At 63.0% G+C, this 55,266-nt stretch carries 57 protein-coding genes (2 of these 57 only partly in view); 32 read left to right on the plus strand and 25 right to left on the minus strand.

Going from position 1 to position 55,266, the window contains the following annotated elements; genetic code table 11:
- Window positions 1–576, plus strand: partial view of a GcvT family protein gene (locus ACWNZ3_RS09170; protein ID WP_496899766.1) — the final stretch only. 1,848 nt of this gene lie to the left of the window's left edge; the window shows 576 of its 2,424 coding nt (coding positions 1,849–2,424); its start codon lies off the left edge, out of view; the stop codon is at window positions 574–576.
- Window positions 577–935: 359 nt separating this feature from the next.
- Here ACWNZ3_RS09170 and ACWNZ3_RS09175 read toward each other — a convergent pair whose 3' ends face one another.
- The 3 genes from ACWNZ3_RS09175 to ACWNZ3_RS09185 all read right to left on the minus strand — a co-directional run bounded on the left by ACWNZ3_RS09175 (window position 936) and on the right by ACWNZ3_RS09185 (window position 3,838).
- Window positions 936–1,556, minus strand: coding sequence for a class I SAM-dependent methyltransferase (locus ACWNZ3_RS09175; RefSeq protein ID WP_269367389.1), 621 nt, complete (start codon window positions 1,554–1,556; stop codon window positions 936–938).
- Complete coding sequence (gene pssA, locus ACWNZ3_RS09180; RefSeq protein WP_274577245.1) at window positions 1,546–2,322, minus strand: CDP-diacylglycerol--serine O-phosphatidyltransferase; 777 nt, start codon at window positions 2,320–2,322, stop codon at window positions 1,546–1,548. Before pssA ends, ACWNZ3_RS09175 begins: the two co-directional genes overlap by 11 nt.
- A 208-nt stretch (window positions 2,323–2,530) precedes the next feature.
- Window positions 2,531–3,838: an HlyC/CorC family transporter gene (locus ACWNZ3_RS09185; RefSeq protein WP_269367391.1), complete on the minus strand. Its 1,308-nt coding sequence runs from the start codon at window positions 3,836–3,838 to the stop codon at window positions 2,531–2,533.
- Window positions 3,839–3,914: 76 nt separating this feature from the next.
- Here ACWNZ3_RS09185 and ACWNZ3_RS09190 point away from each other — a divergent pair, with 76 nt between their 5' ends.
- On the plus strand, window positions 3,915–4,742 hold the full coding sequence (locus tag ACWNZ3_RS09190; protein ID WP_496899767.1) for a metallophosphoesterase family protein: 828 nt from the start codon (window positions 3,915–3,917) through the stop codon (window positions 4,740–4,742).
- Here the strand turns inward: ACWNZ3_RS09190 and ACWNZ3_RS09195 are convergent.
- From ACWNZ3_RS09195 to ACWNZ3_RS09205, 3 genes are read right to left on the minus strand one after another with little or no spacing between them, the layout of a single operon-like run.
- The gene (locus ACWNZ3_RS09195) at window positions 4,679–5,653 is read right to left on the minus strand and encodes a site-specific tyrosine recombinase XerD (RefSeq protein ID WP_496899768.1); all 975 of its coding nucleotides are present in this window, start codon (window positions 5,651–5,653) and stop codon (window positions 4,679–4,681) included. The two genes, ACWNZ3_RS09190 and ACWNZ3_RS09195, sit on opposite strands and share 64 nt — an antisense overlap.
- Window positions 5,654–5,657: 4 nt before the next feature.
- On the minus strand, window positions 5,658–7,238 hold the full coding sequence (locus ACWNZ3_RS09200; protein ID WP_496899769.1) for a hypothetical protein: 1,581 nt from the start codon (window positions 7,236–7,238) through the stop codon (window positions 5,658–5,660).
- 4 nt (window positions 7,239–7,242) lie between these two features.
- Window positions 7,243–7,392, minus strand: coding sequence for a hypothetical protein (locus ACWNZ3_RS09205; RefSeq protein WP_269367395.1), 150 nt, complete (start codon window positions 7,390–7,392; stop codon window positions 7,243–7,245).
- Window positions 7,393–7,472: 80 nt separating this feature from the next.
- Between ACWNZ3_RS09205 and ACWNZ3_RS09210 the strand changes: the two genes are divergently transcribed.
- A complete protein-coding gene (locus tag ACWNZ3_RS09210) occupies window positions 7,473–8,069 on the plus strand; it encodes a shikimate kinase (protein WP_496899770.1) in 597 nt (198 codons plus the stop codon).
- The gene (gene aroB / locus ACWNZ3_RS09215) at window positions 8,062–9,174 is read left to right on the plus strand and encodes a 3-dehydroquinate synthase (protein WP_496899771.1); all 1,113 of its coding nucleotides are present in this window, start codon (window positions 8,062–8,064) and stop codon (window positions 9,172–9,174) included. Before ACWNZ3_RS09210 ends, aroB begins: the two co-directional genes overlap by 8 nt.
- Window positions 9,175–9,183: 9 nt before the next feature.
- On the opposite strand, the gene ACWNZ3_RS09220 is transcribed toward aroB, so the two are convergent.
- Window positions 9,184–9,720, minus strand: a complete 537-nt coding sequence (locus ACWNZ3_RS09220) for a GNAT family N-acetyltransferase (RefSeq protein WP_496899772.1) — start codon at window positions 9,718–9,720, stop codon at window positions 9,184–9,186.
- The gene (locus ACWNZ3_RS09225) at window positions 9,720–10,244 is read right to left on the minus strand and encodes a single-stranded DNA-binding protein (protein ID WP_496899773.1); all 525 of its coding nucleotides are present in this window, start codon (window positions 10,242–10,244) and stop codon (window positions 9,720–9,722) included. Before ACWNZ3_RS09225 ends, ACWNZ3_RS09220 begins: the two co-directional genes overlap by 1 nt.
- A 571-nt stretch (window positions 10,245–10,815) precedes the next feature.
- On the opposite strand from ACWNZ3_RS09225, the gene ACWNZ3_RS09230 reads away from it, so the two are divergent.
- Both ACWNZ3_RS09230 and ACWNZ3_RS09235 read left to right on the plus strand, forming a co-directional pair.
- Window positions 10,816–11,412, plus strand: coding sequence for a lytic transglycosylase domain-containing protein (locus ACWNZ3_RS09230; RefSeq protein WP_269367880.1), 597 nt, complete (start codon window positions 10,816–10,818; stop codon window positions 11,410–11,412).
- Between the two features lie 157 nt (window positions 11,413–11,569).
- Window positions 11,570–12,100, plus strand: coding sequence for a hypothetical protein (locus ACWNZ3_RS09235; RefSeq protein WP_269367879.1), 531 nt, complete (start codon window positions 11,570–11,572; stop codon window positions 12,098–12,100).
- 207 nt (window positions 12,101–12,307) lie between these two features.
- Here ACWNZ3_RS09235 and ACWNZ3_RS09240 read toward each other — a convergent pair whose 3' ends face one another.
- The 5 genes from ACWNZ3_RS09240 to miaA form a co-directional block, all read right to left on the minus strand.
- Window positions 12,308–14,398, minus strand: coding sequence for a dipeptide ABC transporter ATP-binding protein (locus ACWNZ3_RS09240; protein ID WP_269367878.1), 2,091 nt, complete (start codon window positions 14,396–14,398; stop codon window positions 12,308–12,310).
- Between the two features lie 110 nt (window positions 14,399–14,508).
- Window positions 14,509–15,975, minus strand: a complete 1,467-nt coding sequence (locus ACWNZ3_RS09245) for an ABC transporter permease (RefSeq protein ID WP_269367877.1) — start codon at window positions 15,973–15,975, stop codon at window positions 14,509–14,511.
- A gap of 12 nt (window positions 15,976–15,987) precedes the next feature.
- Window positions 15,988–17,073, minus strand: a complete 1,086-nt coding sequence (locus tag ACWNZ3_RS09250) for an ABC transporter permease (protein WP_269367876.1) — start codon at window positions 17,071–17,073, stop codon at window positions 15,988–15,990.
- Window positions 17,074–17,499: 426 nt separating this feature from the next.
- On the minus strand, window positions 17,500–18,294 hold the full coding sequence (locus tag ACWNZ3_RS09255; RefSeq protein WP_496899774.1) for a helix-turn-helix domain-containing protein: 795 nt from the start codon (window positions 18,292–18,294) through the stop codon (window positions 17,500–17,502).
- Between the two features lie 84 nt (window positions 18,295–18,378).
- Window positions 18,379–19,251 (minus strand): tRNA (adenosine(37)-N6)-dimethylallyltransferase MiaA, encoded by an 873-nt coding sequence (gene miaA, locus ACWNZ3_RS09260; RefSeq protein ID WP_496899775.1) that lies wholly within the window; start codon window positions 19,249–19,251, stop codon window positions 18,379–18,381.
- A gap of 107 nt (window positions 19,252–19,358) precedes the next feature.
- Here miaA and pyrH point away from each other — a divergent pair, with 107 nt between their 5' ends.
- The gene (pyrH, locus tag ACWNZ3_RS09265) at window positions 19,359–20,090 is read left to right on the plus strand and encodes a UMP kinase (RefSeq protein WP_274578135.1); all 732 of its coding nucleotides are present in this window, start codon (window positions 19,359–19,361) and stop codon (window positions 20,088–20,090) included.
- Window positions 20,091–20,221: 131 nt separating this feature from the next.
- On the opposite strand, the gene ACWNZ3_RS09270 is transcribed toward pyrH, so the two are convergent.
- Window positions 20,222–21,262 carry a sensor histidine kinase gene (locus ACWNZ3_RS09270; RefSeq protein ID WP_269367872.1) on the minus strand — a complete coding sequence of 347 codons (1,041 nt, stop codon included), beginning with the start codon at window positions 21,260–21,262 and terminating at the stop codon, window positions 20,222–20,224.
- Between the two features lie 233 nt (window positions 21,263–21,495).
- Here ACWNZ3_RS09270 and frr point away from each other — a divergent pair, with 233 nt between their 5' ends.
- From frr to rseP, 5 genes are all read left to right on the plus strand, one after another.
- Window positions 21,496–22,059, plus strand: coding sequence for a ribosome recycling factor (frr, locus tag ACWNZ3_RS09275; protein WP_269367871.1), 564 nt, complete (start codon window positions 21,496–21,498; stop codon window positions 22,057–22,059).
- A gap of 101 nt (window positions 22,060–22,160) precedes the next feature.
- Complete coding sequence (uppS, locus tag ACWNZ3_RS09280; RefSeq protein WP_269367870.1) at window positions 22,161–22,913, plus strand: polyprenyl diphosphate synthase; 753 nt, start codon at window positions 22,161–22,163, stop codon at window positions 22,911–22,913.
- Between the two features lie 18 nt (window positions 22,914–22,931).
- Window positions 22,932–23,726, plus strand: a complete 795-nt coding sequence (locus ACWNZ3_RS09285) for a phosphatidate cytidylyltransferase (RefSeq protein WP_269367869.1) — start codon at window positions 22,932–22,934, stop codon at window positions 23,724–23,726.
- A 3-nt stretch (window positions 23,727–23,729) separates the two neighbouring features.
- Window positions 23,730–24,905, plus strand: coding sequence for a 1-deoxy-D-xylulose-5-phosphate reductoisomerase (dxr, locus tag ACWNZ3_RS09290; RefSeq protein ID WP_496899776.1), 1,176 nt, complete (start codon window positions 23,730–23,732; stop codon window positions 24,903–24,905).
- A 4-nt stretch (window positions 24,906–24,909) separates the two neighbouring features.
- The gene (rseP, locus tag ACWNZ3_RS09295; protein WP_269367867.1) at window positions 24,910–26,259 is read left to right on the plus strand and encodes an RIP metalloprotease RseP; all 1,350 of its coding nucleotides are present in this window, start codon (window positions 24,910–24,912) and stop codon (window positions 26,257–26,259) included.
- A 273-nt stretch (window positions 26,260–26,532) separates the two neighbouring features.
- Here the strand turns inward: rseP and ACWNZ3_RS09300 are convergent, their stop codons facing one another.
- Complete coding sequence (locus ACWNZ3_RS09300; protein ID WP_496899778.1) at window positions 26,533–26,925, minus strand: RidA family protein; 393 nt, start codon at window positions 26,923–26,925, stop codon at window positions 26,533–26,535.
- A 103-nt stretch (window positions 26,926–27,028) separates the two neighbouring features.
- Between ACWNZ3_RS09300 and ACWNZ3_RS09305 the strand changes: the two genes are divergently transcribed.
- The 7 genes from ACWNZ3_RS09305 (at window position 27,029) to lpxB (ending at window position 33,493) form a co-directional block, all read left to right on the plus strand.
- Entirely contained in the window at window positions 27,029–27,154 is a 126-nt protein-coding gene (locus ACWNZ3_RS09305) for a hypothetical protein (protein WP_268873838.1), read from the plus strand.
- Between the two features lie 252 nt (window positions 27,155–27,406).
- Window positions 27,407–29,656 carry an outer membrane protein assembly factor BamA gene (bamA, locus tag ACWNZ3_RS09310; protein ID WP_496899779.1) on the plus strand — a complete coding sequence of 750 codons (2,250 nt, stop codon included), beginning with the start codon at window positions 27,407–27,409 and terminating at the stop codon, window positions 29,654–29,656.
- A gap of 25 nt (window positions 29,657–29,681) precedes the next feature.
- Window positions 29,682–30,239, plus strand: a complete 558-nt coding sequence (locus ACWNZ3_RS09315; RefSeq protein WP_496899780.1) for an OmpH/Skp family outer membrane protein — start codon at window positions 29,682–29,684, stop codon at window positions 30,237–30,239.
- Window positions 30,240–30,304: 65 nt separating this feature from the next.
- Entirely contained in the window at window positions 30,305–30,775 is a 471-nt protein-coding gene (fabZ, locus tag ACWNZ3_RS09320; protein WP_269366309.1) for a 3-hydroxyacyl-ACP dehydratase FabZ, read from the plus strand.
- Complete coding sequence (gene lpxA, locus ACWNZ3_RS09325) at window positions 30,772–31,554, plus strand: acyl-ACP--UDP-N-acetylglucosamine O-acyltransferase (RefSeq protein WP_496899781.1); 783 nt, start codon at window positions 30,772–30,774, stop codon at window positions 31,552–31,554. Before fabZ ends, lpxA begins: the two co-directional genes overlap by 4 nt.
- Entirely contained in the window at window positions 31,551–32,351 is an 801-nt protein-coding gene (locus ACWNZ3_RS09330) for an LpxI family protein (protein ID WP_496899782.1), read from the plus strand. The genes lpxA and ACWNZ3_RS09330 overlap by 4 nt, the downstream gene beginning before the upstream one ends.
- 53 nt (window positions 32,352–32,404) lie before the next feature.
- A complete protein-coding gene (gene lpxB / locus ACWNZ3_RS09335) occupies window positions 32,405–33,493 on the plus strand; it encodes a lipid-A-disaccharide synthase (RefSeq protein WP_496901895.1) in 1,089 nt (362 codons plus the stop codon).
- 100 nt (window positions 33,494–33,593) lie between these two features.
- Here the strand turns inward: lpxB and mnmA are convergent, their stop codons facing one another.
- Window positions 33,594–34,736 carry a tRNA 2-thiouridine(34) synthase MnmA gene (gene mnmA / locus ACWNZ3_RS09340; protein ID WP_269366301.1) on the minus strand — a complete coding sequence of 381 codons (1,143 nt, stop codon included), beginning with the start codon at window positions 34,734–34,736 and terminating at the stop codon, window positions 33,594–33,596.
- Window positions 34,737–34,856: 120 nt separating this feature from the next.
- On the opposite strand from mnmA, the gene sciP reads away from it, so the two are divergent.
- The 5 genes from sciP (at window position 34,857) to ACWNZ3_RS09365 (ending at window position 40,464) form a co-directional block, all read left to right on the plus strand.
- Window positions 34,857–35,135 (plus strand): CtrA inhibitor SciP, encoded by a 279-nt coding sequence (sciP, locus tag ACWNZ3_RS09345; RefSeq protein ID WP_114274495.1) that lies wholly within the window; start codon window positions 34,857–34,859, stop codon window positions 35,133–35,135.
- Window positions 35,136–35,231: 96 nt separating this feature from the next.
- Window positions 35,232–35,939 carry a response regulator transcription factor CtrA gene (gene ctrA / locus ACWNZ3_RS09350; RefSeq protein ID WP_269366298.1) on the plus strand — a complete coding sequence of 236 codons (708 nt, stop codon included), beginning with the start codon at window positions 35,232–35,234 and terminating at the stop codon, window positions 35,937–35,939.
- 98 nt (window positions 35,940–36,037) lie between these two features.
- Complete coding sequence (gene ligA / locus ACWNZ3_RS09355; RefSeq protein WP_496899783.1) at window positions 36,038–38,152, plus strand: NAD-dependent DNA ligase LigA; 2,115 nt, start codon at window positions 36,038–36,040, stop codon at window positions 38,150–38,152.
- On the plus strand, window positions 38,149–40,239 hold the full coding sequence (recG, locus tag ACWNZ3_RS09360) for an ATP-dependent DNA helicase RecG (RefSeq protein ID WP_496899784.1): 2,091 nt from the start codon (window positions 38,149–38,151) through the stop codon (window positions 40,237–40,239). Before ligA ends, recG begins: the two co-directional genes overlap by 4 nt.
- A gap of 96 nt (window positions 40,240–40,335) precedes the next feature.
- The gene (locus ACWNZ3_RS09365) at window positions 40,336–40,464 is read left to right on the plus strand and encodes a hypothetical protein (RefSeq protein ID WP_269366327.1); all 129 of its coding nucleotides are present in this window, start codon (window positions 40,336–40,338) and stop codon (window positions 40,462–40,464) included.
- Between the two features lie 228 nt (window positions 40,465–40,692).
- Here ACWNZ3_RS09365 and ACWNZ3_RS09370 read toward each other — a convergent pair whose 3' ends face one another.
- Together ACWNZ3_RS09370 and ACWNZ3_RS09375 are read right to left on the minus strand one after the other, a co-directional pair.
- Window positions 40,693–42,078, minus strand: coding sequence for a methyl-accepting chemotaxis protein (locus ACWNZ3_RS09370; protein ID WP_496899785.1), 1,386 nt, complete (start codon window positions 42,076–42,078; stop codon window positions 40,693–40,695).
- 62 nt (window positions 42,079–42,140) lie between these two features.
- The gene (locus ACWNZ3_RS09375; protein WP_496899786.1) at window positions 42,141–42,602 is read right to left on the minus strand and encodes an iron-sulfur cluster assembly scaffold protein; all 462 of its coding nucleotides are present in this window, start codon (window positions 42,600–42,602) and stop codon (window positions 42,141–42,143) included.
- A 74-nt stretch (window positions 42,603–42,676) separates the two neighbouring features.
- Here ACWNZ3_RS09375 and hisI point away from each other — a divergent pair, with 74 nt between their 5' ends.
- Complete coding sequence (gene hisI, locus ACWNZ3_RS09380) at window positions 42,677–43,033, plus strand: phosphoribosyl-AMP cyclohydrolase (protein ID WP_496899787.1); 357 nt, start codon at window positions 42,677–42,679, stop codon at window positions 43,031–43,033.
- Window positions 43,034–43,091: 58 nt separating this feature from the next.
- Window positions 43,092–43,865 (plus strand): hypothetical protein, encoded by a 774-nt coding sequence (locus ACWNZ3_RS09385; protein ID WP_496899788.1) that lies wholly within the window; start codon window positions 43,092–43,094, stop codon window positions 43,863–43,865.
- A gap of 9 nt (window positions 43,866–43,874) precedes the next feature.
- On the opposite strand, the gene gluQRS is transcribed toward ACWNZ3_RS09385, so the two are convergent.
- From gluQRS to ACWNZ3_RS09410, 5 genes are all read right to left on the minus strand, one after another.
- Complete coding sequence (gene gluQRS / locus ACWNZ3_RS09390; RefSeq protein ID WP_496899789.1) at window positions 43,875–44,714, minus strand: tRNA glutamyl-Q(34) synthetase GluQRS; 840 nt, start codon at window positions 44,712–44,714, stop codon at window positions 43,875–43,877.
- Entirely contained in the window at window positions 44,711–45,322 is a 612-nt protein-coding gene (locus ACWNZ3_RS09395) for a class I SAM-dependent DNA methyltransferase (RefSeq protein ID WP_496899790.1), read from the minus strand. The genes gluQRS and ACWNZ3_RS09395 overlap by 4 nt, the downstream gene beginning before the upstream one ends.
- Window positions 45,323–45,331: 9 nt before the next feature.
- Window positions 45,332–46,684, minus strand: a complete 1,353-nt coding sequence (trmFO, locus tag ACWNZ3_RS09400) for a methylenetetrahydrofolate--tRNA-(uracil(54)-C(5))-methyltransferase (FADH(2)-oxidizing) TrmFO (RefSeq protein WP_496899791.1) — start codon at window positions 46,682–46,684, stop codon at window positions 45,332–45,334.
- 269 nt (window positions 46,685–46,953) lie between these two features.
- Entirely contained in the window at window positions 46,954–48,267 is a 1,314-nt protein-coding gene (locus tag ACWNZ3_RS09405) for a cytochrome-c peroxidase (protein ID WP_496899792.1), read from the minus strand.
- A gap of 95 nt (window positions 48,268–48,362) precedes the next feature.
- Window positions 48,363–49,148 (minus strand): enoyl-CoA hydratase, encoded by a 786-nt coding sequence (locus ACWNZ3_RS09410; protein ID WP_496899793.1) that lies wholly within the window; start codon window positions 49,146–49,148, stop codon window positions 48,363–48,365.
- 56 nt (window positions 49,149–49,204) lie between these two features.
- Here ACWNZ3_RS09410 and ACWNZ3_RS09415 point away from each other — a divergent pair, with 56 nt between their 5' ends.
- Complete coding sequence (locus tag ACWNZ3_RS09415; RefSeq protein WP_269366275.1) at window positions 49,205–49,636, plus strand: PaaI family thioesterase; 432 nt, start codon at window positions 49,205–49,207, stop codon at window positions 49,634–49,636.
- A 126-nt stretch (window positions 49,637–49,762) separates the two neighbouring features.
- On the opposite strand, the gene ACWNZ3_RS09420 is transcribed toward ACWNZ3_RS09415, so the two are convergent.
- Window positions 49,763–49,993: a DUF1127 domain-containing protein gene (locus ACWNZ3_RS09420; protein WP_269366273.1), complete on the minus strand. Its 231-nt coding sequence runs from the start codon at window positions 49,991–49,993 to the stop codon at window positions 49,763–49,765.
- Window positions 49,994–50,092: 99 nt separating this feature from the next.
- Here ACWNZ3_RS09420 and ACWNZ3_RS09425 point away from each other — a divergent pair, with 99 nt between their 5' ends.
- Together ACWNZ3_RS09425 and ACWNZ3_RS09430 are read left to right on the plus strand one after the other, a co-directional pair.
- A complete protein-coding gene (locus ACWNZ3_RS09425) occupies window positions 50,093–51,505 on the plus strand; it encodes an aminotransferase-like domain-containing protein (protein ID WP_496899794.1) in 1,413 nt (470 codons plus the stop codon).
- A 79-nt stretch (window positions 51,506–51,584) separates the two neighbouring features.
- Entirely contained in the window at window positions 51,585–52,586 is a 1,002-nt protein-coding gene (locus tag ACWNZ3_RS09430) for an LCCL domain-containing protein (protein ID WP_496899795.1), read from the plus strand.
- 4 nt (window positions 52,587–52,590) lie between these two features.
- Here the strand turns inward: ACWNZ3_RS09430 and ACWNZ3_RS09435 are convergent, their stop codons facing one another.
- A complete protein-coding gene (locus ACWNZ3_RS09435) occupies window positions 52,591–53,331 on the minus strand; it encodes a FadR/GntR family transcriptional regulator (RefSeq protein WP_269366268.1) in 741 nt (246 codons plus the stop codon).
- 90 nt (window positions 53,332–53,421) lie between these two features.
- Here ACWNZ3_RS09435 and ACWNZ3_RS09440 point away from each other — a divergent pair, with 90 nt between their 5' ends.
- The 3 genes in view from ACWNZ3_RS09440 to ACWNZ3_RS09450 are tightly spaced (at most 1 nt apart) and all read left to right on the plus strand, a layout consistent with a single transcriptional unit that may run on beyond the window.
- A complete protein-coding gene (locus ACWNZ3_RS09440) occupies window positions 53,422–54,222 on the plus strand; it encodes a DUF2182 domain-containing protein (protein WP_496899796.1) in 801 nt (266 codons plus the stop codon).
- A 1-nt stretch (window position 54,223) separates the two neighbouring features.
- Window positions 54,224–54,931, plus strand: coding sequence for a DUF1326 domain-containing protein (locus ACWNZ3_RS09445; protein ID WP_269366265.1), 708 nt, complete (start codon window positions 54,224–54,226; stop codon window positions 54,929–54,931).
- Window positions 54,928–55,266: the 5' portion of a DinB family protein gene (locus ACWNZ3_RS09450; protein ID WP_496899797.1), read on the plus strand. The gene runs 171 nt beyond the window's last position; 339 of the gene's 510 nt are visible here — the first part of the coding sequence; the start codon lies at window positions 54,928–54,930; the stop codon falls past the right edge of the window. The genes ACWNZ3_RS09445 and ACWNZ3_RS09450 overlap by 4 nt, the downstream gene beginning before the upstream one ends.

The raw sequence follows: 55,266 nt of genomic DNA on the forward strand, positions 1-55,266 counted from the left end.
GAGGTGCTGGCGCTGCGGGTGTCCTTTACCGGCGATCTGGGCTGGGAGCTGCATTGCGCCGCTGCCGATCAGGCGCGCCTGTTGCAGGCGCTGCTGGACGCGGGCCGCGACATCGGCGCAGGCCCTGTCGGCAGCCGCGCGCTGATGTCGCTGCGGATCGAGAAAGGATATGGCTCCTGGAGCCGCGAATATTCGCCGGAATACTGGCCGCAGGAGGTCGGGTTGGACCGGCTGTGCAAGACCGACAAGGATTTCCTGAACAAGGAGGCGGTCATGCTGACCCTGGCCAGGCCCGCGCGGGAGCATCTGGTGATCCTGGAACTGGATGCCGGTCAGACCGATGCCTCCAACGCGGATGCGAGTGGGGGGGAGCCGATCTTCATGGATGGCAAGGGCATCGGGCGGGTGACCTCCGGCGCCTATGGCTATTCGGTGGGCAAGTCGCTGGCGCTGGCATTCCTCCGCGATGCGGGGCCGGGCGATGTGGTGGAGGTGATGGTGCTGGGCCAACCGCACCGCGCGACGGTGCTGGCGGAACCGCCCTTCGACCCCGCAGGTGCCCGGCTGCGGGCGTAAGACAGGCGCATTCGAATTCTTCGAAGAATTCGGTCCGGAGTTTTTGAAAACTCCGGGGTCGGCAGGAAGGTCACTTTCCCAAAGGCAGCAGATATTCCTGCGCCACGAACCGCAGCACGGGTGCCCGAAGGCTGGGGGCACACGCATCGGCTGCGCATTCGAATTCTTCGAAGAATTCGGTCCGGAGTTTTTGAAAACTCCGGGGTCGGCAGGAAGGTCACTTTCCCAAAGGCAGCAGATATTCCTGCGCCACGAACCGCAGCACGGGTGCCCGAAGGCTGGGGGCACACGCATCGGCCGCGCATTCGAATTCTTCGAAGAATTCGGGCCGGAGTTTTTGAAAACTCCGGAACCCGCGGTCAGCCGCCCGATTTTTCCAGTACCAGAAAGGTCATCATGCCCAGGGGCGGCAGATCGTCCTGTTTCACGATCCGCAACGCAGGCTGCTGCAGCACGGTTTCGACCCGGAAATCGGAATGCCAGCCCAGCGTGTCGGCAAAAGGCGCCGTGAGCCGCTCGATCGCACCCAACACGCCGTCCTCGCGGGTGAAATGATTGGTGATCACCACCTGGCCGCCGGGTTTCAGCACCCGGACGATCTCGGTCATCACCCGTTCGGGCTCGGGCACCACCGAGAGCACATGCATTGCCGCAACCGTGTCGAAGGAAGCATCGGGAAAGTCGAGGTGCCGCGCATCCATCTGCCGCAGCGCCGCCACATGGTCGAGCGCCTTTTCCTTCACCCGCACTTGCGCCTTTTCCAGCATATCGTCGGAAAAATCGATCCCCGTGACCGCCAGATGGCCCCCGTATTGCTGAAGCGACAGCCCCGTGCCCACGCCAACCTCCAGCACGCTGCCGTTGCGTGCATTGATATGGGCGACAGCCCGGCGGCGGCCCGCCTGGGTGATGGCGCCGAAGGTCCGGTCATAGATCGGGGCCCATCGGGCATAGGAACGGGTAACTGCGTCAAGATCCATCTTTTCTGTCCTTTCGGGAAGGGGTGGGCAGCCCGGCGATCAGGGTCCAGATCACCGTGGCGATATAGGCAAGGCAGAGCATCACCAGGGTGATCCATGCATAGGTAAGAAGCGCAGCCGCCAGCAGGACGGCGGTGAGCGTCACATAGGGCACCTGCGCGCGGCTGACGCGCAGCGCCTTGACCGACCAGGTTGGCACACGGCTGATCATCAGCAGGCCGATCACCACCATGTGCAGGCAGATCACCAGGTCGGGCAGCAGCGGCCCATTGGCGAAGGCAAAGGAGATCGAGAGCGGCAGCAGCACCAGCAGCGCGGCGGCGGGCGAGGGGATGCCGGTGAAATACCCCGGCGGCACTTTCGGATTGGCGGCCTGCGGTTCACGCGATGCCACGTTGAACCGTGCCAGCCGCAGCACGCAGCAGATCGCAAAGAACAGCACCGCCAGCCAGGCGGCGCTGCGCACGTCCTGCAGCGCCCAGAAGTAGAGCACCAGCGGCGGAGCGACGCCGAAGTTCACGAAATCGGCAAGCGAATCCAGCTCGGCCCCCATCTTGCTGTCGCTCTTGAGCAGCCGCGCCAGATGCCCGTCCACCCCGTCGAGCACGCAGGCCGCCACGATCAGCTGCACCGCCAGCACGTAATTGCCCTGCACGCCAAAGCGGATCGCCGAAAGGCCCGCGCAGATCGCCGTGACGGTGAGGATGTTGGGCAAGAGCTGCAGCAGCGAAAAATCGCGCGGCCCGGGGGATTGCGGATCGCTCATGCCGCTGTGGTCCCGGCAAGGCCGGCCATCTGCACCGCTCCGGACAGGATCGCGCAGCGCTTTTCGCCGCCGCCGCATATCCGCCTCAAGAAGTTGCCCGATATGGTCATTGTGCCCGTCCCTAGACTCACGGGTGCAGACCTATATCGTTCTGCGGCAAGAGCAAGTCTCATCCGCCGCCGATTTCCAAATGCCGCCGATCGGGGCCTTACAACGGCCTGATCTTGAGCTGCGTGATCCGGTTGCCGTCGCGTGCCATCACCTCGAAGCGGAATCCGTGGAAGGAAAACACCTGACCCGGCGTCGGGATCATCTGCGCCTCGTGAATCACCAGCCCTGCCAGCGTATTCGCCTCGTCATCGGGCAGGGACCAGTCGGTGGCGCGGTTCAGGTCGCGGATCGTCATGGCGCCATCGACGTAGTAGTGACCGTCCTCGCCCGGGGCCAGCAGATGTTCACCGTCGGGGTCGAATTCATCGGTGATCTCGCCCACGATCTCTTCCAGAATATCCTCCAGCGTGATCAGCCCCTGAAGTGAGCCATATTCATCCACCACCAGTGCAAAATGCGTGCGGCGGCGCAGGAACTGGCGCATCTGTTCGTCCAGGGTCGAGGTTTCGGGCACGAAATAGGGTTTCATCGCCACGGTGGAGACATCGAAGTTCTTCAGCGCCGATGCATCGCCGTCGGGCCCGCCGATCAGTTTGTACATCGCGCGCAGCAGGTCCTTGGCGTGGATCACACCGATGATGTTCTCCTGATCGTCGCGATAGACGGGCAGGCGGGTGTGGTTGGATTCCAGACATTGCTGGAGGATTTCCTGCGGCGGCATGTCCGCGTCGATCATCTCGATCCCCGAACGGTGCAGCATGATCTCTTCCACCGCCCGCTCGCGCAGGTCGAGCGCGCCCAGGATACGGTCGCGGTCTTCCTTTTCAACTACCCCTTCGGAATGGCCCAGCTGCAATGCGCCCGCGATTTCCTCGCGCACCGCAAGGATGTTGCTGTCGGGGTCCACCGTCACCCCCAAGAGCCGCAGCACCCCGCGCACAAAGAAGCGCACCGCAGAGACCATGGGCGAAAACACCAGCACCACCAGCGCGATCGGGCGCGACACCAGCGCGGCGGCGGTTTCGGCGTTGGTGATCGCATAGGTCTTGGGCAGCACCTCGGAAAAGACCAGCACCAGCAGGGTCATCACCAGCGTGGCCAGCGCCACGCCGCTTTCCCCGAACAACCGGGTGAAGAGCGCGGTGGCCAGAGAGGCCGCCAGGATGTTGACCAGGTTGTTGCCCAGCAGGACAGATCCGATCAGCCTTTCATTGTCTTCCGTGATTTTCAGCGCCCGTTCCGCGCCGCGCGATCCCTTGTCCGCCTGCGCCCGCAGCTTTCCGCGCGAGGCGGCGGTCAGCGCCGTCTCGGACCCCGAAAAGAACCCCGAAAGAACAAGGAGGAGCAGAATGATGCTGCAGCTGATCCAGAATGCGCCATCGAACAGAGTCGTGCCGGTTTCCATTTCGGTTGGTATCCATATGATGTGTCTGTCGGACTATGATGATCCGCCATGCCCCATTCAAGGGCAGGAGGCAAGATTGGGCAATAAACGCCATCAGAACCTTGGAGACCGGAACGGCGCGCTGCTGCTGTTTGGCGGGCCCTATTCCAATCTGAACGCCACCCAGGCCTTGCTGGGCGCAGCACGGGAGCGCGGCATTGCCGCTGCACAGATGATCTGCACCGGGGACGTGGTGGCCTATTGCGCGGCCCCGTTTGAGACCATCGAGCTGATCCGCGCGGCGGAAATCGCAGTGATTGCGGGCAATTGCGAGCAGCAACTGGCCGCAGGCGCCGCCGATTGCGGCTGCGGGTTCGAGGCGGGCACAACCTGTGATCTGCTGGCTGCCGGCTGGTACGCCTTTGCCACGGACCGTGTTGCACCCGCCCAGCGCGGCTGGATGGCGGCGCTGCCGGACATCATCACCTTTCACCATCAGGGCGCGCGCTATGGCGTGATCCACGGCGGTGTGACGGATGTGGCGCGCTTTGTCTGGCCGACCAGCCCTGCCGAGGTCCTTGCCGAAGAATGGCGCGCGGCCGAGGAAGTGGTGGGGCCGCTTGATCACATCATCAGCGGACATTGCGGCCTGCCTTTCATCCGCGACACGCCACGGGGCCGCTGGATCAACCCGGGCGTGATCGGCATGCCGCCCCATGACGGGGCGCAGATGACGCGCTATGGGGTGCTGGACGGGGGCGAGGTGACGCTGCACCGCCTGCGCTATGACGCCGGGGGAGAAGCCGCGCGGATGCAGGCCGCAGGGCTGACCCAGGGCTATGACCGCGCGCTGTTGACCGGCTATTGGCCCTCCGAAGATATCTTGCCCAGTGCCCTGCGCGTGCCGTCCTTCGCCAGCGGGTGATGCTCCAGCACCAGTTCCGACAGGCGTTCTTCCAGCACATGGGTATAGATTTCGGTGGTGGCGACATCGGCATGGCCCAGCATGGTCTGGATCGCGCGCAGGTCGGCACCATTGGCCAGCAGATGCGTGGCAAAGGCGTGACGCAGGGTATGCGGCGTGACCTTGGCCGGGTTCACGCCGCCCGCGACCGCGAATTCCTTGATCAGCAGGTAGAACCGGTGCCGGGTCAGATGGCCCAGCTTGCCGCGCGAGGGGAACAGGAACCGCGAGGTCGGCAGCCGTTTGGCGCGTGCCTCTTCGTCCAGCCTGTCGCGCAGCACCAGCCATTCGGCCAGCGCCGTGCGGGCAGGCGGAGACAGCGGCACCATGCGTTCCTTGCCGCCCTTGCCCATGATCAGCAGCAGGCGCGGATCGCCTCGGGTGGCGGCAATCGGCAGGCTGACCAGCTCGCTGACCCGCATGCCGGTGGCATAAAGCAGCTCCATCAGGCAGGTGTTGCGGCATTGGTCGGACTGCGACCGGCCAGAGGCGCGCGCCGCTTCCAGCAAGGCATCGACCTCCGCTTCGCTCAGGATCTTGGGCAGGCGCTTGTCCTGGCCGGGGCCGGAAATCTGGATCGCCGGATTGTCGCTGCGCAGCCCTTCCTCAAAGGCAAAGCGGTAAAGTTGCTTGATCGCCGACAGCCGCCGCGCGCGGGTGGATTTGGCCAGCCCCTGGGCATCGCAATGGACCAGATAATCCTCCACCGAGCCGCGTGTCGCCGTGCTGAAATCGAGCCCCTTGCGGGCCAGATAACCGTCGAAGTCCTTGAGGTCGCGGCCATAGGCCAGCTGGGTATTGGTGGCAGCGCCCAATTCGGCGGCCTGCGCTTCGAGAAAGGTTGAAATCCAGTGAAAGGTCGGCGTTTGCATCGGCTCAACGCTCCAGCAGGAGGGATTGGAGGGCGGCGCGCCGGGCGGTGTCTTCCAGCCCCAGCGCCCGCAGGGTGGCCAGCGCATCGCGCATCGCGGTGGTGTCGCCCTGCGCGCCTTTTTGCAACATGGCAAGGACCTGAAGGATCACTTCGCCCAGGCGGTTGTCACGCGCCGCACCCACCAGATTTTCGCGTGGCGGCGCGCCCTTGAAGGCATCATGAATCGCACCCGGCAGGGCGCCTTCCGGCCTGGTGGCCGGGGCCTCGCCGCGCGCGATGGCGCGTAGCAGGGCGGTATTGGCAATGTCCCTGGAGGGGTCGGCCGCTGCGGCCTCATATATCGGGGACAACATGCAGATGTCGAATGCGATCCGTGCCGCGCGCCCTTCGAGGGCGATCTTGGACAGGTCCTCGGCAAAAAGGGTGGCAAATGCGACCTCAAGCCCGGCTTCCTGCATGCCGATCCAGACCGCCGGCAATGTCTTGGTCACCGCATCGGGGCTGCCGGTGGCCAGGGCGGTCTCGAACCGTTGCAGGTCGCGCACGCGGTCCCAGACCCCGCCGGAGGCGGCAGGCGCGCGGTCGGTGTAGAGGCCCAGCAACCGGTTGTCGGGCAGCGCACCGGCGCGGGTCAGACGCTCTGCCGCCTCAAGCTGCGCCTTCCATCCGGCGATATCGCGCAGATCGGCCACCGCATAGGGGCGGGGCAGGGTGCCGGTGGGCATCGGCTCACCAATGGTTTCAAACAGCCGAAAGCTCAGCGGGTCCATGCCGCGCGGAGTCGGCAGGGGCGGCGCCCCTTCAAAACCTTCCGGGTGCAGGAAGCGGTCCAGCAGGGCAAGCTGTTCCTGCGGCAGCAACCCCAGCGCCTGCGCAGAGCCAAAGGTCAGCGCCGCATTGTCCCAGTTGCTTGCACGGGCGGCACAAAAGATGCGTGTGCCGTAGTTGCGTGTCAGATGGGGCGACTGGCCCAGCACGTCACAGGCGCGGTCTTCGGTTCCGGTCAGCAGGCTGATGTCCATCCAGAGGTCGAAATGCTCCGGCGAGGTGGTCACACCGGCCTGTTCGATCAGCGACAGGGCAGGGTCCAGCGCCCCCAGCCGCAGCAGTTTGCGCACCCGGGCAAGGGCCAGCTCATTGCCTGCCTGGGCATCGCCCTGCGGCGCAAAGGCCTCGGCAAGCAGAACGGTATAGAGCAGGGATTGCGCGGCGGGCAGGCGCAGTTCCGGCAGGTCTTCGATCTGGTCGATCAGGTCTTTCGCGGTGCTGCCCATCCAGAGATTTTGCGGCAGGCCGGTCACCGTGTTGGGCACCAGCCCGATGGCGCGGGGCGAGCCCACGCCCAGGGGCGAGACCGTGACCTTGGGCGGCAGCGCGGTTTTGGCCACCGGCGCTTCGTTCGGGTTGGCCTTGTTCGGCTGACGGCGCGCCACAGGTTGCGGCGTGGCCTGGGTGCCGAGCCAGTCAATCACCGACAGCGGCGATTCCTGCGCCTGTGTCTGGGCCGCAGCCGGACCCGTGGCAACCGCCGCACAAAAAAGCAGCGCACCAAGGGTACGCGCTTGCCTAATTTCCGCCATCATGAGCCTATTGCCCGGAAAGAGTGACAGGTTCACGCATTTCTACCTGAGGTGGTGCGAACTCCGCGCCGAAGAACGGACCGATATAGGCATAGCCAGCCAGCCCGATAAATCCGACAATTAGTAGGAATATCAAAAACTTGATCAATCTGCCCATGAATTCTGCCTGCTCGGTTTCCGATTTGTTATGCAATCTATATATGGCCTTTTCGACAAGATCACGTCATTCAAGGCATAATGAGCGGAATTGAGCAAACCATGGCCGACGGCGACGGGAAACATCAGGGGTATCGTCTGAACAAGACAGTTGTTCTGGTGGGGATGATGGGCGCGGGCAAGACGGCCGTGGGCCGTGCGGTTGCCGCGCGGCTTGGTGTGCCCTTCCTCGACAGCGATGCGGAAATCGAGGCCGCAGCCAACCTGAGCGTGCCCGAGATTTTCCAACGCGACGGCGAGGCGTTCTTTCGCAAGCGTGAATCCGAGGTGATCGCGCGGTTGCTCAAGCAGGAGCGCTGCATCCTGTCCACTGGCGGCGGGGCGTTCCTGGCGGAAAGCAACCGCGAGATGATCTCGCGCGATGGAGTCTCGCTCTGGCTGAATGCGGATCTGCCCCTGCTCTGGCAGCGCGTGCGCCACAAGGAAAGCCGCCCGCTTTTGCGCACGCCAAATCCCTATGCAACCCTGGCCGAAATCTATCGTGCGCGGGTGCCTGTTTATGAAAAGGCGGATATTTCAGTCACTTGCCAGCCGTCGTTAAGTATCGAAGCGATGGCGTCGCGGGTGATTGCGGCCCTGGCCGAACAGCCCGATGTCCTGGAGAATCAAGATGCGTGAGACCGTGAATGTTGCCCTTCCGGGGCGGGCCTATGACGTTGTGATCGGGCCGGGCCTGCTGCAGGAGGCCGGTGCGATGATCGCGCCGCTGCTGGGGCGGCCGCATGTCACGGTGATCTCGGATGAAACGGTGGCGGGGCTGCATCTGGACAGCCTGCGGGCCGGTCTTGCGGCGCAGGGCATCACGATGGAGGCACTGCAACTGCCGCCGGGCGAGGGGACCAAGAACTGGGACAACCTGATCCGCTGCACCGAATGGCTGCTGACCCGGAAGGTCGAGCGGCGCGATGTCGTGATTGCATTCGGCGGCGGGGTGATCGGCGATCTGGTGGGGTTTGCCGCCGCCATCCTGCGGCGCGGGGTGCGCTTTGTGCAGATCCCCACTTCGCTGCTGTCGCAGGTGGACAGTTCGGTGGGGGGCAAGACCGGGATCAACACGGGTCATGGCAAGAACCTTGTCGGCGCCTTTCACCAGCCGGCGCTGGTGCTGGCCGATACCGCCCTGCTGGACACGCTGACCCCCCGCGATTTCCTGGCCGGTTATGGCGAGGTCGTGAAATATGGCCTGCTGGGGGATGCGGATTTCTTCAGCTGGCTGGAGGCGCAGGGGCCGGCACTTGCCCGTGGCGACGGCGCAGGCCGCGTGACCGCTGTGCGCCGGTCGGTGCAGATGAAGGCCGATATCGTCATCCGCGACGAGACGGAGCAGGGCGACCGGGCGCTGCTGAACCTTGGCCATACCTTCTGTCATGCGCTGGAGGCCGCCACCGGCTATGGCAACCGGCTGATGCACGGTGAGGGGGTCGCGATCGGCTGTGCCATGGCCTTCGAACTCTCCGCACGGCTGGGCCTTTGCCCGCAGGAAGATCCCAGCCGGGTGCGCGCGCATCTCAAGGCGATGGGGATGAAGACGGATCTGGCCGATATCGACGGCGATCTGCCGGGGGCCGACGCGCTGCTGGACCTGATGGGTCAGGACAAGAAGGTGAAGGACGGCAAGCTGCACTTTGTTCTGGCGCGCGGGATCGGTGACGCTTTTGTCACCAGTGACGTGCCGCGTGACAAGGTGCTTGCACTTTTGCAAGATGCGCTGGCGGCCCGATAAGTCGGGACGCTAAGGTCGGCGCAGTACCATCGCCGTCTTGCCCTCGGCGGAAAAACCGCAGGCTTCATAGAAGCCCACCGCATCGCGCCCGACACCCGTCATCAGCATGATCTTATAGGCATTTGCGGCCCAGGCGGTTTCGATCACCGCCGCCATCACCCTGCGGCCGAACCCTTGCCCCTGACAGGCGGCAAGCGTCACCACATTCTCGACTACAGCGTTTCGGGATAAACTTGAAACATCCCGCGTCACTTTTCGCGTTCGACCGAAGGGAGAGGCAGCGAACAAGTGATTCAGGTATATCCCGAAACGCTTTAGCGCATAAGGCCGGGCGTTCCAGACCACATTGGGCAGCAGGTGCAGGGTTGCCATTGCCACCAGCCGGTCCCCCGCAAAGGCGCCCAGCACCTGCGTGCCGGGATGGTCGATCACCGGGCCGAATGCCGCCGGGTCCGATGCCTTGGGCCCGACGGTCAGTTCATTGTAAAGCGTCAGAGCCTGCGCCGCGTCCGCCCGATCCAGCATGCGGACAACGGCATCTGTCATCAGAACGGGATTTCGTCATCCAGGTCGCGCGAACCGCCGCCACCGCCAGCACCACCGCCGCTGCTGCCGCCGGAGGCGGGGCCGCTGTCGTAACCGCCGCCGTCATAGCCGCCGTAATCCCCGCCAGAGGAGGAACCGCCACCGCCATATCCGCCGCCTGAACCGCCGCCGTCGCGACCGTCCAGCATGGTCAGCGTGCTGCCGAAACCCTGCAGGACAACTTCGGTGGAATAGCGGTCCTGGCCCGACTGGTCCTGCCATTTGCGGGTCTGCAACTGGCCTTCGATATACACTTTTGACCCTTTTTTCAGGTATTGCTCGGCAATGCGCACCAAACCTTCCTGAAAGATGGCCACCGAATGCCATTCGGTCTTTTCGCGGCGCTCGCCGGTATTGCGGTCCTTCCAGGTTTCCGATGTGGCGATCCGCAGGTTGCAAACCTTGCCACCGTTCTGGAACGATCGCACTTCGGGATCGCGCCCCAGGTTACCGATAAGGATCACTTTGTTCACTGAGCCGGCCATATTGCCCCCTTTATTATCGCAGCTTGTGTCGCACGCCCGATTGCGAATCCGCAAGGGGCCGTTGGTCGCTTATAAACTGGCTGGATCATGGTTAACATCAGGTTTCCGCCCCTAGGTCGTGTTGACACTCATCTTCGCCCACCCGCGCGAGACGGATTTTGCCGCTGGCGCCCTGATGTGAGCGCAGCAATGTGATCATTGGAAGTGAACATCCGGGATGGCAGAGGCAAAATCCGCCGCGCCCCGCAGGGGTTTCGCCAAAATTGCCCATTTCTGCGTTACAGCGTCCCGCCTTTACTTTAAGGTAAATCACTTCGCCAATGTCCCGAGAGCGCGTAGCGCGGCAGGGTATTGGCGCTTCAATTTCAAGGCGGGGCGCGCAAAGAGAGCTTGAAATAGCTGGCTATTCCTGCGCTCTCTTGCCTGGAACTGAGCAATTTTGGACTGAAACGGGTGGGCGACAATGAATGTCAACACGACCTAGGCTCTGGATATCCCGTGAATCGGGGTCTGGTGCCACGCGCCCGGTTTGGTATAGGGTGCCCAAAACAAACAGGCGGGAGCGCGGGGAATGCGCAGAACGATATTTGTGGCGGCCCTTGGTGCAGCCAGCCTTGTTATTGGCAGCACGCCCGCCGCGGATGCGGATGTTTTCTCATCCAGCAACCGCCGCGCGCTTTTCAAATCGCAAAAGAACCTGCTCGATAACCGGGCGGCCAAGCAATATTCCGCTTCGGTCCGGTTGCAGCCGCCCACCGTCAACACCCCGACAAAATGGGACACGCCGAAATACAACGGCAAATACAAGGGCCAGTTCCTGGCCATCGCGCGCGAAGCGGCGACACGCCATGGTGTGCCGGTTGATCTGTTCCTGCGGCTGGTGCAGCAGGAAAGCGGCTGGAACCACCAGGCGGTTTCGCACAAGGGCGCGCTCGGGCTGGCGCAGCTGATGCCGGGCACGGCCGCGCGGTTGCGGGTGGACCCTTCCGACCCCGCGCAGAACCTCGAAGGCGGCGCGCGGTATCTCAAGCAGCAATACAGCACCTTCGGGGACTGGCGGCTTGCGCTGGCGGCCTATAACGCCGGTCCTGCTGCGGTGCAGAAATACGGCGGCGTGCCACCCTACGCCGAGACACGGAATTACGTGAAGGTCATCTTCGGACAGTAAGCCGCTGTTTCCAAAGGCAATATAACTACATGGTCAAGTGATACGGCAAGGATCCGCCACCCGGGGGAACCTTTCCATACGCGGGGGTGTTGTCTGCTCAGAGCGCCGCAGGTTCGGATCATCCGCCCTGCACCGCGCAAAACATGAGGAGCACAAGATGTTCAATAATCTGAAAAAGCTGGGCCTGGCCGCTGGTGTCAGCCTGCTGGCCCTGACAAGCTATGCCAATGCTGCGGATCTGCCGCCGATCTCTTCCATTGACGTCGGCACCACCTATGCCGCCGCGACAGATGCCAATGCGGCCGAGAAGTTCCCCGACATCACGACGGACCTGCAGGAAGCCATTGCCGAACGCGTCCCGACCTCATCGGATGCCGCCGACAGCCGGATCAGGGTTGAGCTGCGCAAGGTTTCGCTCAATGGCAACACGATGCTGAACGATGCCGGTGAATTCAACGAGCTGGAAGGCGTGGTCTCCATCGAGGCGGATGACGGCAGCAGCACCGGCAGCCGGTCCTTCCCGGTCAGCATCGCGGCGCTTTCCGCTGACACGCAAGCGCCCGAGGGCACATATGTGATCCAGCCCTCGACCGATGATTTCTACAACGTGATGATCGGTGCCTTCGCCGACCGCGTTGCCGAAGAGCTTGGCAATGTGAACACCGGCGGCGATACCGTCACGCGCTGACGACACCACCCCCCTCAGTCCGGCAGCCTGTCCCCTGCCGGTCTGATCAGATGTCTTTTTCGGCCTCGGGCGCGCACCGCTTCCCCCGGTGTGCGCCCTTTTTCTATAGGTGCGTTTCGGGAAAATGCTGAATCGCAGATACCTTGCCACGCTTCGCGTTCTCAGGACATTTGCGATGCCTGTGCGTCAACCATTCCCCGAAACGCTTTATTCGGCGGCCACGGTGATTTCGATCACCGGTTCCATCTCGTTGAACTGGGCGTCCGACAGGTGGCATTTGATCTGGTGGCCCTCTGCCATTGTCCGCTGTGGCGGCACTTCCTTTTCACACAGGTTGCCGGGCACCTGGGATTTCCAGCGGCACCGGGTCTGGAAGGGGCAGCCGGGCGGCGGGTTCATCGCCGAGGGGATGTCGCCCTCAAGCACGATGTGCTTCTTCTTGACCCTTGTATCCGCAATCGGCACCGCCGACAGCAGCGCCTCGGTATAGGGGTGATAGGGGGGCGAGAACACCTGATCCGTGCTGCCCAGTTCGACAACATGACCCAGGTACATCACCATCACCCGGTCGCTGAGATAGCGCACGATGCTCAGGTCGTGGCTGATGAACAGCAGCGTCGTCTTGTGCTGGCGCTGGATTTCCATCAGCAGGTCGGTCACCGCAGCCTGAACCGAGACGTCCAGCGCCGAGACCGGTTCATCCGCCACCACGATCCGCGCATCCCCGGCAAAGGCCCGGGCAATGCCGACGCGCTGTTTCTGGCCACCGGAGAGCTGACGCGGCATCCGGGTCGCGAATTCACGCGGCAGTTTCACCAGGTCCAGCAGTTCCAGCATCCGCTGCCAGCGGTCCTTTTCATTCTTGCCGATGCGGAAGATTTCCAGCGCCCGCACGATCTGCCGTCCCACCGTCATCGAGGGGTTCAGCGTGTCGAACGGGTTCTGGAACACCATCTGCACATCCGCCACGTTCTTTGTGCTGCGTTTCTCGATGGGCACGTCGCCGATGTTCTGGTTGTCCAGCAGGATCTGGCCAGCGGTGGCGGTCTCCAGCCCCATCAGCACCTTGGCAAAGGTGGATTTGCCGCAGCCGGATTCGCCCACGATCGCCAGCGTCTCGCTCTCGCGCGCCTCGAAGGACAATTCCTCATTGGCTTTCACCACCTTGGTGTCGCCGCCGCCAAACATGGCGCTGGCCGCCACCTTGTAGTATTTCTTGAGCTTGTCCATTTTCAGGACCACGTCACCGACCTCGCCCTTGGTCTTGGTCTCGGCCAGTTGCAGCGGCGCGTTCCAGTCGATCTCCTGATATTTGACGCAGCGCGTGTGGTGCCGGTCCTCGCCGCCGATCACCGACATCGGAATCACCCCCTGATCGCAGCGTCCGGCCTCGAAATAATCGCAGCGCGGGCCGAAATTGCAGCCCGGCGGGCGTTCATGGGGCAGGGGAAAGTTGCCGGGAATGGCGATCAATGGCCGCGCGTTCTTGTCGGCGCCGGGCAGGGGGATCGAGCGGAACAAAGCCTGGGTATAGGGGTGCTGCATCTCGTCAAAGACATCCTCGATGCTGCCGCGTTCCACCGCCTCGCCGGAATACATCACGCAGATCCGGTCGCAGGTCTCCAGCACCAGACCAAGGTTGTGGCTGATGAACAGCATCGAGGTGCCGTATTTCTTGCCCAGATCCTTGACCAGTTCGACCACCGCCGCCTCGACGGTCACGTCAAGCGCCGTGGTCGGCTCGTCCAGAATCAGCAGCGACGGTTCCGACATCAGCGCCATCGCGATCACGATGCGCTGCTGCTGACCGCCCGACAGCTGGTGCGGATAGGCCTTGAGGATGCGCTCGGGGTCCGGCAGTTTCACGTCCGTGACCACCTGAAGCGCGCGTTGATAGGCGTCCTTCTCGGACATGCCCGCATGGATCATCGGCACTTCCATCAGCTGCTTGCCGATCCGCATGGCGGGGTTCAGCGATGCCATGGGTTCCTGATAGATCATCGCGATCTCGCTGCCGCGGATGTCGCGCAGCTCGTCATCGCTCATCTCGCCCAGGTCGCGGCCCTTGAACTTGATCGACCCGCCGACGATGCGCCCGTTCTTGCCCAGGTCCTGCATCACCCCCAGCGCAACGGTGGATTTGCCGCACCCGGATTCACCCACGAGGCCCAGCGCTTCGCCCGGCATCACCGAGGCCGAGAAATCCATCACGGCGGGAATTTCCCGCAACCGGGTAAAGAAGGAAATCGACAGCTTGTCGATCTCAAGGATCGGCCCGTCATACTTTTCTTTTACCATTCTTGTCTCTCCTTGTTGGAGCGGCCGAACCAGAGAAACTCTTGTCGCTCTTTTTGGCCATAAATATTCCCGGGGGTCCGGGGGTAGCACCCCCGGAACTCTCGTCTGGATCAATCCCTCAGGGATTCCTCACGCAAGCCATCCGCCAGCAGGTTCAGACCCAGCACCAGCGTCAGCAAGGCCAGCGCAGGGGCGATGGCCGCATGAGGGTAAAGCGACAGCAGCCGCCGTCCGGCGTTGATCGTGCTGCCCCAGTCCGGGCTTTCCGATTCCAGCCCCAGGCCAAAGAAGCCCAGCGTGCCCAGAAGGATCGTGGTATAGCCGATCCGCAGGCAGAAATCGACGATCAGCGGCCCCCGCGCATTGGGCAGGATTTCCCACAGCATGATGTACCACGGGCCTTCGCCCCGGGTTTGCGCCGCCGCCACATAGTCGCGCGTCTTGATGTCCAGCGCGAGGCCCCGCACGATCCGGAAGACAGTGGGCGCGTTCACAAAGACGACAGAGACAAAGACCACCAGGATACCCGGCCCCAGATCGAAAGGATCAAGGAAGGCGGGCAGACCGGGGATCACATAGGTCGGCGTTTCCACGATGGTGCCGTCGCTGGACACCAGCGCGAGGTAGAGCCAGGCGCCAAGCCCCAGTACGACGATCAGCAGCGGTGTGCGGAACGTCGGCTGCGTGTAGAAGCGCGAGTTCAGCAGGATCGCGAGGAAGATCAGCGGAAAGACAAACAGGAACAGCGCCATGTAGTTGGGGATGCCTGTCAGCACGATTTCCGGCGTCACCAGCAGGTAGAACAGCAAGATCACCGGGAAGGCCAGGATCAGGTTGGCCAGGAAGCTCAGGAACGTATCCAGCTTGCCACCGTAATAGCCTGCGGGCAGGCCCAGGGTGATCCCCACCATGAAGGCAAAGAGCGTCGCAAAGGGCGCGATCTTGACCACTACCCAGGAGCCCTTGATCAGCCGCGAGAACACGTCCCGCGCCAGGTTGTCGCCGCCCAGCAGGAACCAGGGATATTCGCCTTCGCCGGCCCGCGCCAGCGGTGTGCCGGGCAGTTTGTTCTTCATCCCCGACACCTGGCTCAGGCTGTCATGGGTGACCAGCAGGTCAAAGCCGCCGCCCAGAATGCCGGTAAAGACCCAGAACATCACGATGGCAAAGCCGATCATGCCCACGGTGCTGTCAAAGAGCTTGCCGTAAAGCCCCAGCTTGCGCTTGTAGGTGACCGACAGCGCAAAGGTGACGATCAGCGCGATCCAGACCGGGATCATCTGCTGCGCCATGGCGCCGAAGATCCCCGCCGCAGGCCCCATGAAGATGCCGCCGATCAGGTAGATCAGGATCAGCCCGACCACCGCGTAGAACAGCCAGCTGATGATCTGGTTGATGAACCCGGTCAGACCGGTGCTGCCTGCCAGGGTGCCATCCGCGCTGATCGCCCGTGCGGAACTGTCCGGCACGAAGGAGGCGAGGATCTGCACGACAATCGCCAGTGCCAGCAGCCCGACCAGAAGGTAGAAGATGATGTTGAGCCCCGAAAGCGAGCCCGTCCATGTCAATGGTTCCATGTCAAAGCTCCTTCAGGCGATGCGGATGCGCGGGTTGAGATAGACATACCCGATGTCGGAAATGAGCTGCGTCAGCAGCACCACCGCAACCGAGACAACCGAGACCGCCAGCAGCAGTTCAATGTCGTTGTTGCCCGCCGCCTGCACCAGCAGCCAGCCGAAACCCTTGTAGTTGAACAGGGTCTCCACGATCACCACGCCGTTCAGCAGCCAGGGGATCTGCAGCATGATTACGGTGAAAGGCGCGATCAGCGCGTTGCGCAGCGCATGTTTCAACACGATATCCGAGAATTTCACGCCTTTGAGCCGCGCCGTCCGGATATATTGCGCCGTCATCACCTCGGTCATCGAGGCGCGTGTCATCCGGGCGATATAACCCATGCCGTATAGCGAGATCGTGAGCACCGGCAGGAAGAAGTTCCAGAAGGTCGCATCCGCCATGGCAGAGGTGGCGGAGCCGAGGAACAGGGTCTTGCTGTCGATCAGCCCCCAATCGTTCAGCAGCGGCGACACCCCGAACTTGGAAGAGGCCAGCACCGCGATAAAGATCACGCCCGAGACATATTCAGGCGTCGCCGTGGTGGCGATGGAAAAGGTCGACAGGGACCGGTCCAGTTTCGATCCTTCCCGCATCCCGGCGAGCACCCCGACCAGCAGCGCGGAGGGCACCATCAGCAGCAGCACGCAGAGCATCAGCTTGCCGGTCAGCGCCAGACGGGTCAGCACCGTGCCGCCCACCGGCTCCTTGAAGACGGTGGAGAACCCCCAGTCACCCTGCAGGATGCCGCAGCGGGTCGGACGGTCGATCTCGGGCGTGCTGGCCGAGAAACAGCGCCCGAAGGTCTTGCCGTCCGGTTTCTCGGTCACCCAGCCGGGCATCACGCCCAGCCATTGACCGAATTTCACCGGCATCGGTTGCAGATAGCCCCGGTCGCCAAGATAGGACGCCACGGCTTCGTCCGACATCCGGAAGTTGCCCTGCGTCTTTGCGAGTTTTTCAAGGTTTGGATAGAGATTGGTCAGCCAGAACACGATGAACGTCAGGCACAATGCCGTCAGAATCATCACGCCCAGCCGACGCAGAATAAATAGTCCCATTCAATGCCCCTGTTGGTGGCGCGGCGGGTTTGCCCACCGGTTTTTGGTTTGGCCTTCGGGCCTTTCGAGTGTTCAGGACGGGCGATGCAGCCGCGCGGCAGGATGCAAAAGCACTTGGTCATCCCCTTGCGCGGCACGGCCTTGCCCGGCCGTCTTGCATGTGTCTTGCGCACATTCGATGACTGCTATGAACGCATGAAGCTGCCCCAAAGGTCAATGTCATCTTCCGCCTCTTGATGGTCTTTTTGCGACATGCAACTTTGCCAAAAGCGACCCGCACGGGGAGTGGAATCGGGCCAAAGCAACTTCCAGGGTCCAAAGCCCAGAGCGCCCGACCTTAAACTTGCGATACGCATACCCCGCCGCGCCTGCGGCGCTCTCGGGACATGCGTGTCACAGGATGATTCAGGTACAAGGCCGGATTCTTCAGCGGGCGGCTCCGCGCAGTTTGCTGGGCGGCTGGCCGGTATGCTGTTGCATGAAACGGGTGAAATAGGCGGCAGAGCCGAAACCGAGGTGGCGCGCGATGTCTTGCGCAGGCTGGCGGGTTTCGATCAGCAGCTTACGCGCCTCGGCCAGCACCCGTTCGGTCAGCAGGTCCGCTGCCGTCTTGCCGGTTGCGGCCTTGACTGCCCGGGTCAGATGGGTGGCGGTGACCCCCAGGGTTGCCGCATATTCCGCCATCGACGCCCCGCTGCGGAAGCGCTGCGGCAGTTGATCGCAAAATAGCTTGCTCAGCCGGGCCGCCGCATTGCGGCGCGGGGGCACATGTTCCTCCAGCATGATCTGCCGGCGCAGCCAGACAGAGATCAGCGCGGCATGGGCCTCTGCCGCGTCCTGGGACAGGGGGCGGTCCTTTTGCTGTTCGCGGGCGGCCGCTTCGATCAAGCCGCTGAGTTCGCTCTGCACCGCCACGTCGCGGATCCGCAAGTGGCGCGGCATTTCCGGCAGGCGCAGCGGGGTGCCGGGCGGTACGATCACCGCCTGGGCCATGCCCTGACGCCCCAGGTCCAGCGCAAAGAGCGACCCCTGCGGCACCCAGAGCGCATTATGCGTGCCCACGCCACGGCGCTGCCCGTCCAGCAGCGCGCGGCCCTGTCCCCGCGTGATCCAGATCAGCAGGTGGTGCGGACGGTCCTGCGCCAGCAGCAGCCGCCAGTCCTGCCCGCCGGTAAGCTGGGGCAGGGTCATCACCTTGATGCCGGAAAGGGAAAAACTCATGGATATGGTCGCATTTGATCCGATTCAACCGCAGTTTACACCCAGTTACCCTGTCAGAAAGTTGAAAAAAGTAAAGTGCGCAGGTTATTGCGGGGTCACCCGCTGCCAGTCCGCCATTTTCGACCGCATCCATGTCCGCTGGCGCTTGGCAAATTGCCGGGTGGCGATCACCGCGCGGTCGCGGGCCTGGTCCAGCGTCAAGTCGCCTTCCAGATGCGCCATCAGTTCCGGCACGCCAATGGCGCGGTGCGCGGGCAGGGCGGGGTCATAGGCTGGCGCGACGCGGCGGACCTCTTCCAGCGCGCCCTGCGCGATCATCTGGTCGAAACGCCGCGCGATCCGGGCGTTCAGCCAGTCGCGCTCCACGTCAAAGACGATGCGGCGGGCCTGCGCTGCGGGCAGCAGCGGCGCGCCGGTCTGCGCCTGCCAATGGGCCAGCCCCCGGCCCGTGGCCTGCTGCACTTCCCAGGCCCGTTGCACGCGCGCGCGGTTCGCAGTGTCAATTCCGGCGGCGGTCTGCACGTCGATGCCCGCAAGCAGCTGGTCCAGGTCCATCCCGTCGGCCTGATGCCGGACCTCCTCCGGCGTGGCCGGAATATCGGCCAGCCCCTCCGTGAGCGCCTTGAAGTATAGCCCGGTGCCGCCGGTGATGATCACCCGCTGCCCGGTCTTCAGGATGTCCCCAACCTCGCGCAGCCAATGGCCCGTCGAATAGGGTTGCGTCGCGGTGATGTGGCCATAAAGCAGATGCGGGGCCGCGGCCTCTTCCTCTGCGCTGGGGCGCGCGGTGATCACGCGCCAGCATTCATAGACCTGGCTGGCATCCGCATTCACGATGACACCGCCCTGATCCTGCGCGATTTCAAGGGCCAATGCCGATTTGCCGCTTGCGGTGGGGCCTGCGATCAGCACCGGTATCTCAGGCGACAAGCCGCGTAAAACTTCGGTAAAGGACATTTCTTGTCTGAACCTTTCCGCCGTGCATTGAACCTTGCCTCCATTTGCGACATTTTGCGCAAAAGTTAAACCGACAATGAATCCAGCCCTCCCGAAAGGTTCCGCACATGTCCCAAGACGCGTCCAACGTCACTTTCAAACGTGTGATGCTGAAGATATCCGGTGAGGCGCTGATGGGGGATCAGGGTTTCGGCCTGCATCCGCCCACCGTCGAACGGATCGCCCATGAGGTGCAAAGCGTGCATAGTTTGGGGGTCGAGATCTGCATGGTCATCGGCGGCGGCAACATCTTTCGCGGGCTGCAGGGCTCTGCCCAGGGGATGGAACGGACGACAGCGGATTACATGGGGATGCTCGCCACGGTGATGAATGCGCTGGCGATGCAATCCTCGCTGGAAAGTCTGGGCATTCACACCCGGGTGATTTCCGCGATCACCATGAACGAGGTGGCCGAACCCTATATCCGCCGCCGCGCGGTGCGCCACCTTGAGAAGAAGCGGGTCTGCATCTTTGCCGCGGGCACCGGCAACCCCTATTTCACAACCGATACCGCTGCCGCCCTGCGGGCCAATGAAATGGCCTGCGAGGCGATCTTCATGGGCAAGAACGGTGTCGACGGGGTGTATGACAAGGATCCGAAGAAATTTGCCGATGCCAAGCGCTATGATACCGTCAGCTACGACGATGTGCTGCAAAAACGGCTGGCGGTGATGGATGCCTCTGCCATCGCGCTGACACGGGACAACAACCTGCCGATCATCGTCTTTTCGCTGGACGAGCCGGGCGGGTTCAAGGGGATCCTCGCGGGCGAGGGCACTTATACCCGCGTTCAGGGATAACGCGCAGCAGGTATTTTCAGGTATCGCGTCCTTCGGACCCGGATCAGAGCCGTCCGGTTGGCGCGCAACCTTGGTCAGCTACAACCGCCCGGCTTGCGCCTTTCCTCGCCCATGCCACCCGCCCCCGCCGCTCACTCCGTGACGGTATGATTGCGGGGGATGTCGATCACGATCATCGTGCCGGAAATTTCGCGATCCACCGAGATTTTGGCGTTCAGCCCCCGCACCAGCTGGGTCACGATGCGCCCGCCCAGTGAATCGCTCTTGGGCCATTCCACACCTTCGGGAATGCCGGTGCCGTCATCGGCCACCTGCAGGCGCAGCAGACCTTCGCTCAGCTTCTTGATCCGCACATCGACCAGACCCGCCTCGCGGTTATCGAAGGCATGTTGCATGGAATTGGTCATCACCTCCGACAGCACCAGCCCCAGTTGCGTCGCGGTATTGACCGGCACGCTGACCTCATCCGCATCAATGTTCACCCGCACGCCCTGCCGGCCATCCAGATAGGCAATCGCATTCGCCACACGGGTCAGATAGGCACCCAGATTGACCTTGTCCTGCCCGGAGTTGCGCGCACCGGTGGCGGAACTCAATTCTTCGTAAAGCAGCTGCAGAGTCTCGATCCGGCGCGCCAGCGTGTCGAACTCCTTGCCCGGGGTCGTTTTGGCACCGCGCGCCTGCATGCGGATCATGCCGACAATCATCGACAGATGATTCTTCACCCGGTGCTGGATTTCCTCCAGGGCTTCCTGCGTGTCCTCATCGGTGGGCTCCTCACCGTTATAGATGGTCTGGACCCCCATGAAATAGGGCACCTCATGTTCGTCCACACTCAGCGGCGCCACCATCAGACGGTTCATGAACTTGGTGCCATCGGCGCGGTAATTGCGCAGGATCACCGTGGCTTCCTCCCGGTTCTCGATGGCGGCGCGCAGCTTCTCCACCCCGCGCTGGTCGGTATCATCACCCTGCAGGAAACGGCAGTTCCGGCCGAGGACCACATCGCTGTGATAACCCGTCATCTCTTCGAAGGCGCGGTTGACATAGACAATGGGATTGTCGGGCAGTTGCGGGTTCGTCAGCACCAGCGCAAAGGGCGCGCGCGTCATGGCGGCAACCGCCACGTTGGTGGGCAGTGGATGGGCTGAAATCTTCTCACCGTCGGCCATTCAATGATACTCTTCTTGCTGCTTCAAATGACGTCGTTTGCGTGGTCCGGCCAGGTTGAAACACCTGAACATGGGCAAGTTCCACACGACAAAAGGTATATGGAGCAGCTTTGAGCGATTTCCAGCACCTCAATACGGGGGCAATGCACCGCCGGTGCATCTATACAATCCGGTGCGGTTGACGTTATATCAGGGCCGACAAGAAATTTGACCATTCCACCACCGGAGAAACCATGTCTGACGACTTTATGCTCGACACCGACGATCTTGAGCGGCGCATGAAAGGCGCCATCGCGTCGCTGAGAACCGAATTTGCATCATTGCGGACCGGGCGTGCCTCTGCCTCCATGCTGGAACCCGTGATGGTTGACGCCTATGGCTCCCCGACACCGATCAACCAGGTGGGGACAGTCAACGTGCCGGAACCGCGCATGGTGACGATCAATGTCTGGGACAAGGGTCTGGTGAACAAGGTGGAAAAGGCCATCCGCGAAAGCGGGCTGGGCATCAATCCGCAGATGAACGGCACCATCATCATGCTGCCGATCCCCGAGCTGAACGAGGAACGCCGGACCCAGCTGACCAAGGTCGCGGGCGGCTATGCCGAACATGCGCGCGTTTCGATCCGCAACATCCGCCGCGACGGCATGGATCAGATCAAGAAAGCCAAGGCAGACGGCATGTCCGAGGATGACCAGAAGCTCTGGGAAAGCGAGATGCAGGATCTGACCAACAAGTATATCGCCCTGATCGACGAGACGCTTGAGACGAAACAGGGCGAGATCATGCAGGTCTGAGCCAGCGCCTGTTTCCGCGCCCTGCCGGTCCGGGTCTCTTGCGGGCACCTGCCTGCGGCGTACCGTTCGAGCCAACCGAAACGCACCTTGAAAGACCCGTCATGCCAACCGCTCCCAAGGGCAACAGCCATACCGAACCAAAGATCGCGCCGGGCGGGCCGCGCCATGTCGCGATCATCATGGATGGCAACGGCCGCTGGGCCACACAGCGGGGCAGGCCGCGTCTGTTTGGCCATCACGCGGGCGCAAAACGCGTGCGCGAGATCGTGGAGGCCTGTCCGGACTTCGGCGTCGAATACCTGACGATCTTTGCCTTTTCGACCGAGAACTGGAAACGCACCCAGGTCGAGGTCGCGGGGCTGATGAGCCTGTTTCGGCGCTATATCTCCAAGGAAACCCGCAGCTTGAGCGAATTCGGCGTGCGGGTCCGCTTTATCGGGGATCGGGTGCGGCTGGATGACAAGCTGATCCGGCTGATGAACGAGCTGGAAGCCGCGACCGCGCATAACACCCGCGTGCATCTGACCATCGCGCTGAACTACGGGGGCCGGGACGAGGTTGCCCGTGCCACCCAGCGACTGGCGCAGGACGTGGCAGCGGGCAAGCTGGACCCCGAGGCAGTGGATGAGGAAACCCTGCCGAAGTACCTGGATACCTATGTCTTGCCCGACCCCGACCTGGTGATCCGCACCAGCGGCGAGGCCCGGATTTCCAATTTTCTGCTGTGGCAATCGGCCTATGCGGAATATGAATTCATTGATACCCTCTGGCCCGATTTCACCAAGGCCGAGTTCGGCAGCCTTTGTGCGGCCTACGGGGGCCGCGACCGGCGTTTCGGCGCGGTCAAGACCTGACCGGAGAAGGAATACCGCATGGGTAATCGCAGCGACCAATGGTCCGATTTGAAAGCACGGCTGGGGGCCGGGGCCGTCATGGTGCTGATCGGTCTGATCGGGATCTGGATGGGGGGGCATGTGTTCCACCTGCTGGTGGCGCTGATCTGTGGCGTCATGGTCTGGGAACTGGTGGCCATGCTGCGCCCCGGCGACGCCTATCTGCCGCTCAAGCTGGGCGCGCTGACCGGTCTGGCTGTCCTTGTGTCGGTCTATCTGCCGGTGGGCCTTGGCCTGCCGGTCCTGCTGGCGCCCGCGCTGATCGGGTTCGGTCAGCTGGAGCGGCACCGCACGATCTACCTCAGTTTCACCGCGATGATCCTGATGGCGGGCTTCGGGTTGATGCAGGTGCGCGACGATTACGGCTTTGGCTGGCTGCTTTGGCTGGTGGTGGTTGTCGTGACCACCGATGTGGTCGGCTATTTCGCCGGGCGCGCCATTGGCGGGCCAAAGTTCTGGCCCAGGGTCAGCCCCAAGAAAACCTGGTCCGGCACTGCGGCGGGCTGGGCCGGTGCCGCGCTGGTGGGTCTGCTGTTTTCCATCAACACCGGGGCAAGCCTGCAATTGGTGGGGATTTCCATCGCGATTTCAATGGCATCGCAGATGGGTGATATTGCGGAATCCGGGATGAAGCGCAAAATGGGCGTCAAGGACAGCTCCAACCTGATCCCCGGCCACGGCGGCCTGATGGATCGCTTCGACGGGATGCTGGGCGCCTCCGTGTTCCTGCTGGTGATCGGTCAGTTCATCGGTTTGCCCTTTGGTCTGGGATAGGCCGTGGTCCGTCGTGTCTCGATTCTGGGGGCCACAGGGTCCATTGGCCAGAACACCATCGACCTGATCCGCCGCGCGCCGCTGGATTATGATGTGGTGGCGCTGACCGGGGCGGGCAACATCGGGCAACTGGCCCGTGATGCAATCGAGCTGAAGGCCGATATCGCCGTCACCGCGCGCGACGATCTGCTGGACGATCTGCGTGCCGCGCTGAAGGGCAGCGGCGTGCAGGCGGCCGCCGGGGCCACCGCCATCTGCGAGGCGGCGGCGCGTCCGGCCGACTGGATCATGTCCGCCATCGTCGGGGCGGCAGGGCTGGCGCCCGGTCTCGCGGCCCTGCGCCATGGCACCACGCTGGCGCTGGCCAACAAGGAATCGCTGGTCTGCGCCGGGGCGCTGATGCTGGAGACGGCGCAGACCCATGGCGCGCGCATCCTGCCGGTGGACAGCGAGCATTCCGCGATCTTTCAGGCCTTGATCGGCGAGGATCCGGCAGCGGTCGAACGGATCATCATCACCGCGTCGGGCGGTGCATTCCGCGACTGGCCGCTTGAGAAACTGGCGGAGGCGACGCTGGCGCAGGCTTCCTCCCATCCCAATTGGGACATGGGGCAAAGGATCACCATCGATTCTGCCTCGATGTTCAACAAGGCGATGGAGGTCATTGAAACACATGAGTTTTTCGCCATCCAGCCAGATCAGATAGAGGTCCTGGTCCATCCGCAATCCATGATCCATGCGCTGGTGGGCTTCCATGACGGCGCGTTGATGGCCCATGTGGGCCCGGCGGACATGCGCCATGCCATCGGCTTTGCCCTGCATTACCCGCAGCGCCGCCATCTGCCGGTCGAACGGCTGGACCTTGCTGCCATCGGCCAGTTCGAGTTCCGCACCCCGGACGAGCGGCGCTGGCCCGCCCTGCGCCTTGCCCGCGAGACGATTGCAGCGGGCGGCATGACCGGCACGGTGTTCAACGCGGCCAAGGAAACCGCACTGGACGGGTTCATCGCCGGACGGGTCGGTTTCACTACCATGGCGGATGTGGTGGCGCAGACGCTTGAAGACAAAACTGCGTCAGATGGTCTTATTGGTGCCACGATGACACTTGATAACGTCCTGCGGGTTGACCATCTGGCACGTAAGGCGGCAAAAGCCGCGATAGATAAAAGAGCAGGGTAACGTTTTGGATATTATGGGGCTGATACCGCAATTTGGCGGTTTGATCTGGACGTTGCTGGCTTTTGTCGTGGCGCTGTCGGTGATCGTCGCGATCCACGAATACGGCCATTACATTGTCGGGCGCTGGTGCGGGATCAAGGCGGATGTGTTCAGCCTGGGCTTCGGCCCGGTCCTGTGGTCCGGCATGGACCGGCGCGGCACAAAATGGCAGGTCGCGGCGCTGCCCTTTGGCGGTTACGTGAAATTCGCGGGCGATGCGAATGCGGCCTCCGGCAAGGATGAAACCGCAATGGCGGCGCTGGCCGACGACCCGGCCGCGCTGCGCCACACGATGCATGGCGCGCCGCTTTGGGCGCGCACGCTGACCGTCGCCGCCGGGCCTGCGTTCAATTTTGCCATGTCCATCCTGATCTTCTTTGCCGTGGCCTATACCACCGGCGTGGAACGGACCCCGCTGACCGTGGGCGAGCTGCGCCCGATGCCGCAGGCAGAGCGCGGGCTGGAACCGGGCGACGAGATTCTGGGGATCAACGGCACAGCGCTGCCGCAAAACGATGCCGCGGCCTATGGCGCCTTCTTCGACAACCTGCCGATGGTGCCGGAACTGACCTATGACGTCATCCGCAACGGCACCGAGCAAAGCGTGGAAGGGCCCTATATCCTGCCGCCGCTGGTCAATCAGGTCTTGCCGCAGACTGCCGCCTATGAGGCCGGGCTGAAAGCGGGTGATGTGATCACCGCCATCGATGCGGAGCCGGTATTCGCCTTTGACCAGCTCAAGAATGCGGTCGAGGAATCCGACGGGGCGGCGCTGGCGCTGACCGTCTGGCGCCGGGGCGAGATGCTGGATTTCACCATGACGCCCAAGGCCACGGACGAACCCCAGCCCGACGGCACCTTCAAGCGCAACCTGCGGATCGGGATCGCGGGCGGCATGTCCTTTGCCCCGGCGACGGAAACGCCCGGTGTGGGGCAGGCGCTGACAGCGGGTGTCGCCAATACCTGGCGGATCATCACCGGTTCGATCTCGGGCCTGAAACAGATGGTGATCGGCAACATCAGCACCTGCAACCTCAGCGGCCCGGTGGGCATTGCCCAGGCCTCCGGTGCCATGGCCAGCCAGGGGGCCACGTCCTTCATCTATTTCATTGCTGTGCTCAGCACGGCGGTGGGGCTTTTGAACCTGTTCCCGATCCCGGCGCTGGATGGGGGGCATCTGACCTTCTATGCCTATGAGGCCGTGACCGGCAAACCGCCAAGCGACGGCGCGCTGCGCATCCTGATGACCATCGGCCTTGCGCTGGTGCTGTCGCTGATGGTCTTTGCCCTGGGGAATGACCTGTTCTGTCCCTAGGTCGTGTTGACATTCATTGTCGCCCACCCGCGCGAGACGGATTTTGCCGCTGGCGCCCTGATGTGAGCGCAGCAATGTGATCATTGGAAGTGAACATCCGGGAGGGCAGAGGCAAAATCCGCCGCGCCCCGCAGGGGTTTCGCCAAAATTGCCCATTTCTGCGTTAAGAGAGCTTGAAATAGCTGGCTATTCCTGCGCTCTCTTGCCTAGAACTGAGCAATTTTGGACTGAAACGGGTGGGCGACAATGAATGTCAACACGACCTTGGAGCGCTCAGCCCTCCAGCGACGCGATGATCCTGATTTCCACAACCGCGCCGGGACGCCGGATGCCTGCCACCTCCACTGCGGTCCAGGCCGGGTAGGGCGCGGCAAAGACCTCGCGCCGGACCTTGTCGAAGAGGTCGAAGTGGTCGCGCAAGCCGACGTGATAGCTGGTCATCTCCACCACGGCATTCAGATCGACCCCGGCATGGCCCAGAACAAAGCCGATCTTTTCGAATGCCGCGCGAAACTGCGCCTCGGCAGAGGCGGGCATTTGGCCATCGGGGCCCGATCCGGTGGTGCCGGTGAGAAAGATCAGGTTGCCGGAGACAATGCCGGGTGACATCTGCAGCGCCTCGGCGGCGGCCTGGACCTGAGGTGGTATCAACGCATGTTTTGTCACAGGCTTTCCTTTGCGGTTTTCGAATGCCCCGAAAAAGCCATAATTCGCCCAAATCGGGTCATATTCATCTGTTAAGTGTATCGGGCAATCAAAGGAATGCCCCATGCAAGCCATTCAACGTTCCTATCGCGGCCTGAGCCTTTTGATGGATCTTAACTGGGACCGCGCGCTTTATGTCAGCACAATTGTGCTCGCTCTTGCGGCCGGTGCCTACGTCGGGTCTCTCTGATCTCGGCCATCCCACCACTGAATGATGTTACAACTTTGAAATGCACTGCATGATGTGGTGCATTTTTTGGCGCTGTGCTTTTGACAAAGGCGGATAATCTACGTACTCAGGTTTCCAATGATGTCGCAAAATTGGGTTTGAACCATGAGACTGAGGACGAGGGGCGGTGGTCCTGGCAAGCGGACAGGGGCAGGGCGTGTAGGTGCGTTTTTGCGCGGGGCATCGGTTTATGCCCTTTTGTCAGCAGCTTGGATGGCGCCAGCCGCGGAATTGACCGCACAGGAATACCGTTTCGATTCTGTCGTGATCAACGGCAACGAACGGATCGGTGACAGCGCCATCATCGCCCGGGCCGGAATCAGACGTGGTCAGCCGGTCAGCGGTGGCCAGTTGAACGATGCCTACCAGGCCCTGCAGAACTCCGGGTTGTTCGAAACCGTGGCGATTGAACCGCGGGGCGGCACATTGGTCATCACGGTGACGGAACTGCCAACGCTGAACCGCGTCAGCTTTGAGGGCAACCGGCGGATCAAGGACGAGGTCCTGACTCAGATTGTCCAATCCCAGGAGCGCCGTGTCTTCAACCCGACACAGGCCGAAGCGGATGCCGCCGCCATTGCCGAAGCCTATGGCAACGAGGGCCGGATTTCCGCAAGGGTCCAGCCGCGCATCATCCGCCGCGACCAGAACCGCGTCGACCTCGTGTTCGAAATCTTCGAAGGCGACAACGTCGAGATCGAGCGGCTGAGCTTTGTTGGCAACCGCAAATATTCCGACCGCCGCCTGCGCCAGGTCCTTGGCACCAAGCAGGCCGGCCTGCTCCGCCGCCTGATCAAGCGTGACACCTTTGTCGAAAGCCGGGTCGAAGTCGACAAACAGCTTTTGCGCGATTTCTACCTGTCGCGCGGCTATGTCGATATGCGCACCACGGCGGTGAACGGCGAGCTTACCCAGGAACGCGACGGCTATTTCGTGTCCTACAACATCACCGAAGGCCAGCAATTCCGATTTGGTGAGATCAATGTCGTTTCAGAGATGAACGGCGTGGATGCCGCGAAATACCGCAATATCATCAAGATCCGGCCGGGCGCGGTCTATTCCCCGACCCTGGTCGAGGCGGATATCGCCCGTATCGAACGGCAGGCGATCCGTGACGGCGTGGACTTCATGCGGGTTGAGCCGCGCATCGACCGCAACGATCGCGACCTGACGCTGAATGTCACCTATGTGATCAGCAGGGGCCCGCGCGTTTTTGTCGAGCGGATCGACATCGAAGGCAACACCACGACGCTTGACCGTGTCATCCGGCGCGAGTTCGACAGCGTGGAAGGTGACCCCTTCAACCCCCGTGAAATCCGGCAGGCCGCGGAACGCATCCGCGCCCTGGGATATTTCGAAAAGGCTGAGGTCAACGCCCGCGAGGGCAGCAGCGGTGAACAGGTGGTCGTGGATGTGGACGTCGAAGAGAAGCCGACAGGCTCTCTTAACTTCGGCGGCTCGTTCTCCAGCAGCGACGGTATCGGCTTCGCCATCAGTTTCGCCGAGCAGAACTTTCTCGGACGCGGGCAGCGGCTGTCGCTGACAGTCTCGACGGCCGAGGATGCGACCCGCTATGGCGTCACTTTTGTCGAACCCAGGCTGCTGGGCCGTGACCTGTCCTTTGGCCTGACACTGGACTATGCGGAAACCGATTCTTCCTTCACCTCCTATGACACCAACCGCCTTCTGCTGCAGCCGAAGCTGACTTTCCCGCTGTCGGAAAACAGCAAGCTGCAGGTGCGCTACACCGCCGAAGAGCTTGAAATGCTGCAACGCGACGTGCCAGTGCATGGGTTGACCATCGCTGATGACATCGCAGCGGGCGCGCTGTTCTCGTCCTCGCTGGGCTATACCTTCAGCTATGACACACGCCTTTCCGGGCTGGACCCGACATCGGGCGTACTGCTGGAGTTCGGCCAGGATTTCGCCGGGCTGGGCGGTGACAACAAGTTCATCAAGACAACGGCGAAGGTGGTGGGCGAAAGACGCATCTTCAACGAAGACATCACCCTGCGCGCTTCGCTTGAAGGTGGTGCATTGGCCTGGCGCAGCGGCAACAACCGCGTGACAGACCGTTTCCTGCTGTCGCCCTCGATCATGCGCGGCTTTGAATCGGGCGGCATCGGTCCGCGCGATATCGGTGGTACTGCAAACGATCCGCTGGGGGGCAACCTGTATCTGGCGGCACGGTTTGATGTGGAGTTCCCCCTGGGCCTGCCCGAGGAATACGGGATTTCCGGCGGTGTGTTCTATGACGTCGGCAATCTTTGGGATCTGAGCGATGTCAATTACAACGGCGGCACCGTGGTCGGGGAAAGCGGATCCTTCCGGCATGTGATTGGTTTCTCGCTGTTCTGGGAAACGCCTGTTGGTCCGTTGCAGTTCAACTTCTCCAAGGCGCTGAAGAAAGAAGTCTTCGACAAGGAACAAAGCTTCGAATTCACGCTCCGCACGGAATTCTGATCCGATGGGGCGCTTGGCCCAACACATGGCATTGATGCTGGCGCTGCTTTGCGCCGCACCCTTGGCTGCCCAGTCGACGGCGGGTCCGGCGGCTGCGCCCGAAAGGGGATCGGTCGTCAGCCCGGTGCTGACCATCGATTCCGAGCGGGTCTTCCAGCAAAGCGATTTCGGCAAGAGGGTTGCGGCGGAAGAGCGCGAAAAGCTCTCGGCGCTGGAAAGTGAAAACCGCGAGATCGAAGCCCGGCTTGAAACCGAGGAACGCGCGCTGACCGAAAAGCGTGCACAGATGACACCGGAGGCCTTCCGCGTCCTGGCAGATGCGTTTGACGCCAAGGTGCAAGAGACACGGAGCGCGCAGGATGCCAAGTTCCGCGAGTTGAGCGCCCAGCTTGACGTTGAAAGAGGCAAGTTCCAGCAGGCCGCGGCACCGGTGTTCGAGCAGCTGATGCGCGAGGCCGGCGCTGCCGTGATCCTTGAGCGGCGGTCGGTCTTTGCCAGCGCCACCGTGATCGAGATCACCGAAGAGGCGATTGCGCTGCTGAATGAAACATTGGGTGACGGCGCCGGTGCGGAAGACCGCTGAGCCGATATTGCCCCAGTGCCACAGAATTGCTAGCCCTGTACGGTACGTGACGCGAAGGACATATAATGAACCAAGAAAAACAAAGCGCTGACATCCAGATGATCCAGCGTATCCTGCCGCACCGCTATCCGTTTCTGCTGGTGGACAAGGTAAAAGAGATCGACGGAACCGCGTCCGCTGTCGGCTACAAGAACGTGACGATGAACGAACCGCATTTCCAGGGGCATTTCCCCGGCACGCCGATCATGCCCGGTGTCACCATCGTGGAGGCGATGGCGCAGACCGCGGGGGTCATGCTGGGCGTGGCGCTGGATATCGTGGACCGCGACATGCTGATCTATTTCATGTCCATCGACAAATGCAAATTCCGCCGCAAGGTGGTCCCGGGCGACGTGCTGCGGATGGACCTCAAGACCCTGCGCGGCAAGGCGGGTGGCAAGATCTGGCGTTTCAGCGGGGTTGCGACAGTCGACGGCGAAATGGCCGCCGAGGCGGAATTCATGGCGATGGTCGATCTGTCGAAAGAGGCATCATGAGCAACATTCACCCCTCTGCCATCATCGAGGAGGGCGCGCAGATCGACGCTTCGGTGCAGATCGGCCCGTTCTGCGTGGTCGGGCCGGAGGTTGTGCTGAAGGCGGATGTGATCCTGAAAAGCCATGTGGTGGTCACCGGCAATACCGTGGTCGGGGCTGGCACCGTGATCTTTCCCTTTGCGGTGATCGGCGAGATCCCCCAGGATCTGAAGTTCCGCGGCGAAAAGACTGCCCTTGTGATCGGAGAGCGTAACCGCATCCGCGAACATGTGACGATGAATTGCGGGACCGATGCGGGCGGCGGCATCACGCGGGTCGGCGATGACGGATTGTTCATGGCGGGCTGTCACGTGGCCCATGATTGCATCGTCGGCGACCGTGTGGTGATGGTGAACAACTCGGGCCTTGCCGGGCATTGCGTGGTCGAGGATGACGTGATCCTCGGTGGTCTCTCCGGTGTGCATCAATGGGTCCGCCTGGGCCGTGGTGCCATCATCGGCGCGATGACCAAGATCACCAATGACGTGATCCCCTATGGCCTTGTGCAGGCCCCCAAGGGCGAATTGGAGGGGCTGAACCTGATCGGTCTGAAACGCAAGGGCGTGTCGCGTGCCGATATCACCGCGCTCCGGGCGGCCTATCAGATGCTGGCACAGGGCGAAGGCACCTTTCAGGACCGTGCCGTGCGGCTGGGCGAAGAGACCGACAGCGATTACGTGCGCCGGATCGTCGAGTTCATCACCGCCGAGACCGACCGCCATTTCCTGACCCCGAAATGACACTGGCGCTGATTGCAGGGCGCGGCAGGCTGCCGGCGCAGGTTGTGGCGGCGCAGGATCGCGCACCGCTGATCTGCGCGCTGGAAGGCACGCCGCCGGACACTCTTGCGGTGGATCTGACCTTCCGCCTGGAAACGCTTGGCTCGTTGCTGATCGAGCTTGGCCAGCGGGGGGTGACGCAGGTCTGTTTCTGCGGTGGCGTGGACCGGCCCGCGCTTGATCCGGCGGCGCTGGACGACGAAACCAGGCCGCTTGTCCCGATGTTCCACAAGGCGCTTGCCGCCGGGGACAATGGGGCCCTGCAGGTGATCAAGGAGATCTTCGAACAGACCGGGTTCGAGGTTCTGGGCGCCGATATGCTGGTGCCTGATCTGGTGGCGCTGCCGGGGGTACTGTCCGACGCCTGGCCCGATGCGCAGATGCGCCGCGATGCCGCGCGGGGCGAGGCGGTGCTGGCGGGTCTGGCCCCGCTCGACATCGGTCAGGCCTGCGTGATCGGGGGGGAACAGGTTCTGGGGGTCGAGACCATGGGCGGCACGGCGCATCTGCTGGAAACCCTGCCACCCCGCGCCCGGGAGATGAACGCAATCCTCTGCAAGGGGCCCAAGACCGGTCAGATCCGCGAGATCGACATGCCCACCATCGGCCCCGAGACATTGCGCGCCGCCCATGCCGCCGGTCTGGCCGGGGTGATTGTCGATGCGGGCGATGTGATCGTGCTGGACCGCGAGGAATGCGTGCGCCTGGCCGATGAATTCGGCCTTGTCCTGTGGTCCCGGCGTGGGGGCGAGGGGTGAAAGTCTTTATTCTTGCCGGTGAACCTTCGGGCGACAAGCTGGGCGGTGCCTTGATGGCCGGATTGAAGGCGTTGCGCCCGGATGTGACTTTTGAAGGGATCGGCGGGCCTGACATGACCGCCGAAGGCCTGCAAAGCCGCTTTGACATGGCCGAGCTCAGCATCATGGGGCTGGCGGAAATCCTGCCCAGGTACCGGTCGCTCAAGGCGCGGATCCGTCAGACGGCTGACGCGGTTCTGCAGATGCAGCCCGATGTGATGATCACCATCGACAGCCCCGATTTTTCCCTGCGCGTCGCAAAGCTGGTGAAGGCGCAAAGCAACATCCGGACGGTGCATTACGTCGCCCCCTCGGTCTGGGCATGGCGGCCCGGCCGGGCGGCGCATATGGCAAAGTACATCGACCATGTGCTGGCGCTGCTGCCCTTCGAGCCGCCGCTGATGCAGGCCGCAGGCATGGCCTGTGATTTTGTCGGCCATCCGGTGGTTACCGATCCCGTTGCGACGGATGAGGAGGTCAGCGCCTTTCGCTCCGAAAGCGGCATTGGCGACGCGCCTTTCCTCCTGGTTCTGCCGGGTTCGCGCAAGGCAGAGGTGGCGCGCCTCGGCCCGGTGTTCGGCGATGCCCTGGGGCTGCTGCTGGCGCGTCGTCCGCAGATGCGCGTGGTCGTGCCCGCCGCGGTGTCGGTTGCTGACGAGGTGCGCGCGGCGGTGGCGGATTGGCCCGGTGACCCGCTGGTGCTGGACCCGCGCGATGGTGGGGATGCCAGGGCACGCAAGCGCGCGGCCTTCCGGGCAGCCGATGCGGCGCTGGCGGCCTCGGGCACCGTATCGCTGGAGCTGGCGGCAGCGGGCACACCGATGGTGATCGGATACCGGGTGAACTGGCTGACCTTCCGCATCGTCAAGGCGATTGCGCTGATCGACACGGTGACGCTGGTCAATCTGGTCAGCGACACCCGTGTGGTGCCCGAATACCTCGGCCCCGACTGCACGGCGGAGGGGATTGCCGAAGGCCTGCAGGCGGTGCTGGCCAACCCGGAGGCGCAGCAGGCCGCGATGGCGCTGACCATGGAGCGCCTGGGCAAGGGTGGCGAGGCACCGGGTTTAAGGGCAGCAAGGGCGGTGCTGGAGGCGATGTGATCCAAAGGCCGCGCTGACGCGCGATTCGATCCATGAATGAATGAGGAGCGCTGCTCCTCAAACTCCTCGGGATATATTTTGCCAAAAAGAAAAGGGGCGGTCAGCCCTTGTGAATCCAGCCGCCGCCAAAGATGCGGCTGCTGTCGGGGTCGTAGAACACGCAGGCCTGTCCCGGTGACACGCCTTCCTCCGGGGTCAGCAGTTCGACTTCTGCTGTTGTGTCGGACAACGGGCGCAGGATGGCGTCGCGCGGTGGGCGGGTCGAGCGGACGCGCACCGCGATCGGCCATTCGGCGCGCGAGGTCAGGGGCGCATCGCCCAGCCAGTTGATTTCGCGCAGGGGCACGGTGCGGGTGGCGAGCATCGCCTTGGGCCCCACCACGACTTCCTTGCGCTCTGCGTCCAGCTTGACCACATAAAGAGGATCAGCCAGCCCGCCGATGCCAAGGCCACGGCGCTGGCCGATGGTATAATTGATCACGCCGTCGTGGCGGGCCAGCACATTGCCTTCCGTATCCACGATATTGCCGGGATTGGCGGCTTCGGGCCGCAGTTTACGGATCACGCTGGCGTAATCGCCATTGGGGACAAAGCAGATGTCCTGGCTGTCGGGTTTCATCGCAACGCTGAGCCCGTATTTGGCCGCCAGCGCGCGGGTGTCGTCCTTGCTGGGCAGATGGCCCAGCGGAAAGCGCAGATAGTCCAGCTGTTCCGGGGTGGTCGAGAACAGGAAATAGCTTTGATCGCGGCTGGCGTCGGCGGCGGCGTGCAGTTCCGGGCCCTTCGCGCCCATCTTGCGCTGGATATAGTGACCGGTGGCCATGCAATCGGCCTCAAGATCCTTCGCGGTTTCCAGCAGGTCCTTGAATTTCACCCGTTCGTTGCAGCGGATGCAGGGCACCGGGGTGGCCCCGCCAAGGTAGCTGTCGGCGAATTCGTCGATCACCGCGTCCTTGAAGACGTTTTCATAGTCCAGCACGTAATGTGGAAATCCCATGTCCTCGGCCACACGCCGGGCATCGTGGATGTCGATCCCGGCACAGCAGGCGCCCTTCTTGGCCAGCGCCGCGCCGTGATCGTAGAGCTGAAGCGTCACGCCGACCACGTCGTAGCCTTCTTCGGCCAGCATGGCGGCCACCACGGAGCTGTCGACGCCGCCCGACATCGCCACGACCACCCGCGTGTCGGCGGGGGCCTTGGCAAAGCCAAGCGAGTTCAGGGGCGGTGTCTGGTCAAGGGGCATCGTATTCTCCGGGGGTTTCCTTGCGAATATAGGAAAATGCGACCTACTCACAAGGGGGGGCTTCATCCTGCGTTAAGGCCGGAACGGCAGATTGGAGAGGTGCAACGACGGAATGATCTGATGTACCTCAAGAAAGTCCATGGACCGCGATCGGTGACACTGGCCGATGGGACGGTCCTGTCGCGGGCCGATCTGCCCGCGTCCTCCACCCGGCGCTGGGTGGCATCGCGCAAGGCGGCGGTGGTGCGGGGCGTTGTTTATGGGCTGATCACGCAGGAGGAGGCGCTGGAACGCTATCAGCTGAGCGAGGAGGAGTTCATCGAATGGCTGCGCGCCGTGACCGAGCATGGGGAGGCGGCGCTGAAGACAACTGCGCTGCAAAAGTATAGACAACTTTAAGTTGCTGGTTCTGCGCTGCTACATATGGTAACGGGTAGTTAACCTTTTTTGTTCACGATATTTCGTAAGTACCAGTTCAGAGAGTCGGAGAATGTTATGCGTGTACTGCTTGTAGAAGACGACCCAACGACCTCTCGCAGCATCGAGCTGATGCTGACCCATGCCAATCTGAATGTCTATGCGACCGACCTCGGCGAAGAGGGCATCGATCTTGCCAAGCTCTATGACTACGATCTGATCCTGCTGGACCTCGATCTGCCGGACATGAACGGCCATGATGTGCTGCGCCAGTTGCGGGTCAGCCGGATCGAGACGCCGATCCTGATCCTTTCCGGCTCCGACGATACGGAAAACAAGATCAAGGGCTTTGGTTTCGGCGCGGATGACTATCTGACCAAGCCGTTTCACCGCGAGGAACTGGTGGCGCGCATTCATGCGATCATCCGCCGGTCAAAGGGGCATTCACAATCCATCATCGAAACCGGCCAGATTGCGGTGAACCTGGATGCCAAGACGGTCAGCGTGAACAATCAGGCCGTGCATCTGACCGGCAAGGAATATCAGATGTTCGAACTCTTGTCCCTGCGCAAGGGGACCACCCTGACCAAGGAGATGTTCCTGAACCATCTCTATGGCGGCATGGATGAGCCGGAGCTGAAGATCATTGACGTGTTCATCTGCAAACTGCGCAAGAAGCTGAGCGCTGCGACAGGTGGACAGAACTATATCGAAACGGTCTGGGGCAGGGGCTATGTCCTGCGCGATCCCGAACCGTCAGAGGTCAACCTGGCCGCCACCGGCTGAACGCTGCGGGCTGAAAATGAATGTCCACAGGCCCTAGACCTGCCAATCCGGGCAACTTATCTAAAGCGGGATAAGGTGACGTTCGGGGGGCAGGTCTTTTGACATCTGAAATCGAGACTCTGACAGAGGATCAGGCGCGCGCGGCGCTTGCGGAGCTGGCCCGGGCCCTTGCCGATGCAAATACCGCGTACCACGGGGCCGATGCACCGGAGCTTTCCGACGCGGAATACGACAGGCTCAAGCGGCGCAACGCAGAGATCGAGGCGCGTTTTCCACATCTGAAACGGGAAGACAGCCCGTCGGAACAGGTGGGGGCCGCCCCGGCAGACGGTTTTTCCAAAGTCACCCATGCGGTGGCGATGCTGTCGCTTTCGAATGCTTTTGAGCCCGAAGATGTGGCCGAATTCGACGGCAGGATCAGGAAATACCTCGGGCTTGGGGACAAGGCACCGCTGCGCTACACCGCCGAGCCAAAGATTGACGGGCTTTCCCTCTCGCTTCGCTATGAAAAGGGGGCGCTGGTGCAGGCGGCCACGCGCGGCGACGGCGCGGTGGGCGAGAACGTCACCGCCAATGCCCGCACCATCGACGATATTCCCGCCCGGATCGACGGCGCCCCCGACCTGCTGGAGGTGCGCGGCGAAGTCTATATGAGCCACGAAGATTTCGAGGCGCTCAATGAACGGCAGGTGGCAGCAGGCGCCAAATCCTTTGCCAACCCGCGCAACGCCGCCGCCGGATCGCTGCGGCAGTTGGACGCCAGCATCACCAAATCACGCCCGCTGCGCTTCTTTGCCTATGCCTGGGGCGCGCTCAGCGCCCCGCTTGCCGACACCCAGATGGGGGCGATCCGGCGGTTGAGCGAACTGGGGTTCTCGACCAACCCGCTGACCGTGCTCTGCGACGGGCCGCAGGAGATGCTGGACCATTACGCAGAGATCGAGCTGCAGCGCGCCACGCTGGGCTATGACATCGACGGCGTGGTCTACAAGGTGGACGACCTGGCCTTGCAGGAGCGGCTGGGCTTCCGCTCCACCACCCCCCGCTGGGCCACCGCCCACAAATTTCCCGCGGAACTGGCCTGGACCCGGCTGGAAGGGATCGACATTCAGGTCGGGCGCACCGGGGCGCTGTCACCGGTGGCGCGGCTGCATCCGGTGACCGTGGGCGGCGTCGTTGTCTCCAACGCGACGCTGCACAATGAGGATTACATCAAGGGCTTTGACAGCAAGGGCGCGGAAATCCGCGGCGGCAAGGACATTCGCGTCGGTGACTGGGTGCAGGTCTATCGCGCCGGCGATGTGATCCCCAAGGTGGCCGATGTGGACCTGTCCAAACGCCCCGGGGACAGCGCCGCTTATGTCTTTCCGCAAACCTGCCCCGAATGCGGCTCTGACGCGGTGCGCGAGCCGGGCGATGCGGTACGGCGCTGCTCCGGCGGCCTGATCTGCCCGGCACAGGCGGTGGAGAAACTGAAGCATTTCGTCTCCCGCGCGGCATTCGACATCGAGGGGCTGGGCGCGAAACAGGTCGAACAATTCTATACCGATGGCTGGATCGCCGAACCCGCCGATATCTTTACCCTGCGGGACCGCTTTGGCTCCGGCGTCCAGCAGCTCAAGAATCGTGAGGGCTGGGGCGAAAAATCAGCCACGAACCTGTTCCAGGCAATTGAAGACAAACGCAATATCGCCTTCTCCCGTTTGCTGTTCTCGCTGGGCATCCGCCATGTGGGCGAGTCGGCATCGAACCTGATCGCGCTGCACTACGGGTCCTGGGATGATCTTGAGGCCGCGATGGACGCCGCCGCAGACCAGTCCGGCCCGGCATGGGAAGACCTGATCGGCATCGACGGCGTCGGGGCGGTCATGGCCGGATCGCTGGTCAAGGCCTTCGCGCAGGAGCGCGAGCGCGCCTCCATCGACCGATTGGTGGCCCATCTGACTGTGGCCGAAGCCAAACGCGCCGATACCTCGGGCAGCCCGGTGGCGGGCAAGACCGTGGTCTTTACCGGCAGCCTTGAAAAGATGACCCGGGCCGAGGCCAAGGCACGCGCCGAACGGCTGGGTGCCAAGGTCGCCGGGTCGGTCAGCGCCAGGACCGATATCCTTGTCGCCGGTCCCGGTGCCGGGTCCAAGGCGAAAAAGGCGGCGGAACTTGGGATCGAAACCCTGGATGAGGATGGCTGGCTGGCCCTGATCGGCGCTTCATGAAGGGCAGGCCCGAAACGCTGTTCCCGCTCTTTGCGGGGCTTGAGACGCTGGAGGGCGTGGGCCCCAAGACCGCGCAGACCCTTGGGCAGCTGGATGTGACCGCACCGCGGGACCTGCTGTTCACGCTGCCCTATTCCGGCATCGACCGCAGCCTGCGCAGCACGGTCAAGGATGCGCATCTGCCCGCCGTGCTGACCGTGGCGGTGACGGTGGGGGCCCATCATGCGGCCCGGACCAAGGGCGGTGCCTACCGCATTCATGTAGAGGATGCCGAAACCAGCTTTCAGCTCGTGTTTTTCCATGCGCGGGGCGATTACTGGACCCGGCAATTGCCCCCGGGCGCGCGGCGCATCGTATCGGGCCGGGTGGAGCTTTTTGACGGGATCCCCCAGATGGTCCATCCCGATTTCGCCGTGCCGGAAGAGGAGGCGGGCGATATCCCGGCTTTCGAGCCTGTCTATCCGCTGACCGGTGGCATCACCCAGAAGCTGATGTTCAAGGCGACCCGCGCCACATTGGCCCGCACACCCGATCTGGCCGAATGGATTGACCCCGGCCAGAAGGCGCGCGAGGGCTGGCCTGATTTCAAGGCGGCGGTTGCGGCGGCACATGCGCCGCAGACCCTGGGCGATCTGGCCCTGACCGCCCCGGCGCGGGCGCGCCTGGCCTATGACGAGCTTTTTGCCCATCAGATCACCCTGGCCCTGGCGCGGCAGAAGGAACGCCGCAAGAAGGGCCGGGAGACCATCGGCGACGGCCATCTGCAGGCGCGCGTTCTGGCCTCGCTGCCCTTTACGCCCACCGGCGCGCAGACCCGCGCGGTGGCCCAGATTGCCGCCGACATGGCCAGCCCGCAGCGGATGAACCGCCTGTTGCAGGGCGATGTGGGCGCGGGCAAGACGCTGGTTGCCTTCCTCGCCCTGCTGGGCGCGGTCGAAGCGGGCGGTCAGGGTGTGCTGATGGCCCCGACGGAGATCCTGGCCCGGCAGCATCTGCAGGGCTTGCAGCCCTTGGCCGAAGAGGCCGGCGTGGTGCTGGAGATTCTCACCGGCCGGGACAAGGGCGCGGAGCGGCAGGCCAAGCTGGCCGCACTTGCCAGCGGTGCCATTCAGGTGCTGGTTGGCACCCATGCGGTGTTTCAGGCCGATGTGACCTTTGCCGATCTGCGCCTGGCGGTGGTGGATGAACAGCATCGCTTCGGCGTGCGCCAGCGGCTGGAACTGGGGCAAAAGGGGCGGCAGGCCGATGTGCTGGTGATGACGGCAACGCCGATCCCGCGGTCGCTGGCACTGGCCCAATACGGCGACATGGATGTCTCCGTGCTGGACGAGAAACCACCCGGTCGCCAGCCCATCAAGACCGCGCTGGTCAGCACCGACCGGATCGACGAGGTGGTGAACCGCCTGCGCGCGGCGATTGCCGAGGGTCGTCAGTGTTATTGGGTATGCCCGCTGGTCGAGGAAAGCGAGGTCAGCGACCTGATCGCGGCGGAGGAGCGGTTCAAACGCCTGCGCGCGGCCCTGGGCGAGGGGGTCGTGGGGCTGGTGCATGGCCAGATGCCCCCGGCGGAAAAAGACGCGGCAATGCGCGCCTTTCAGCGGGGGGAAACCCAGGTGCTGGTGGCCACCACGGTGATCGAGGTGGGGGTGGATGTGCCCAATGCCACCATCATGGTGGTCGAACGGGCGGAAACCTTCGGGCTGGCGCAATTGCACCAGCTGCGCGGCCGCGTCGGGCGCGGGCAGGGCGCATCGACCTGCCTGCTGATGTTCCAGCACCCGCTCAGCGAGACGGGGCGCAGGCGGCTTGAGGTGCTGCGCGAGACGGAGGATGGATTTGTCATCGCGGAAACCGATCTGAAAATGCGCGGCACCGGTGATCTGATCGGCACGGCACAATCCGGGGTGCCGCGTTTCCGTGTGGCGGATCTGGAACGGCAGGCCGGACTGATGGCTGTGGCGCAGTCGGATGCACGCAAATTGCTGGCAGATGATGCGAACTTGGAAAGCGACAGGGGCAAGGCCGCGCGTGTTCTTCTGTGGCTGATGCGGCAGGATGAGGCGATCCGTTTGATTTCAGTGGGTTAGCGTCGCAACGCCATTTTGTTCGCAAATGTTCTTAAAAAGTTCTTTACAGCCTGTTCATAAAATGAGAACAAAGGAGCAACAGATGCGGAGGCTCCGATGACAATGCTCAAGACACTCAAAACCATCGCGACACGGTCCCAGGATACGTTGTTGCAGGATGCCGTTGGTGCGGCAGCATTGGTTGTCATGCTGGTTGTCGGATTGCACCTGCCGTCATTTGTTTGATTTCTGCCTGCGCTCTCGCGCCGGTCGTTCGACGCATCCGTCCCAATTGATGCGGCTGGGGGCTCTGCCTGTCCTATTCAGCCCAGGGGTTTGCCGCCCCGTCGAACGCCACCGGGTCCCACGTGAGTAACGCGATCCTGCGCCGCCATCCCTTTGGATGTGCGGCGCTTTTTTTGCGATATGGTGTTTCCGGGTTTCACGGGTCACGTCCGGATGTCACGCAAGGCCTCAGTCATAGCGATAGGCCAGGCGCAGGCCGCCCCAGTGGCGCCCCCCAACCCAGAGCGGGGCAGAGAGGTCTTTCATCAGGACAAATTCGCCACCGCCCATGTCACGGCGATAGACCTGCAGCAGGAAGGGTTCCGTGTTCCGCCCGGCTTTCAGCCCGACCCTGTCGTCGAACATCCGGCGGTTGCGGCAATTGGCGGTGTTCCAGACCACGTCATCGCCCTGTGGACGCGAGAATTTCTTGTTGTGGGTTGGCAGATAGCCGTTCACATCGACCGCCGCGCAGAACACGACCTTGGGGTCAAACCTCAGCGCCGGTTCCTGAAAGGCAGGCAGAACGCCATCCAGGAATCTGGTGGCGCGGGTCACCACCTGGGGCGGGTTGCTCCCCTGAACGGGCTGATAGGCGCGGTCAAAGAGCTGATCCAGACCAATGCTGCCCTCTGCCACCGCTTTATTCAGCGCCTCTGAGATTTCGTTGGCGGTCTGCGTGACATAGGCGATAAAGGGCGCATCGACAGAGGCGCCCCCAAGCGCCGCTGATATCTGCACGATCTTTTCCGAGGCCTCGACCAGATTGTGCATCCGTTTCTTGGTCTCTTCGATCCCGACAGAGGTCTCCTGCACGGTCTCGCTGATATCGGCAACCGCGGGGCGCAGATTCTCGACCGCGTCTTTCGCGCGTTTGGTATTCGCCGCAATCTGCATGCTTTGCCCATGTTCCCTGGCGATGGTTTCTTCCATCTGGCTGAGTGCAGAATCGGTCTCTGCCGAGCGTTCCAGCACCTCGCGGGCATCGCTGGCGACGGTTTCGGCTTCCTTGCCGAGCTTGGCGATCCAGTCCGTCAGGGTTTCGATATTGTCTGAAATCTGCTTTGCCGCCAGGCTGGTCTTTTGCGAAAGATCGTTGATCGCTTCGGCCACCACAGCAAATCCGCGCCCGGCGTCACCCGCACGCGCCGCTTCGATCTTGGCGTTGATGGCCAGCGTATTGACCTGGGTTGCGATGGTCGCGATCTGGCTGTTGTTGGCCTTTACCGCCGCAAGGGTGCTCGACACGCCGCCGGACCTTGCATGGACCTCTTCGACCCAGCCTGCGACGCTGCGTGTCTTGGTGCCCACATCGCGCATCAGCGTCGCGGAGGATTTGACCGTTTCAAGCGCGCGGTTTGACGTTTCGCTCAACCCTTCGACCAGCCGGGTCGCGTCGCTGTTGGCGGCGGCCATTTCGTTGGTATTCTCGTCAAGTGCGCGCAGGGCGTTCTTCTGGGATGCGCCGTGTTCCGCAACCAGGTCGAGAAACCCGGAAATATCGACAATTTCGTAGCCCAGAGCGGCCGCAGCGACTGCCAATGCGTCCATCTGCGTATCAGCATCGAGGCGCATATGCGCTGTCATTTCGTTCTCCGGCCAGTGATTATCCTGTCCCTGAGTTTGCAGAAATTGACTTATAATCCGTTAATTTTCGCGCTGGCATCGGCAGTTTCCGCAGCCTCTGACAGCGCTTCGATCGCCAGCAGGATGGAGGCGTGGCGGTTCTTGTAGGCGGTGGCCGGTGTCAGGACTTCGAAACCGTCAAAGGGGGCATCGGGCACCGGGCCTGCGTCCTTCAGCATTGCGCGCAGTTGGTTGCGCGCCGTGATCAGTTGCGCGGGTGTCGCCCCGATGGCGGCGGCCCCGGTCACGGCGGCGGCGGCCTGTCCCAGTGCGCAGGCCTTCACATCCTGTCCGAATTCGGCCACCCGGCCATCCTTCATCACGACATCCACGGTCACGGTGGAGCCACAGAGCGGCGAACGGCGCTTGACCGTCATCTCCGGCGCATCGAGCCGGCCAAGGTGCGGGATCTCTGACGCCAGCGCCAGTATCCGCGCGGAGTAGAGTTTGATCAGGTCCGTTTCGTCCGACATGCTGTTCCCTTTGCCGTTCAATCCCTACATAAACGCCCGAGCCGAAGATGCAAAAAATTTTACGTGAGGTCCCCATGTCCTTTAGTCCCGATCAACTGGTCTTCAACGATGCCGGTCTGATCCCCGCAATCGCACAGGAAGCCGAGAGTGGCGAAGTGCTCATGATGGCCTGGATGAACGCCGACAGCATCCGCAAGACGCTTGATACCGGGCGGGTCACCTATTGGAGCCGGTCGCGGCAGGAGTTCTGGGTCAAGGGCGACACCAGCGGCCATGTGCAGGAGCTGGTGGATTTTCGTTTCGATTGTGACGCCGATTGCCTGCTGGTGCTGGTCCGCCAGACCGGGCCCGCCTGTCACACCGGGCGGCGCAGTTGTTTCTACCGCGCGGTCAGGGACGGCGAGACAATCGAGCTTTCCACCCCACTTTGAGTTTTGCCACATCCGCCAAGCTGTTGTAGCCTGAACTTCAGTCATCTGGGGGAATGTCATGTTGTGCAAGATTGCCGGAACCGGTGCGGTGCTTGGCCTGATGGCCGGGCTGATGGGGGCCGCGCAGGCCGAAGGGTTTGATCCGCGTGCGGATTGCGCCGCGGTGCTGGGCAATGCCACACCGGCCGAACAGGTGATGATCGCGGCCTGGACCTTTGGCTATCTCGCGGCCACCGCCGACAACATCCGCCCGGTGGAGACCCGGAACAACGCGGTTCTGTTGGGCAATATCGCAAAGGTTTGTCAGGCCAATGCAGGGGCCAGCCTGCTTGATATCGTTGCCGCCAACAGCAAACCTGCCACCGCGTCACCCGCCGCCTCCGCCGCCCCGGCACCGGGGAGCGAGGCAGAGGCGCGGGCGCTCTTGATGCAGTATTATGCGCCGGGTGCGGATTACCTCGCGCTGACCCAGGCGCTGCTGCCGACAGAGGCGGAGGTGCGCGCGGTCTATGCCGATCCGCTGGGCTCGGCGCTCTGGCGGGATCTGAGCAGCCAGATCGGCCCCGGAACCGCCTTTGGGCCAAAGCCGGATCACAACGACCTCATCGTCGTATACGCCACGACCCGCGCCCTGGCAGAGAAACGCCCGGTGCTGAGTGAATTTCCCGGCGGCTACAAGGATGTGCTGCAGTATTTCAAGGTTGATGTCCCGATTGTGCGGTTCAAGTTCGTGACCCATGGCGACACCCTGGGCCTTGCGTTTGACGGGCTGATCTACCTGAATGGCCGCTGGGTGATCATGCCCAAGCCTTGGCGCAGCCTTCCGGGTTAACTTTGGCCTCTAAAGGCCTACTTTTTCACGAATATCTTTCGGTGTCGCCCCATCGGCCCGGAACAGGGAAATGGCCCTGGCATCGTCACGTTTGGCCAGGCGCCGGCCGCTTTCGTCGCGGATCAGCAAGTGGTGGTGATAGACCGGCACCGGCAGGCCCAGCAGCGCCAGCAGCAAGACCTGGATCGCGGTGAAATCAAACAGGTCCTCGCCCCGGACAACATGGGTGATCTGCTGTGCCACATCATCCAGCGCCGAGGCGAGGAAATAGGCGATGACCGCGTCATCCTTGCGGTACAGCACCACATCGCCGATCCGCGACAGGGCTGTTTCCGCCTCGATCCGGTGAAAACCGGCGTTTTTCTCGCCGGTTTCGGTAAATCCGGGAAGATTGCCGCCAAAACGCGCCAGGGCCCGGTCCATATGCAGGCGCAGCGCGTCACCGGGCTGCCAGCTGCTCACATCGCGGTGTTTGCAGGTGCCGGGGTACAGATCGGGAAAGGCCCCTTCCTGCGGCGCGGCGGTGGCGGCGCGGATGTCCTTGCGCGAACAATTGCAGGGGTAGAGCAGGCCCATTTCCCGCAGGCGGGCGAGCGGTGCCTCATAGCTCTCCAGATTGTCCGACTGCCGCAGCACCGGCTCAGACCAGCTCAGGCCTAGCCAGGCCAGATCCTCAAGGATCAGCGCCTCCCACTTTGCCTTGCTGCGCTCGCGGTCGGTGTTTTCCATGCGCAGCAGGAATTCGCCACCGGCCGCACGCGCCATGTCATGCGCCAGAATCGCGGAATAGGCATGGCCCAGATGCAGCGGGCCGGTCGGAGATGGTGCAAAGCGGGTTCTGAAAGTCACGCTTTTTCAAGTACATATACGTTGGACTTCATGCCGATTCCGGGCAGGTGGTCGCCGTGTTCGCGAAACAGCAGCCGCGCCGCGCCGCAATCGGTCCATTCCATCACCCGCGCTTCATAAGCCGGGTCCCGCAACGCATTGTCATTAATGGAGAAAACGCATTTTCCATCCCGTGGCAACGCATGCATCAGGTTGTCCAGCATCTGAACCGGTGCCGCACCACTGCCAATCACGCCCATGGCCGAAATGGCGCTGTACTGACCTTTCGGAATGACCGGCGCGCCCGTGTCCGCGACGACAGAAAGCACGCGGTAAATGTCCTTCTTGCGCGCTTCGCCCAGCATTTCGGGAGAGAGATCCATGCCGTCGATCACACTGAACCCGGCCAGCTTCAGCGCAAGACCGGAGAGGCCGGTGCCACAGCCGAAATCCAGGATCGGCGCGCTCTTGTCGCTGGCGAACCGGGCCAGCGCCGCGGCGCAGCGGCCCGGTGTGGCATAGCCGTTTTCGGCAATCTCGGCCTCATAGCTCGCGGCCCAATCGTCATAGAGCCGGCGCGTCGCAGCCGGATCTTTGGTCCCGTAAGCTTTGTCGAGAAATCCTGTCATGCAATCAGGTTAGGCCGGGACTGCGATCCTGTCCAGCCAGCTTTGCCAGTCCGCCTTGGCGCGGTCGGTATAGGCTTTGTAGCGGTCCTTGCGGCCCCGCCTGCCGCCGCGCAGCCCCTCGACCGGGGGGAAGAGGCCGAAGTTCACATTCATCGGCTGGAAGGTCTTTGCCTCGGCGCCGCCGGTGATATGGGTGACCAGCGCGCCCATTGCCGTCGTGTCGGGGGGCGCGGCGATATCGGTGCCCAGAATCTCTGACGTGGCCATGCGCCCGGCCAGCAGACCCATGGCGGCGCTTTCCACATATCCTTCGACCCCGGTGATCTGCCCGGCAAAGCGGATGTTGGGCTGGCTGCGCAGGCGCATCTGATCGTCCAGCAAGGTGGGAGAGTTGATGAAGGAATTGCGGTGAATTCCGCCCAGCCGCGCGAAACTGGCATTCTCCAATCCCGGAATTGTTTTGAAAACATCAGCTTGCGCGCCATACTTCATCTTGGTCTGGAAACCCACGATGTTATAGAGCGTGCCCAGCTTGTTGTCGCGGCGCAGCTGCACCACCGCATGGGCCTTGACCTCGGGCTGATGCGGGTTGGTCAGGCCCACGGGTTTCATCGGGCCGTGGCGCAGGGTTTCGCGGCCGCGTTCGGCCATCACTTCGATGGGCAGGCAGCCGTCGAAATAGCCTGCCGTCTCGCCCTCGCGGAACTCGGTCTTGTCGGCCGCAAGCAACGCGTCGATGAAGGCGTCATATTGCGCCTTGTCCATCGGGCAGTTGAGGTAGGCGGTGCGTTCCTCTTCGGTCTCGCCCTTGTCATAGCGCGATTGCATCCAGGCCTTGGACATGTCGATGCTGTCAAAATAGACGATGGGCGCAATGGCGTCGAAAAACGCCAGCGCCTCGGCCCCGGTGCGCGCCGCGATGGCCTCGGCCAGCTTGCCGGAGGTCAGCGGCCCGGTCGCGATGATCCAATGGCCCTCACTCGGCAGTTCGGTGATCTCGCCGTATTCCACCGTTACACGCGGATGCGCCATCAACGCATCTGTCACCGATTGGGCAAAGGGGTCCCGGTCCACCGCCAGGGCACCGCCTGCGGGCAGTTTGTTGCGGTCGGCGCAGGCCATGATCAGCCCGCCCGCGGCGCGCATTTCCCAGTGCAGCAGGCCCACCGCATTCTGTTCATCGTCATCCGAGCGGAAGGAGTTCGAGCAGACCATCTCGCCCAGAAGGCCCGTCTGATGCGCGAATGTGCCGACCTCGGGCCGCATCTCGTGCAGGACCACGTCGATGCCTGCGTTTGCGGCCTGCCAGGCGGCTTCGGACCCGGCCATGCCGCCGCCCACGATATGAAGTGTCTGTGTCATGACAGCGATGTAGGGCAGGGCGGCGCGACAGGCAACCGCTAGCAGCATGGGGTGTGTTGGGGGAATTGCGATGATTTGGGGTCGCCGCTGCGGGAATGGTCGGTCAGTGAGAGGCTGACCTGGAGGGACCTTCCGCCGGCGGCGACCCAAATATCTATGCACCCTCGGGTGCTGTCAGATTTATGCCCCAAATTCGCCAGATTTGAAAGCAGAAAATCCGTCAACAATCCGGCTTCATTTCGGAAACAGTCTCCGGAGGCGGAACAGGCCTACTGGCTGTCCATCGGCAGGCCGGAGGGCACCGCGCCGGGGGCGCCCAAGGCACCTTGGGCCGCGCGCGCGTCCGTCAGCGCATCGAGAAAGCTCAACAGTTCCACGATTTCTCCGCCGGTGAGGGCAACATCCCGGATCTCGATGGCGGCCGCGATCCGGATCATTTCCTCGGTGTCGTCCAGTGCGGTAAAATCTTCCTGCTGTGCACCGCCCGGCAACAGCGCCGCGCTGCGGTCATAGCCGGTCAGCCCTGCCAGCGCATCCATGTGATGGCGCAGGATGTCTTCCAGCCGGGCATAGGCGCCGTTGTGACCGTAAGGGGCGGTCAGCGCGACATTGCGCAGGGAAGGCGTGCGAAAGCGGTAGAAATCCGCCGGCACGCCGGTGACCTTGCCGCGCCCCAGGTCTGCATATCGGGCATAGGCGCTGTCGGTGTTCTTGCCCGGTCCGAACTGGGGCATGCCGATGGCGTGAAACCCGTGATCGGTCTGGAACGGACCGCTGTGGCAGGTGCTGCAGCGCGCCTTGCCATAAAAAAGCGCCATTCCGGCAGCCTGAGCGGGCAACAGTGGCGTGCCGTCGCGCAGGTAGCGGTCAAAGGGGCTGTCGGTGGCACGGAATTCAGTGGTGATGAAGGCGGCCAGCGCCTGGGCAATATCGGTGATGTGCAGGTCCTGCACCCCCTGGGCGGCAAAGCGGTCGCGATATGCGGGGATCGCCGCGATGCGTGCGGCCAGGATTGCCCATGCCCCGTCGCTGCCATGGATGCGGCCCGCGTCAACGGCGCTGGCCACGTCGTTTTCGCCTGCCTGGCCCGACATTTCATCCGCCGAGAGGATCGGCAGCATCGCCTGGGCGGCCAGCGCGGAGGGCATGGGTTTTTCCAGCGTCCGCCCTTCGGGCATGCGGATGCCGAACATGGCGCTGTCGCTGCGCTCCACCCGGCCATCGTGGAACATCACGGTGAATTCCCGCGCACCGATGTTGAACAGGGCAGGCGCATTGCGCGGGATGCGCGCATGCGGACGGTTGTCCTCGCTCGCGATGCGACGGCTGCCCAGTCCAAGCCCGCCCTCGCCGATGGAGAGCGACATGCCGTCCGATGTGCCCAGCGTCGGATGGTGGCAGGTCGCACAGGCAATATTGCGGTTGCCCGACAGGATCGGGTCAAAGAACAGGTCACGGCCCAGCAGGATCTGTTCCATCGGAAAGCTGGGAAAATCCGCATCGGTGACCGGCGCGGGCAGGGGCTCTGCCATCGCTGTCTGAGCCAGAAAGCCGATAAATACTGCCGTCAGCGCACCGCGCATCCTGTTCCCCCTGAAGCTTTTGGGCAATTTGCCCAAAACGCGCGGTCATTTCCAGCCAAAGCTGCAGAAATCAAGGCCAGAAACAGGCAAAAGTGTCACTGATCCCACTTCGGGTCACGTTTGCCGAGAAAGGCATCAATCCCTTCGGCAGTATCATCGCGCAGCATGTTCTGCACCATGACCTCACCGGTATAGGCATAGGCCTCGGCCACGGGCATCTGCAACTGGGCATAGAACGCCTCCTTGCCGATCCTGACGGCAGCGCCGAGCTTTCCGGCGATCTGATTGGCCAGGGCGGCGGTTTCATCGGCCAGTTGTTCGGGCGGAACCACGCGATTGACCAGCCCTAGCGCGCGCGCACGACTGGCGTCGATGAAATCGCCCGTGGTCAGCATCTCGAAGGCCTGTTTGCGCGGGATATTGCGGCTCAGCGCCACCATGGGGGTGGAGCAGAACAGCCCGATGTTCACGCCGTTGACGCCAAAGCGCGTGCCTTCGGCGGCGACGGCCAAATCGCAGGTGGCGACCAGCTGGCACCCGGCGGCGGTGGCAATCCCGTGGACCTGCGCGATCACCGGCTGCGGCATCGACTGGATGCGCGCCATCATCTTGCTGCACCGCTCGAAAAGATCCCTGAAACCTGCGGTCCCGCCATCCTCGGCCTGGCGCATGGCGGTCATCTGGCGCAGGTCATGGCCGGCGCAGAACGCCTTGCCCATGCCGGCCAGGGTGATCACCCGCGTGTCCGGGTCCGAAGCGCAGGCATCCAGCGCTTCCATCAGCGCTGCCAGCATCTCGTCGGACAGCGCATTCAGCCGTTCCGGCGCGTTCATCGTCAGCCGCATCACCGCGCCGTGACGCTGGGTCTCTACAATTGCCATCTTGCCCTCCCGGATCAATCAAGACACCTTGCCCCGCACAGCAGGAGAGGACAAGTATGCCCGCCGTCATGACCGCAGAGCAATTGACCAGCTTCATGAAGGAAGTCTTCGCGCAGGTTGCCGATGATTTCGCCATCGACGACGTGGGCGAGGGCGAGATCACCATGCGCCTGCTGACCCAGGACCGCCACCTGCGGCCCGGAGGTACAATTTCCGGCCCCGCCATGTTCGCGCTGGCGGATGTCGCGGCCTATCTGGTCACGCTGGCGATGATCGGCCCGCAGGCCCTGGCGGTGACGACAAATTGTTCCATTGATTTCATGCGCAAGCCGCAGGCGGGCGTCGATCTGGTTGCCCGGGCGCGCCTGCTGAAGCTGGGCAAGCAATTGTCGGTCACCGATGTGATGCTGTATTCCGTGGGTCTGGATGCGCCGGTGGCGCGGGCATCGCTGACCTATGCCATCCCGCCCCGCAAGATGGCGGTCTGATCTGCATTCGCAACCGCGTATCTTACGCAGTTTGAGCGAGACAGCAGCTACCTGTTTGTCCTGAAACGAAAAATGGGCCGGATTGCTCCGGCCCAGTGAAGAGGTCTGGCAGGTCCCACAGGGAAGTCAGACCCGCCAGAACACGCGAGACGCCTCGGTATCGGCCTGCTCGGGTGTCAGTCCCACGTCGCTCAGCTGCCATGGCTCAAGCCTTGAGAGGGCGAGTCGTGTGCGGCGGCGGGTGGCCCATTTCGTCACGCAGACCGCGAAGGCAACCGCCAGCTCAGCCACAATCGGCGTGCCAGGTTGCGCCAGGATGCTCAGCGCGTCGGGTGTCGTCGGTCTTGCCTGTGTCATGGGAATCTCCTTCTCGAATAATTGTATTGACACAATATATCGGACTGCTACAATAAATTGATACAAAAGGCCGTACAAAGACGCTAGGGAAACATTGTAATGGATACAATTTGGTCATCCGAGGGGCTTGCCGGGACGGGGCCCAAGTACAAAGCGGTTGTAACAATGATCCGTGACCGCATCGCGACAAAGGCATTGCAGGTCGACGACAAGCTGCCGCCGGTGCGGGATCTGGCCTGGAAGCTGGGCATCACCCCCGGCACAGTGGCGCGGGCGTACAGCATCCTCACCGATGACGGCACCCTGCGCGCCGAAGTCGGGCGCGGCACCTTCGTGGCGGCACCCAAAACTGTCGGGCGGCCGCTCAACCTGATCGAAATTGATCCGGTGCCGCATAACACCGGGGGCGACGTGTATCAGGTCAACCTCTATTCGCCGCATCTGCCCAATGGCGGGCAGGCGGAGCTGATCCGAAGGCTGTTGATCGAAGTGGCGGAAGACCCGCCATCGGGCGTGATGCATTACCCGTCGCGGCGCAGCGCGCTTGGCGCCCGACTGGCGATGGTCCAGTGGTTGCAGGGCACGCCCATCGGCGCGGTGGAGGAAAGCGATATCGTGCTGAGCCTTGGCGGCCAGAATGCGGTGATGCTGATGCTGCAGACCGTGTTGCAGGGCCGCCGCCCCGTCGTCTTTGTCGAGGCGCTGTCCTATCCCGGTTTCCGCCGCGCCGCCGAGGCATTGCGCGCCGATGTCGTGCCGATCGAGATTGACGCACATGGGATCGTCCCCGAAGCCCTTGCCGCCGCCGCCGAACGCCACCCGGAGGCGCAGGTGCTATGTACCTCGCCGGAGGTGCACAGCCCCACCTGCGGCTTTACCCCGATGGACCGGCGCGCGGCCATTGTGGCGGTGGCGCGCAAATACGATCTTCAGATCCTTGAGGACGATTGTTACCGCATGGGCCGGGCGGAGGGCGAAGGCTATCGCCAGATGGCCCCGGAGCGCGGCTGGTACATTACCTCGCTGTCCAAATCCATCACACCGGCCCTGCGCATCGGCTGCATTGTACCCCCCAAGGGGCTGGCCGGGGCGCTGCATCGTACGTCGGAGCACAGCTTTTTTGGTCTGGCCACGCCGATCATCGACCTGACGGCCAAACTGCTGAACCATCCTGAACTGCCCGCCATCATGGATGCCTCCCGCGAGGGGGTGGAGCGCTATGTGAAAGTGGCGGTGAACACCCTGGGCGGTTTTGATCTGCAATGGCGGCGCGATGTGCCTTTTGTCTGGCTGCACCTGCCGCAGGGCTGGCGCGCCAGCGCGTTTTGCCAGGCCGCCGAAAAGGTCGGCGTCCAGGTCCGCGCCGCCGAGGAATTTGCCGCCCGCGATGCCAATGCGCCCCATGCGATCCGCATGGCGGTCAACGCAGGCGTGTCGCTGCGCAGCTTCGAGGCGGCAATGGAACGGCTGCGCGATCTGCTGGAACATCCGCCCGAGCAGATCAACGTCTGATCCGGTCCTTGCGCGAAATTTCTTGGCAGAAGGGGCACCACTGGCTAGATTTTGATCATTCAGCAAAAGGAATTTGCCCATGCGATTGATCGTTCTCGCCCTTGCCGCCGCCCTCACGGGGCTCACTTCACCGCTGCTTGCCCAGCAGGCCAATGTCTTTGCCCAGGCCGAGATTGACAGCGCCCCCGCCTGTGGCAAGGGGCGCGGGATCGAGGATGGCACGGTGCAGCTTTGCACCTGCAAGGCCACCACGATCAAACGCTTCGTCTGGGGCAGCGGGCCCTATTCGGGCCATTCCGATGTCTGCACCGCTGCACGCCACGCCGGAGTGATCGGCGAGGATGGCGGCGCATTGGCGGTCGTGGGCCGGCCCGGGCAGAAATCCTATGAAGGCTCGGATGCCAACGGTATCTCCACCAAGCGCTGGGGCCTGTTCCAGTCCAGCTTTGACGTGATGCCGGCGCTGGTGGCGGGGCAGGCGGCAGCCTCGGACGCGCCGGTTCTGGCCTGCACCGGCTTTTCCGCCGATGCGGCCCCCTATACCTGTGCCTGCCCCGAAGGCAGCGATGCGGGCGGATCGGTCTGGGGCAGCGGGCCCTATACCGGTGACAGCGACGTCTGCCGCGCGGCGGTTCATGCCGGTGCGATCCCGGCCACCGGCGGCAAGATCAAGGTGACGGCAGCACCGGGTCAGGACGCCTATGAAGGCTCCAGCCAGAACGGCGTGACCAGCAGCCGCTGGGGGTCCTACGGCCAGAGTTTCGAGGTCGCGGCCGTGGGCGGCGGTGTGATCGCGATGCAAGGCACCTGCAGCACCATGCCCGCCGATGCCGAAAGCCTGGTCTGCGTCTGTGCCGAAAACGCGCCGGTCAGCAAGTCGGTCTGGGGCAGCGGGCCCTACACGGCTGACAGCGACATCTGCACCGCTGCGCGCCATGCGGGGGCTGTGGATGCGGCAGGCGGCAGCGTGACGGCGATCCGGCTGAAAGGGCTGGACGCCTATGCCGGGTCCTCGGCCAATGGGGTGACCACCTCGAAATGGGGCAGTTTCGAACAGTCGATCACCTTCGACCGGAACTGAAGGCTCACGGCGCGGGACGCGCCTGCGCCCGCTGCGCCATCACGTCCTGGCCCAGGGTCAGCGTATAGCGTTCCAGTTCGGACAGGGCTGCTTCCGTCTCGGGGGCGCTTTGCGCGTCCAGCGCATCCGCGATCTGGCAATGCAGGGCGATGATCCTTTCGCGCGACCGCGCGGTGAAGGTGATCATGTTCATCAGCGGCTGCATCGCTTCGACCGCGCCCGCCAACTGATAGGACATCACCGGGTTGCCCGCGCCATCCACCAGGGCGCGGTGAAAGGCCACATCGGAGGCGCAGAACGCCTCGTCGGTCAGGCCGGGCTGGCCCTGCCGGTGGATCTCGGCGCGCATCGTGGCCAGATGATCGGCACTGCGCCGCGCCGCCGACAGGGGCGCGCAGGCCCGTTCCAGCGCATAGCGGGCTTCGCAGGCGGTCTCGAAACTCACGGCGTTCATCGACAGCAGCAGGGTGGATGTGGTGATCTGCTGGCTATAGGCCTCTTCAAAGCTGATCCGGTTCACGAAGGCGCCCCCCGTCGCACCGCGCTGGGTGCGGATCAGCGATTGTGCCGCAAGCCGCTTCAGCGCCTCGCGCACCGTGGTGCGACCCACCTCGAACTGCGCGCAAAGCTCCGCTTCCGAGGGCAGGCGCTGATCCACGATCAACTGCCCGCTGACGATGGCATCGCGGATCGCGCTGGCAATCTGCACCGACAGATCGGCGGGGCTGGAGGGGTCTATCTTCATATGTCTGACAATTAGGATTTGCTCCGTTTGTAAATGTCTGACATTAAATTGGCAAGAACCTGACTCGGTTTGACGATAAATGGGGGAATAATGAATCCTGTCCTGCGCTCAACTCTCTGGCTGGCTTTCTTCGGGCTGGTGCTGGCGGCATGGGCGCTGATGTATGTCATGGCGATGGACATGGACCTCGACCTGCTGGGCCGTCCCGGCCAGATGGGCGACATGATGCGCGGCATGGACCCGCGCATGGACATGTACATGCCGATGGCAAATTTCGGCCCGTTGTTCGTGATGTGGGGGGCGATGATGGCGGCGATGATGCTGCCCACGATGGTGCCGACCCTGCGCAGCTACGAGGACCTGATGGTCAGTGCCGATGGCACGCGGGCAGGGTGGCTTGGCGTGCTGCTTGGATACTTCACCCTATGGCTGGCCTTTGCCGCCCTGATCGCGGGGCTGCAACTGGCGCTGCTGTTCGGCGGGGCAATCGACATGCTGGGCATCGCCCGGTCGCGCTGGTTTGCCGCCGCGCTGTTGCTGGCGGTGGGGCTGTTCCAGTTCACCCGGACCAAGGAAATCTGCCACGGCGTCTGCCATTCCCCGATGATCTATTTCCTCGGCCACTGGCGCACCGGCTTTACAGGTGGTCTGCGCATGGGGCTGGGGCTGGGTGCGTATTGTGCGGGCTGTTGCTGGGGCTTCATGCTGCTGGGCTTTGCCGGCGGGGTGATGAACCTGGCCTGGATGGGGCTGGCGACGCTTTTCATGGTGCTGGAAAAGCTGCCGCAAATCGGACATCGTGTCACCAGACCCCTGGGGGTTGCCCTGATCTGCGGCGCATGTGTCGTGGCGGGCTGGCCCCTGATCATGATACCTTTTCACGGAGGATAAGATGGCCGTCACCAGATTACCGGAAGCAGACCGCCTGCCGATTTCCCAACGCATCGACAGCCGGATGCCCAATCCGGGACGGCGCAGGATGACGCCCACCGATTGGGCGATCAAGGGAGAGCTGTTCCTCAATTGCTCCTGCACCGTGTTCTGCCCCTGCGTGGTGAGCCTGGGCGCGCATCCCCCGACCGAGGGGCATTGCCATGCCTGGATGGCCATCGCCATCGACGAAGGCCATTACGAGGGCGAGGACCTGTCGGGTCTGAACGTCGGCCTGCTGGTCGATATTCCCGGCCGCATGGGAGAGGGCAACTGGAAGGTTGCCGCCTATGTGGACGAGCGCGCCAGCGGCAAGGCCTATAACGGCATCCTGCAGATCTTTTCGGGCCAGGCGGGCGGCACCACGGGGCTGTTCACCATGCTGGTGTCCGAGATCATCGGCGCGGAACGCGCCCCGGTCCAGATCACCCGCGACGGCAACCGCCGCGCGATCCAGATCGGCCGCAAGATCCAGGGCGAGATCGAGACCCTGGCGGGCAAGGATCCGGAGCACCCGGTGATGGTCTCCAATTCGAAATACTGGATGGGCCCCGACATCATCGCGGCGAAGGGTCTGCGCAGCAAGGTGCGCGACTATGGCCGGGTCTGGGATTTTGACGGCATGTCGGCAGAGATCTGCCCGATTGACTGGAAAGGCCCCAAACCATGATTGACGCGGGCTTCGTTCAGATCATGGCCCGCTACAACGCGTGGCAGAACCGTCAGCTGATGGGCATTGTCAACGACATGGACGATGCCGCGCTCGACCATGATCACGGCGCATTTTTCAGCACCATCAGGGGCACGCTGAATCACCTGCTCTGGGCCGATACCATGTGGATGAGCCGCCTGTGCGATGATGTCGCAAAGCCGAAGGTGGCGGGCGATCAATCGACCACCTACACCGAGACCACGGGGGTCTGGCAGGCGGAGCGGTTCCGCATCGACGGGCGCATCCGCATCTGGTCGGAGACCCTGTCGAACATCGACCTGCTGGGCGATCTG

The sequence above is a fragment of the Sulfitobacter sp. IGS-18 genome (assembly GCF_059628195.1).

Coding starts and splice junctions, on each gene's coding strand:
- ACWNZ3_RS09370 (WP_496899785.1), bottom strand. CDS start 42,078: ATGCGCCTCGATGCTGATACGCAGATGGACGCATTGGCAGTCGCTGCG.
- ACWNZ3_RS09235 (WP_269367879.1), top strand. CDS start 11,570: ATGTTCAATAATCTGAAAAAGCTGGGCCTGGCCGCTGGTGTCAGCCTG.
- ACWNZ3_RS09440 (WP_496899796.1), top strand. CDS start 53,422: ATGAATCCTGTCCTGCGCTCAACTCTCTGGCTGGCTTTCTTCGGGCTG.
- frr (WP_269367871.1), top strand. CDS start 21,496: ATGTCTGACGACTTTATGCTCGACACCGACGATCTTGAGCGGCGCATG.
- lpxA (WP_496899781.1), top strand. CDS start 30,772: ATGAGCAACATTCACCCCTCTGCCATCATCGAGGAGGGCGCGCAGATC.
- ACWNZ3_RS09330 (WP_496899782.1), top strand. CDS start 31,551: ATGACACTGGCGCTGATTGCAGGGCGCGGCAGGCTGCCGGCGCAGGTT.
- aroB (WP_496899771.1), top strand. CDS start 8,062: ATGCGTGAGACCGTGAATGTTGCCCTTCCGGGGCGGGCCTATGACGTT.
- ACWNZ3_RS09415 (WP_269366275.1), top strand. CDS start 49,205: ATGCCCGCCGTCATGACCGCAGAGCAATTGACCAGCTTCATGAAGGAA.
- lpxB (WP_496901895.1), top strand. CDS start 32,405: ATGGCCGGATTGAAGGCGTTGCGCCCGGATGTGACTTTTGAAGGGATC.
- ACWNZ3_RS09210 (WP_496899770.1), top strand. CDS start 7,473: ATGAGCGGAATTGAGCAAACCATGGCCGACGGCGACGGGAAACATCAG.
- mnmA (WP_269366301.1), bottom strand. CDS start 34,736: ATGCCCCTTGACCAGACACCGCCCCTGAACTCGCTTGGCTTTGCCAAG.
- ACWNZ3_RS09410 (WP_496899793.1), bottom strand. CDS start 49,148: ATGGCAATTGTAGAGACCCAGCGTCACGGCGCGGTGATGCGGCTGACG.
- ACWNZ3_RS09220 (WP_496899772.1), bottom strand. CDS start 9,720: ATGACAGATGCCGTTGTCCGCATGCTGGATCGGGCGGACGCGGCGCAG.
- ACWNZ3_RS09375 (WP_496899786.1), bottom strand. CDS start 42,602: ATGTCGGACGAAACGGACCTGATCAAACTCTACTCCGCGCGGATACTG.
- ACWNZ3_RS09230 (WP_269367880.1), top strand. CDS start 10,816: ATGCGCAGAACGATATTTGTGGCGGCCCTTGGTGCAGCCAGCCTTGTT.
- ACWNZ3_RS09205 (WP_269367395.1), bottom strand. CDS start 7,392: ATGGGCAGATTGATCAAGTTTTTGATATTCCTACTAATTGTCGGATTT.
- sciP (WP_114274495.1), top strand. CDS start 34,857: ATGTACCTCAAGAAAGTCCATGGACCGCGATCGGTGACACTGGCCGAT.
- ACWNZ3_RS09195 (WP_496899768.1), bottom strand. CDS start 5,653: ATGCAAACGCCGACCTTTCACTGGATTTCAACCTTTCTCGAAGCGCAG.
- ACWNZ3_RS09395 (WP_496899790.1), bottom strand. CDS start 45,322: ATGACAGGATTTCTCGACAAAGCTTACGGGACCAAAGATCCGGCTGCG.
- ACWNZ3_RS09420 (WP_269366273.1), bottom strand. CDS start 49,993: ATGACACAGGCAAGACCGACGACACCCGACGCGCTGAGCATCCTGGCG.
- ACWNZ3_RS09430 (WP_496899795.1), top strand. CDS start 51,585: ATGCGATTGATCGTTCTCGCCCTTGCCGCCGCCCTCACGGGGCTCACT.
- ACWNZ3_RS09285 (WP_269367869.1), top strand. CDS start 22,932: ATGGGTAATCGCAGCGACCAATGGTCCGATTTGAAAGCACGGCTGGGG.
- ACWNZ3_RS09445 (WP_269366265.1), top strand. CDS start 54,224: ATGGCCGTCACCAGATTACCGGAAGCAGACCGCCTGCCGATTTCCCAA.
- uppS (WP_269367870.1), top strand. CDS start 22,161: ATGCCAACCGCTCCCAAGGGCAACAGCCATACCGAACCAAAGATCGCG.
- ACWNZ3_RS09245 (WP_269367877.1), bottom strand. CDS start 15,975: ATGGAACCATTGACATGGACGGGCTCGCTTTCGGGGCTCAACATCATC.
- recG (WP_496899784.1), top strand. CDS start 38,149: ATGAAGGGCAGGCCCGAAACGCTGTTCCCGCTCTTTGCGGGGCTTGAG.
- ctrA (WP_269366298.1), top strand. CDS start 35,232: ATGCGTGTACTGCTTGTAGAAGACGACCCAACGACCTCTCGCAGCATC.
- ACWNZ3_RS09405 (WP_496899792.1), bottom strand. CDS start 48,267: ATGCGCGGTGCGCTGACGGCAGTATTTATCGGCTTTCTGGCTCAGACA.
- ACWNZ3_RS09240 (WP_269367878.1), bottom strand. CDS start 14,398: ATGGTAAAAGAAAAGTATGACGGGCCGATCCTTGAGATCGACAAGCTG.
- ACWNZ3_RS09255 (WP_496899774.1), bottom strand. CDS start 18,294: ATGAGTTTTTCCCTTTCCGGCATCAAGGTGATGACCCTGCCCCAGCTT.
- fabZ (WP_269366309.1), top strand. CDS start 30,305: ATGAACCAAGAAAAACAAAGCGCTGACATCCAGATGATCCAGCGTATC.
- ACWNZ3_RS09435 (WP_269366268.1), bottom strand. CDS start 53,331: ATGAAGATAGACCCCTCCAGCCCCGCCGATCTGTCGGTGCAGATTGCC.
- ACWNZ3_RS09425 (WP_496899794.1), top strand. CDS start 50,093: ATGGATACAATTTGGTCATCCGAGGGGCTTGCCGGGACGGGGCCCAAG.
- ACWNZ3_RS09270 (WP_269367872.1), bottom strand. CDS start 21,262: ATGGCCGACGGTGAGAAGATTTCAGCCCATCCACTGCCCACCAACGTG.
- ACWNZ3_RS09305 (WP_268873838.1), top strand. CDS start 27,029: ATGCAAGCCATTCAACGTTCCTATCGCGGCCTGAGCCTTTTGATGGAT.
- ACWNZ3_RS09385 (WP_496899788.1), top strand. CDS start 43,092: ATGTTGTGCAAGATTGCCGGAACCGGTGCGGTGCTTGGCCTGATGGCC.
- ACWNZ3_RS09200 (WP_496899769.1), bottom strand. CDS start 7,238: ATGATGGCGGAAATTAGGCAAGCGCGTACCCTTGGTGCGCTGCTTTTT.
- ACWNZ3_RS09185 (WP_269367391.1), bottom strand. CDS start 3,838: ATGGAAACCGGCACGACTCTGTTCGATGGCGCATTCTGGATCAGCTGC.
- pssA (WP_274577245.1), bottom strand. CDS start 2,322: ATGAGCGATCCGCAATCCCCCGGGCCGCGCGATTTTTCGCTGCTGCAG.
- miaA (WP_496899775.1), bottom strand. CDS start 19,251: ATGTCCTTTACCGAAGTTTTACGCGGCTTGTCGCCTGAGATACCGGTG.
- ACWNZ3_RS09175 (WP_269367389.1), bottom strand. CDS start 1,556: ATGGATCTTGACGCAGTTACCCGTTCCTATGCCCGATGGGCCCCGATC.
- pyrH (WP_274578135.1), top strand. CDS start 19,359: ATGTCCCAAGACGCGTCCAACGTCACTTTCAAACGTGTGATGCTGAAG.
- ACWNZ3_RS09365 (WP_269366327.1), top strand. CDS start 40,336: ATGACAATGCTCAAGACACTCAAAACCATCGCGACACGGTCCCAGGAT.
- bamA (WP_496899779.1), top strand. CDS start 27,407: ATGGCGCCAGCCGCGGAATTGACCGCACAGGAATACCGTTTCGATTCT.
- ACWNZ3_RS09225 (WP_496899773.1), bottom strand. CDS start 10,244: ATGGCCGGCTCAGTGAACAAAGTGATCCTTATCGGTAACCTGGGGCGC.
- ACWNZ3_RS09315 (WP_496899780.1), top strand. CDS start 29,682: ATGGCATTGATGCTGGCGCTGCTTTGCGCCGCACCCTTGGCTGCCCAG.
- ACWNZ3_RS09250 (WP_269367876.1), bottom strand. CDS start 17,073: ATGGGACTATTTATTCTGCGTCGGCTGGGCGTGATGATTCTGACGGCA.
- hisI (WP_496899787.1), top strand. CDS start 42,677: ATGTCCTTTAGTCCCGATCAACTGGTCTTCAACGATGCCGGTCTGATC.
- trmFO (WP_496899791.1), bottom strand. CDS start 46,684: ATGACACAGACACTTCATATCGTGGGCGGCGGCATGGCCGGGTCCGAA.